The 55,913-nt window shown below is 59.6% G+C and carries 52 protein-coding genes (2 of these 52 cut by a window edge); 31 read left to right on the top strand and 21 right to left on the bottom strand.

The window, feature by feature from the left end; genetic code table 11:
* Positions 1-231 carry the start of a cytochrome b/b6 domain-containing protein gene (locus tag ACJ8HB_RS03855; RefSeq protein WP_039566882.1) on the bottom strand. Its footprint begins 375 nt before the window's first position, so 231 of the gene's 606 nt are visible here — the first part of the coding sequence; the start codon lies at positions 229-231; the stop codon falls past the left edge of the window.
* 12 nt (positions 232-243) lie between these two features.
* Entirely contained in the window at positions 244-870 is a 627-nt protein-coding gene (locus ACJ8HB_RS03850) for a hypothetical protein (RefSeq protein ID WP_033653393.1), read from the bottom strand.
* A 140-nt stretch (positions 871-1,010) separates the two neighbouring features.
* On the opposite strand from ACJ8HB_RS03850, the gene ACJ8HB_RS03845 reads away from it, so the two are divergent.
* The 4 genes from ACJ8HB_RS03845 (at position 1,011) to ACJ8HB_RS03830 (ending at position 5,254) form a co-directional block, all read left to right on the top strand.
* Positions 1,011-1,682, top strand: coding sequence for a heavy metal response regulator transcription factor (locus ACJ8HB_RS03845; protein WP_033637675.1), 672 nt, complete (start codon positions 1,011-1,013; stop codon positions 1,680-1,682).
* Positions 1,679-3,100, top strand: coding sequence for a heavy metal sensor histidine kinase (locus ACJ8HB_RS03840; protein WP_047568592.1), 1,422 nt, complete (start codon positions 1,679-1,681; stop codon positions 3,098-3,100). The genes ACJ8HB_RS03845 and ACJ8HB_RS03840 overlap by 4 nt, the downstream gene beginning before the upstream one ends.
* 516 nt (positions 3,101-3,616) lie before the next feature.
* Positions 3,617-4,456 carry a winged helix-turn-helix domain-containing protein gene (locus ACJ8HB_RS03835; protein WP_033646852.1) on the top strand — a complete coding sequence of 280 codons (840 nt, stop codon included), beginning with the start codon at positions 3,617-3,619 and terminating at the stop codon, positions 4,454-4,456.
* Positions 4,457-4,624: 168 nt separating this feature from the next.
* Entirely contained in the window at positions 4,625-5,254 is a 630-nt protein-coding gene (locus tag ACJ8HB_RS03830) for a helix-turn-helix transcriptional regulator (protein ID WP_049196270.1), read from the top strand.
* A 40-nt stretch (positions 5,255-5,294) separates the two neighbouring features.
* Here the strand turns inward: ACJ8HB_RS03830 and ACJ8HB_RS03825 are convergent, their stop codons facing one another.
* A complete protein-coding gene (locus tag ACJ8HB_RS03825; protein WP_154609643.1) occupies positions 5,295-5,459 on the bottom strand; it encodes a hypothetical protein in 165 nt (54 codons plus the stop codon).
* 221 nt (positions 5,460-5,680) lie between these two features.
* Here ACJ8HB_RS03825 and ecpA point away from each other — a divergent pair, with 221 nt between their 5' ends.
* The 5 genes from ecpA to ACJ8HB_RS03800 all read left to right on the top strand — a co-directional run bounded on the left by ecpA (position 5,681) and on the right by ACJ8HB_RS03800 (position 11,886).
* Entirely contained in the window at positions 5,681-6,268 is a 588-nt protein-coding gene (gene ecpA, locus ACJ8HB_RS03820; protein ID WP_033646847.1) for a common pilus major fimbrillin subunit EcpA, read from the top strand.
* A gap of 77 nt (positions 6,269-6,345) precedes the next feature.
* Positions 6,346-7,014, top strand: coding sequence for a hypothetical protein (locus tag ACJ8HB_RS03815; protein WP_033646845.1), 669 nt, complete (start codon positions 6,346-6,348; stop codon positions 7,012-7,014).
* Between the two features lie 50 nt (positions 7,015-7,064).
* Positions 7,065-9,584, top strand: a complete 2,520-nt coding sequence (locus ACJ8HB_RS03810) for a fimbrial biogenesis outer membrane usher protein (RefSeq protein ID WP_094859709.1) — start codon at positions 7,065-7,067, stop codon at positions 9,582-9,584.
* Positions 9,574-11,208 carry a fimbrial adhesin EcpD gene (ecpD, locus tag ACJ8HB_RS03805; RefSeq protein ID WP_060438938.1) on the top strand — a complete coding sequence of 545 codons (1,635 nt, stop codon included), beginning with the start codon at positions 9,574-9,576 and terminating at the stop codon, positions 11,206-11,208. Before ACJ8HB_RS03810 ends, ecpD begins: the two co-directional genes overlap by 11 nt.
* Before the next feature lie 18 nt (positions 11,209-11,226).
* Positions 11,227-11,886, top strand: coding sequence for a fimbria/pilus periplasmic chaperone (locus ACJ8HB_RS03800; RefSeq protein ID WP_049233507.1), 660 nt, complete (start codon positions 11,227-11,229; stop codon positions 11,884-11,886).
* Here the strand turns inward: ACJ8HB_RS03800 and ACJ8HB_RS03795 are convergent.
* Together ACJ8HB_RS03795 and ACJ8HB_RS03790 are read right to left on the bottom strand one after the other, a co-directional pair.
* Positions 11,883-13,349: a sensor histidine kinase gene (locus ACJ8HB_RS03795; protein ID WP_047568577.1), complete on the bottom strand. Its 1,467-nt coding sequence runs from the start codon at positions 13,347-13,349 to the stop codon at positions 11,883-11,885. The genes ACJ8HB_RS03800 and ACJ8HB_RS03795 overlap by 4 nt on opposite strands.
* 3 nt (positions 13,350-13,352) lie before the next feature.
* Positions 13,353-14,066 carry a response regulator transcription factor gene (locus ACJ8HB_RS03790; protein WP_033646834.1) on the bottom strand — a complete coding sequence of 238 codons (714 nt, stop codon included), beginning with the start codon at positions 14,064-14,066 and terminating at the stop codon, positions 13,353-13,355.
* 150 nt (positions 14,067-14,216) lie between these two features.
* Here ACJ8HB_RS03790 and ACJ8HB_RS03785 point away from each other — a divergent pair, with 150 nt between their 5' ends.
* From ACJ8HB_RS03785 to ACJ8HB_RS03770, 4 genes are all read left to right on the top strand, one after another.
* On the top strand, positions 14,217-14,828 hold the full coding sequence (locus tag ACJ8HB_RS03785) for a cytochrome b/b6 domain-containing protein (protein WP_047568575.1): 612 nt from the start codon (positions 14,217-14,219) through the stop codon (positions 14,826-14,828).
* Positions 14,829-14,838: 10 nt separating this feature from the next.
* Positions 14,839-15,615: a molybdopterin-dependent oxidoreductase gene (locus ACJ8HB_RS03780; RefSeq protein WP_047568573.1), complete on the top strand. Its 777-nt coding sequence runs from the start codon at positions 14,839-14,841 to the stop codon at positions 15,613-15,615.
* 59 nt (positions 15,616-15,674) lie between these two features.
* Positions 15,675-15,965, top strand: a complete 291-nt coding sequence (locus ACJ8HB_RS03775; protein ID WP_033637682.1) for a pentapeptide MXKDX repeat protein — start codon at positions 15,675-15,677, stop codon at positions 15,963-15,965.
* 65 nt (positions 15,966-16,030) lie between these two features.
* On the top strand, positions 16,031-16,501 hold the full coding sequence (locus tag ACJ8HB_RS03770) for a YkgB family protein (RefSeq protein ID WP_033637683.1): 471 nt from the start codon (positions 16,031-16,033) through the stop codon (positions 16,499-16,501).
* 44 nt (positions 16,502-16,545) lie between these two features.
* On the opposite strand, the gene ACJ8HB_RS03765 is transcribed toward ACJ8HB_RS03770, so the two are convergent.
* The gene (locus ACJ8HB_RS03765; RefSeq protein ID WP_033653535.1) at positions 16,546-18,585 is read right to left on the bottom strand and encodes a choline transporter; all 2,040 of its coding nucleotides are present in this window, start codon (positions 18,583-18,585) and stop codon (positions 16,546-16,548) included.
* Between the two features lie 399 nt (positions 18,586-18,984).
* Between ACJ8HB_RS03765 and betI the strand changes: the two genes are divergently transcribed.
* The 3 genes from betI to betA all read left to right on the top strand — a co-directional run bounded on the left by betI (position 18,985) and on the right by betA (position 22,879).
* On the top strand, positions 18,985-19,587 hold the full coding sequence (betI, locus tag ACJ8HB_RS03760) for a transcriptional regulator BetI (RefSeq protein ID WP_004939107.1): 603 nt from the start codon (positions 18,985-18,987) through the stop codon (positions 19,585-19,587).
* 14 nt (positions 19,588-19,601) lie between these two features.
* A complete protein-coding gene (betB, locus tag ACJ8HB_RS03755; RefSeq protein WP_033653381.1) occupies positions 19,602-21,074 on the top strand; it encodes a betaine-aldehyde dehydrogenase in 1,473 nt (490 codons plus the stop codon).
* Positions 21,075-21,211: 137 nt separating this feature from the next.
* Entirely contained in the window at positions 21,212-22,879 is a 1,668-nt protein-coding gene (gene betA, locus ACJ8HB_RS03750) for a choline dehydrogenase (RefSeq protein ID WP_060427987.1), read from the top strand.
* 109 nt (positions 22,880-22,988) lie between these two features.
* Here betA and ACJ8HB_RS03745 read toward each other — a convergent pair whose 3' ends face one another.
* The 3 genes from ACJ8HB_RS03745 to ACJ8HB_RS03735 form a co-directional block, all read right to left on the bottom strand.
* Entirely contained in the window at positions 22,989-24,614 is a 1,626-nt protein-coding gene (locus ACJ8HB_RS03745) for an FMN-binding glutamate synthase family protein (protein WP_047568563.1), read from the bottom strand.
* Between the two features lie 186 nt (positions 24,615-24,800).
* The gene (locus ACJ8HB_RS03740; RefSeq protein ID WP_004939094.1) at positions 24,801-25,391 is read right to left on the bottom strand and encodes a LuxR family transcriptional regulator; all 591 of its coding nucleotides are present in this window, start codon (positions 25,389-25,391) and stop codon (positions 24,801-24,803) included.
* Positions 25,392-25,412: 21 nt separating this feature from the next.
* Positions 25,413-26,129, bottom strand: coding sequence for an EAL domain-containing protein (locus ACJ8HB_RS03735; RefSeq protein WP_047568560.1), 717 nt, complete (start codon positions 26,127-26,129; stop codon positions 25,413-25,415).
* Positions 26,130-26,601: 472 nt separating this feature from the next.
* Between ACJ8HB_RS03735 and ACJ8HB_RS03730 the strand changes: the two genes are divergently transcribed.
* The 4 genes from ACJ8HB_RS03730 (at position 26,602) to ACJ8HB_RS03715 (ending at position 31,640) form a co-directional block, all read left to right on the top strand.
* Positions 26,602-27,159 carry a fimbrial protein gene (locus ACJ8HB_RS03730; protein ID WP_041034152.1) on the top strand — a complete coding sequence of 186 codons (558 nt, stop codon included), beginning with the start codon at positions 26,602-26,604 and terminating at the stop codon, positions 27,157-27,159.
* 81 nt (positions 27,160-27,240) lie between these two features.
* Entirely contained in the window at positions 27,241-27,969 is a 729-nt protein-coding gene (locus ACJ8HB_RS03725) for a fimbrial biogenesis chaperone (protein WP_041037933.1), read from the top strand.
* Between the two features lie 75 nt (positions 27,970-28,044).
* Entirely contained in the window at positions 28,045-30,606 is a 2,562-nt protein-coding gene (locus tag ACJ8HB_RS03720) for a fimbria/pilus outer membrane usher protein (RefSeq protein WP_047568554.1), read from the top strand.
* A complete protein-coding gene (locus ACJ8HB_RS03715; protein WP_047568552.1) occupies positions 30,603-31,640 on the top strand; it encodes a fimbrial protein in 1,038 nt (345 codons plus the stop codon). The genes ACJ8HB_RS03720 and ACJ8HB_RS03715 overlap by 4 nt, the downstream gene beginning before the upstream one ends.
* Before the next feature lie 58 nt (positions 31,641-31,698).
* On the opposite strand, the gene ACJ8HB_RS03710 is transcribed toward ACJ8HB_RS03715, so the two are convergent.
* The 5 genes from ACJ8HB_RS03710 to ACJ8HB_RS03690 all read right to left on the bottom strand — a co-directional run bounded on the left by ACJ8HB_RS03710 (position 31,699) and on the right by ACJ8HB_RS03690 (position 37,430).
* Positions 31,699-32,157, bottom strand: coding sequence for a helix-turn-helix domain-containing protein (locus ACJ8HB_RS03710; protein WP_033646824.1), 459 nt, complete (start codon positions 32,155-32,157; stop codon positions 31,699-31,701).
* 206 nt (positions 32,158-32,363) lie between these two features.
* Complete coding sequence (locus ACJ8HB_RS03705; RefSeq protein ID WP_033637693.1) at positions 32,364-33,944, bottom strand: malate:quinone oxidoreductase; 1,581 nt, start codon at positions 33,942-33,944, stop codon at positions 32,364-32,366.
* Positions 33,945-34,405: 461 nt separating this feature from the next.
* Positions 34,406-35,833 (bottom strand): alkaline phosphatase, encoded by a 1,428-nt coding sequence (gene phoA, locus ACJ8HB_RS03700; RefSeq protein ID WP_094859710.1) that lies wholly within the window; start codon positions 35,831-35,833, stop codon positions 34,406-34,408.
* A gap of 131 nt (positions 35,834-35,964) precedes the next feature.
* Positions 35,965-36,672, bottom strand: coding sequence for a glutathione S-transferase N-terminal domain-containing protein (locus tag ACJ8HB_RS03695; protein ID WP_033637695.1), 708 nt, complete (start codon positions 36,670-36,672; stop codon positions 35,965-35,967).
* A gap of 74 nt (positions 36,673-36,746) precedes the next feature.
* Entirely contained in the window at positions 36,747-37,430 is a 684-nt protein-coding gene (locus tag ACJ8HB_RS03690; RefSeq protein WP_049213458.1) for an ArsR/SmtB family transcription factor, read from the bottom strand.
* Between the two features lie 179 nt (positions 37,431-37,609).
* On the opposite strand from ACJ8HB_RS03690, the gene ACJ8HB_RS03685 reads away from it, so the two are divergent.
* Positions 37,610-37,957: an antibiotic biosynthesis monooxygenase family protein gene (locus ACJ8HB_RS03685; RefSeq protein WP_047568545.1), complete on the top strand. Its 348-nt coding sequence runs from the start codon at positions 37,610-37,612 to the stop codon at positions 37,955-37,957.
* A gap of 31 nt (positions 37,958-37,988) precedes the next feature.
* Here the strand turns inward: ACJ8HB_RS03685 and ACJ8HB_RS03680 are convergent, their stop codons facing one another.
* On the bottom strand, positions 37,989-38,720 hold the full coding sequence (locus tag ACJ8HB_RS03680) for an isochorismatase family protein (protein ID WP_033637699.1): 732 nt from the start codon (positions 38,718-38,720) through the stop codon (positions 37,989-37,991).
* Positions 38,721-38,852: 132 nt separating this feature from the next.
* Here ACJ8HB_RS03680 and ACJ8HB_RS03675 point away from each other — a divergent pair, with 132 nt between their 5' ends.
* Positions 38,853-39,749, top strand: a complete 897-nt coding sequence (locus tag ACJ8HB_RS03675) for a LysR family transcriptional regulator (RefSeq protein ID WP_033637701.1) — start codon at positions 38,853-38,855, stop codon at positions 39,747-39,749.
* A gap of 168 nt (positions 39,750-39,917) precedes the next feature.
* Positions 39,918-40,403, top strand: coding sequence for an AAA family ATPase (locus ACJ8HB_RS03670; protein WP_047568540.1), 486 nt, complete (start codon positions 39,918-39,920; stop codon positions 40,401-40,403).
* Between the two features lie 115 nt (positions 40,404-40,518).
* Here the strand turns inward: ACJ8HB_RS03670 and cynS are convergent, their stop codons facing one another.
* Both cynS and ACJ8HB_RS03660 read right to left on the bottom strand, forming a co-directional pair.
* Positions 40,519-40,989 carry a cyanase gene (cynS, locus tag ACJ8HB_RS03665; protein WP_033637703.1) on the bottom strand — a complete coding sequence of 157 codons (471 nt, stop codon included), beginning with the start codon at positions 40,987-40,989 and terminating at the stop codon, positions 40,519-40,521.
* Positions 40,990-41,008: 19 nt separating this feature from the next.
* Positions 41,009-41,662 (bottom strand): carbonic anhydrase, encoded by a 654-nt coding sequence (locus ACJ8HB_RS03660; RefSeq protein WP_047568538.1) that lies wholly within the window; start codon positions 41,660-41,662, stop codon positions 41,009-41,011.
* 114 nt (positions 41,663-41,776) lie between these two features.
* Here ACJ8HB_RS03660 and cynR point away from each other — a divergent pair, with 114 nt between their 5' ends.
* Positions 41,777-42,676, top strand: coding sequence for a transcriptional regulator CynR (cynR, locus tag ACJ8HB_RS03655; RefSeq protein WP_047568536.1), 900 nt, complete (start codon positions 41,777-41,779; stop codon positions 42,674-42,676).
* Positions 42,677-42,698: 22 nt separating this feature from the next.
* On the opposite strand, the gene ACJ8HB_RS03650 is transcribed toward cynR, so the two are convergent.
* Positions 42,699-44,003, bottom strand: a complete 1,305-nt coding sequence (locus ACJ8HB_RS03650; RefSeq protein ID WP_047568534.1) for an MFS transporter — start codon at positions 44,001-44,003, stop codon at positions 42,699-42,701.
* 676 nt (positions 44,004-44,679) lie between these two features.
* Here ACJ8HB_RS03650 and ACJ8HB_RS03645 point away from each other — a divergent pair.
* The gene (locus ACJ8HB_RS03645; protein WP_033637709.1) at positions 44,680-46,272 is read left to right on the top strand and encodes an ABC-F family ATPase; all 1,593 of its coding nucleotides are present in this window, start codon (positions 44,680-44,682) and stop codon (positions 46,270-46,272) included.
* Between the two features lie 51 nt (positions 46,273-46,323).
* On the opposite strand, the gene moeB is transcribed toward ACJ8HB_RS03645, so the two are convergent.
* Together moeB and moeA are read right to left on the bottom strand one after the other, a co-directional pair.
* Positions 46,324-47,079 (bottom strand): molybdopterin-synthase adenylyltransferase MoeB, encoded by a 756-nt coding sequence (moeB, locus tag ACJ8HB_RS03640; RefSeq protein WP_047568531.1) that lies wholly within the window; start codon positions 47,077-47,079, stop codon positions 46,324-46,326.
* Between the two features lie 2 nt (positions 47,080-47,081).
* On the bottom strand, positions 47,082-48,320 hold the full coding sequence (moeA, locus tag ACJ8HB_RS03635; RefSeq protein ID WP_047568529.1) for a molybdopterin molybdotransferase MoeA: 1,239 nt from the start codon (positions 48,318-48,320) through the stop codon (positions 47,082-47,084).
* A gap of 157 nt (positions 48,321-48,477) precedes the next feature.
* Between moeA and ACJ8HB_RS03630 the strand changes: the two genes are divergently transcribed.
* From ACJ8HB_RS03630 to gsiD, 6 genes are all read left to right on the top strand, one after another.
* Positions 48,478-49,014, top strand: a complete 537-nt coding sequence (locus tag ACJ8HB_RS03630) for a DUF924 family protein (RefSeq protein WP_047568527.1) — start codon at positions 48,478-48,480, stop codon at positions 49,012-49,014.
* 357 nt (positions 49,015-49,371) lie between these two features.
* Positions 49,372-50,328, top strand: a complete 957-nt coding sequence (locus ACJ8HB_RS03625) for an isoaspartyl peptidase/L-asparaginase family protein (protein WP_033646796.1) — start codon at positions 49,372-49,374, stop codon at positions 50,326-50,328.
* 19 nt (positions 50,329-50,347) lie between these two features.
* Positions 50,348-52,225 carry a dipeptide ABC transporter ATP-binding protein gene (locus tag ACJ8HB_RS03620; RefSeq protein ID WP_047568525.1) on the top strand — a complete coding sequence of 626 codons (1,878 nt, stop codon included), beginning with the start codon at positions 50,348-50,350 and terminating at the stop codon, positions 52,223-52,225.
* A 23-nt stretch (positions 52,226-52,248) separates the two neighbouring features.
* On the top strand, positions 52,249-53,784 hold the full coding sequence (gene gsiB / locus ACJ8HB_RS03615; protein WP_004938996.1) for a glutathione ABC transporter substrate-binding protein GsiB: 1,536 nt from the start codon (positions 52,249-52,251) through the stop codon (positions 53,782-53,784).
* A 52-nt stretch (positions 53,785-53,836) separates the two neighbouring features.
* Positions 53,837-54,757 (top strand): glutathione ABC transporter permease GsiC, encoded by a 921-nt coding sequence (gsiC, locus tag ACJ8HB_RS03610; RefSeq protein WP_033637716.1) that lies wholly within the window; start codon positions 53,837-53,839, stop codon positions 54,755-54,757.
* A gap of 9 nt (positions 54,758-54,766) precedes the next feature.
* Positions 54,767-55,675: a glutathione ABC transporter permease GsiD gene (gene gsiD, locus ACJ8HB_RS03605; RefSeq protein WP_049233469.1), complete on the top strand. Its 909-nt coding sequence runs from the start codon at positions 54,767-54,769 to the stop codon at positions 55,673-55,675.
* 146 nt (positions 55,676-55,821) lie between these two features.
* On the opposite strand, the gene fghA is transcribed toward gsiD, so the two are convergent.
* On the bottom strand, positions 55,822-55,913 hold the 3' end of the coding sequence (gene fghA / locus ACJ8HB_RS03600; RefSeq protein WP_047568522.1) for an S-formylglutathione hydrolase. It continues 751 nt past the right edge of the window; 92 of the gene's 843 nt are visible here — the last part of the coding sequence; its start codon lies off the right edge, out of view; it ends in the stop codon at positions 55,822-55,824.

Raw genomic sequence — 55,913 nt, 5'->3', positions numbered from 1 at the left:
ATAGCAGGCGGCGTTGAGCGCCATTAGCCACATCACCGCCAAATGCCAACCAATCGCGCCGCCCAGCCAACCGCCCAGCGTCATCTGCGGCGGAAAGCGGAAATCGAACAGCGGCGAGGCGTTATAGATCTCCCAGCCGCTCATAAACATGCACACCATGGCGAACAGGTTGATCCAATGAGTGATTCGAACCGGCCAGCGATGCACCGGCCGCGACGCGTTGGTTTTCATGGCTTTCTCCGGTTACATCGGCGGTACGGTGCCGTCTTTGCCGGCGGATATGCGGGTGGCGACGCGCTCGCCCTTATCGTTGACGGCGGAGAACAGCACGATGTGCACGCCCGGCTTCAGCAGGCTCAAATCGCCCGGATCCAGCGTCACGATCGGCACGTCTTCCGGCACGACGACGGTTTTCTGCTGGTTGCCGTAGGTGACGGTCAGGGTGCGGCCGTTGGATTTCACCAGTTTGCCGACGGTGCCGTTGGTCATGGTGTCCACTTTGCCGTCGGCGGATTCCCAGGCCGAGTGCCCTTCGCCGGTGCCGCGCAGGCTGGCGGCGAACACGTGCACCTCCAGCGCTTTGAGCGTGCCGTCCGGCTGCGGCACGGCGGCGGTGCCGATAAAGCTGTCCGGTTTGATGTCGTCCAGCGTGGCCTTGGACACGCTGAGCACTTTGGTCTGATCGTTCAGCTTGACGCTGAGCGTCTCACCCTTGCGATCGGTCAGCTGCAGATTGCCGTCGGCCACCTGGCTGATGGTGCCGCGCAGCGGCGCGATAACCTTGCCCGGCGTTTGGGCGGCGGCGGCCAGGCCGCTGGACAGCAGCAAGGTGGACAACAGTAAACCGGCTATACGATGACGGGTAATCATAACGTTCTCCTGAAATGAGTTTGCCGGGTAAGCATGGTTGAGCCATTGGGTCAGCGCCATGGCCGTTTGATGACATTAATGTCATCAAGTTTGTCCGCCGAAGCTGCTAGTATTTTTGCAGACGTAACGAGGTGGCGAGCATGCGAATACTGGTAGTTGAAGACGATATCGGCACAGGGGATTACCTGAAGAAAGGGCTGAGCGAGGCGGGGTACGGCGTCGATTTGGCGCGCACCGGCACCGACGGGTTGTTTCGCGCGTTGGAGCAGGATTACGATGCGATCGTGCTCGACGTGATGCTGCCGGGGCTGGACGGTTGGCAGATCATCGAGGTGCTGCGCAAGAAAAGCGACGTGCCGATTCTGTTTCTCACCGCTCGCGACGGCGTGCAGGATCGCATCCACGGTCTGGAGCTGGGCGCGGACGATTATCTGATTAAACCGTTTTCGTTCACCGAACTGGTGCTGCGTTTACGCACCTTGCTGCGCCGTGGGCCGGCGCGCGAAGCCGATCATTATGCCATCGCCGATCTGCAGCTGGACGTGCTGCGCCGCCGGGCGGTGCGTCAGGAACAGGTGATCCCGTTGACCAACAAGGAGTTCATGCTGCTGCACCTGCTGGTGCGGCGCGAGGGCGAAGTGCTGTCGCGCACGCAGATCGCCTCTCAGGTGTGGGACATGAATTTTGACAGCGACACCAATGTGGTTGACGTGGCGATCAAACGCCTGCGCGCCAAAATAGACCGGCCGTTCGACGTCAAGCTGATCCACAGCGTGCGCGGCATCGGCTATGTCTGCGAGCCACGCTCGTGAACGGGCGCACTTCACGTCGGCCGGTATCGCTGACGCTGCGCACCGCCACGCTGTTCGCGCTGGTGGCCGCTTTGGTGGTGAGCGGGACGGGCGGGTATCTGTATAGCGCCATGCGCCAGGAAATGACGCTGCGCAGCGATCTGCAGGTGACCGGGCGCGTAGAGTATTTCCGCCATTTGCTGGGACAGCGCTTTCCTTTGGCGCGCCTGACCGCCAATAACGGCCTGTTTGAAAACATGCTGGGCAATGAACAGGACGTGCTGATTTTCCAAATTCCGGGGCAAAAACCGCTCATCAACGTGAACTCGGCCGGGGTGGCATTGCCGCCGATCGCGCCGACGCCGGCAGGCCAGGCGCAGACGTTGGCCGCCGTGCGCGGCGGGGAAACGTCGCAGGGGGTGCCGCTGCGCGCGGCGTCGGCGATGGTGCGCCTGGAAGACGGCAGCCTGTTGCAGATCTCCGCCGCGCATGTGATGGTCAACGAGCAGAAGATGCTGGCGCGTTACCTGTGGCGCATCGTCGCGGCGGTGGCGGTGGCTTTCCTGCTGATTGCGCTGCTGGGGTATGGGGTTATGCGCCGGGGATTGAAGCCGTTATGGCGCATGGCGGCGCAGGCGTCGCAGATTGCGCCCAATACGCTGTCGACGCGCCTCAGCGAGCAGGGAGCGCCGAAGGAATTGCAGCAGTTGACCCGTTCGTTCAATGCGATGCTCGATCGGTTGAATGAAGGCTATCAGCGCCTGACGCAGTTTTCCGCCGATCTGGCCCATGAGATCCGCACCCCGGTAGGGGCGCTGATGGGCCAGTGCCAGGTGGCGCTTTACCAGCCCCGCAGCGTGGAGGAGTACGAAACCCTGCTGTCGAACAATATGGATGAGCTGGAGCGCATTTCCCGCATGGTGGAAAACATCCTGTTCCTGGCGCGCGCCGGGGAGGCGCAGTCTGCGCTGAACTACGGCCGTCTGGATGTGGCGCTGGAACTGCGGCGGGTGGCGGATTACTTCGAAGGGCTGGCGGAAGAACGCGGCATCGCGCTGAGCTGCGAAGGGGAAGGCGAGCTGAAGGCGGACGCGATGTTGTTCCAGCGGGCGCTGAGCAACCTGGTGGCCAACGCGGTGCGCTATGCCGATGAAAACAGCCTGATCGCGTTGCGGGCTGAACGGCGCGCCGATGCCTGGTGGGTGCAGGTTATCAATCAGGGGCCGCCGATCGCGCCGGCACAGCTGGAAAAATTGTTCGATCGTTTCTACCGCGCCGATCCCGCGCGCAGCGCCGGCAATCATGCCAGTGGGCTGGGGCTGTCTATCGTGCGCGCCATCATGACGCTGCACGGCGGTGAGGTGCGCGCGCAGTGTTCTGCTGGCCAGGATGCTGCTTGCTTGACCTTTAGCCTGATATTCCCTTCATCAGTTCAATGAACTGCGCGAATGTTTTCGCCTGTTGCGAATAATGCGACAGGCGTCATTCGTAAGTTTTTCCTTTCATTATTATTTCCCCAGCGCCTTGGCTGAACCTAAGTTTTAACATTTGCGTCGCGGCAAGCGCGTTAATTCATCAGGCTAATGCGTATGCCGGCTATATGTGATTGCACTCAACATTCACGTGTTATTATTTTTTTATTAAAATTTAGTTCTGCGACCATTTTTTGAGATGATTTCCCTTAAAGTTTGTAATATGCGATATAAAAAACTAACTTTGTGGTTTTTGTCGCGTCAATATATCAATGGGCGTGGTGATTGGTTAACCTTTGGTTATGGTTTGCAAGAAAAATCCTATATAACGGTGGTGAGGTGAAAAAGCGTATTTCGTGGCGTTGATTGCGTGGTTTTTCTTGCCTGCATTTGGGTGTTTTTGCGAATTAACCCGATTTAATATTTCATTAACATTTGACGCCAAACTATAAATTATCGCTATAGTGAAAACATGTGAATAAAATGAAATATAGATTTAATGACCATATTCTCTTTGACGCAGACACCAGAACCCTTAGCCCAACTGATTTTTCTGACGATCCCATATCCATATCCAGTCCTTCCAAGCGGTTGTTGCTGCTGCTGATTGCCCACCATGGCGAGGCCGTGGGGCGTGAATTGATATTCAAGAAGGTCTGGGACGATTACGGCATGGTTTCCAGCAATAATAATCTTAATCAGTGCGTCAGCAAATTACGCCGGGTGATTAAAAATCTGGGCGTCGAAGAAGAGGTTATTGTCACTGTCCCTAAAGTGGGTTTTATGCTGCGTGATGAGATTACCATCGAGTCTTATGAGGAAGCGGAAGATAGACACGATGCAGAACCCGCCGCCTCTTTGCCGGAGCCTGCGCCCGAAGCGGCGATAAACCCGCCATCCGCAACCGTCATCAACCGGGCCACCTCTTTTTTCGGTGATTCCCGCCGCGGCTGGCTGATGATCTGTGCATTGGTCCTGGGGGGGATCCTCATGGCCATTGCTGTCACCGCCTATTTCAGCGGCTCGGAGGCCCGGCAGGAGAGCTACCTGGGAAAGTCCGGCAATTGTAAGGTTTTCATGTCCTTGCCTGCCGCCTCAGCGTCGGTCAACGCCAGCCTGAATCGGGACATTCTGGCTTACGCCGCTCACCAAACGGGGGAATGCAGCGGCGATGAGTTTTTGCTGGTGGTGCGCAGTAATCAGGTCAGGGCTTACATTTCCGGCATTTCCCGCTTATTCCTGCTGCGCTGCAAGATTTTGCGTGAACATAAAATGGAGATCTGTTCCGGTTTGGAAAGCGACAATGCCGAGTTTATTAATTGACCATCGATAGCCGTCGGCCCAACGCGATTGAAAGGACGGTGGATATGACAAAAATATTACAGCATTGAAATTGAACGTTTGATTTTCATTTGGCGGGGTGCCGTGTGGCGTTTATCGAGAGGTATTTCCCTTTCTCTACCGCTTTCTACCTCATTATGGTGATTATGTATGGTTAAAGCCGATTTCGGTGATGCGCTGCTATTTTTTGAACCCAGCTATTTAGTGAGAACAGGAATGGAAGCATTTCTCGTTACCCGATCAAGTGACAGGTATTTTATCGATACCTTGAGCGAGCTGGAGGGAGCATTGAAAGGGGGGAAGCCGCGCGCGCTTATTATGGAGTTATATCATCAGAACGAATATTTGTATGATGTATTGCGGTTCGTTCTGACAGCAAAAAATGTCTGGCCGGAAATTCCCTTGGTGATTTTCACCGCGGTAGAACACCCCGGTATATTAGCGCTGTTAGCGACGGATGCGCGCATAGCTATAGTGGCAAAGGAGGAGCCTTTGCATTGCCTGCGTGATGCCATTGCGGCTGCGGGTGAGTTCTCCGGCTATCGTTCCCCGCATATTCGCGCCCGGTTGGCCCATTCGCCTGTCGCATTATCTGACGGTGAATGGCGAGTTTTGGCCATGATGGCTGCCGGCGCATCTCCACGAAGCATTGCCAACCTGACCCGGCGAAGTTACAAAACCATCAGCTCCCATAAACTGAATATTATGCGAAAACTGAGCCTCAATCAGGCCGGTTTTATGCGGCTTATTCTTACCCTGAGAACCCGCTATCCTTCCTGAAATGTGGCAAGAGTCACCTCTTCTCTGCAGCAGTCGATCTTCATTGGCTGCTGCTCTCCTGAGTTAATCCAATCAATCTTCTCTCCTCAACGAATGATGCGGCGCTGAAATTCTGTACGGACATGGCAAGGATAAACAGGGCTGCTTTGTGGTTAAACAACAACCGCTTTGATGGGGTTAAACCACAATATGATTGTGCTTTCATCAAAGGCTTAATCCGTGTTTTAACGTGACTGGAGGTGGTTAAAACCTTAATTGCGGTATTTAAATCTAAATATTTGAACTTTAATGGTTAATGATTCTTTTTTGATCGGCTGGGGATATTCTTGTGGCGTCAAGCAGACTGGCTAAACGCAGTGATGCAAACGGCTGGCTGAGAATGGACGAAAGAAAGAAAACATATTCAACATTGAAGGGAGTTATACCATGAAGAAAATGACACTGGCTCTGGCGATCGTTTCCGCCTTTGCAGCGGTCAGCACTGCTCAAGCCGCCGACGTTACCGCTCAGGCGTTGGCAACCTGGTCTGCGACCGCCAAGAAAGACACCACCAGCAAACTGGTTGTGACGCCGATTGGCAGCCTGACCTTCAACTATGCAGAAGGCATTAAGGGTTTCAACAGTCAGAAAGGCCTGTTTGACGTCACCGTGGAAGGCGATACCACGGCCACCGCTTTCAAACTGACCTCAAAACTGGTCTCCAATACGCTGACTCAGCTGGATACTTCCGGTTCTACGCTGGAAGTCGGGGTGAACTACAACGGTGCTGCGGTAGAGAAAACGGCTGAAACCACCATGATCGACACCACCGCCGGCATTTTGGGCGGCAATCTGAGCGCCCTGTCCAACGCCTATAACCAGGCCGGCCGCACCAGCGCGCAGGATCAATTCACCTTCAGCATCATCGGCGCGACGTCAAACGGCACCACCGCCGTCACGGATTTCAGCACGTTGCCGGAAGGTATCTGGAGCGGCGACGTCAGCGTCGAGTTCAACGCGACCTGGACTTCCTAATCCCCCGAACGATCTGCACCTGGCAGGGGGGAGACCTCCTGCTATTTATCGCTCATCAACGCCAGTGGAATACCGCAATGACACGCTTTTCTCTCGCCGTCACCCTGATGTTAATGCTGCTGCGGCCGGCTTTGGCTCTCGATGTGGGTGAGATCAGCTCCTTCATGCCTGGCGACAGCGCGCGCCTGAGCAAGGAAATCAAAAACACCACCGACAGCGGCCGGCTGGTGAACATCAAGATCGAACGCATTTCCAGCCCCCTGGCCTCCGGTACGGCGATCCCGATGAGCAGCCGGGATGAAATGCTGCTGTCGCCCGCCAGCCTGATCTTGCCGGCCAACGCCAGCGACGTGATCCGCTTTTACTACAAGGGGCCGAACGATGCTCAGGAGCGCTACTACCGCATCGTTTGGTTCGATCAGGCGCTGAGCGAGGCGGGGCAAAACTCGGATCGGCGTAATGCCGTGGCCACCACGTCGGCGCGCATCGGCACCATTTTGGTGGTGGCGCCTCGGCAGGATCGCTTCGCCTATCAGTTCGCCAACGGACGGATCAAAAACACCGGCAACGCCACGTTCAAAGTGGTGGCCTACGGCAATTGCAGGAACAAGCAAGACGGCAGCGACTGCAAGGAGAACTATTTCGTGATGCCGGGCAAGGATCGCGCCTTCAGCAAGGTTGACGTCAACGATAAAAAAGGGCGCGTCGCGCTGTGGCACGGCGAACAGTTTATCCCGGTGAAGTAATGCGCGCGTTATCCACGATGGATGCAAAACAATCACGCAAGGAGTGGCATGTGAACGCTGTGCTGTTGAAAACGCTTCTGGCTGCCGGTGCGCTGGCGCTGCCGACGCTGTTGCCTGGCCGTATGGCGATGGCGGCCGGTTTGACGCAGATTAACGGCGTGCTGATCCCGCAAACCTTCAGCCTGGCGTTGCGCGAGGGGATGAGTATTCCGCTGTTGTTGCATTATGAAAAGAGCGATGGCGTCAAAGACGACAGCCGCATCGGCCATGCCTTTCTCTACCTGGATCAGGACAGGCTAACGATTCGTCGGGTGACGCTGGAGGATAACGACGATGGCGCCCGGCTGACGGCGACGATAGCCGGCCAGCTGCAGGCTTTGCAGGATGCGCCATTCGATCGGCAGCAGCATATCCGGGTCGCGGACGACGCCTGGCTGGCGCTGGATTTCCGGCAGCTCAACCTGCAGTTGGTGGTGAAAGAATCCGCGCTCGGAACGGTGCTGCGCGCTCGCTCCAGCGACATCGGCGCGTCCAGCGTGGATGCCGTAAGCAGCACGCTGGATTATAACCTCGGGGTCTACGATAACCGGGCCCGCGCCAGCGAAGGCAATACCTCCAGTTATTTATCGCTCAACAGCGTTACCGCGTTGCGTGAACACCACGTGGAGTTGAACGGTTCCATCTACGGTATCGGCAGCGGCGATGAAAACGCCACGCTGTACAAAGCGATGTACGAGCGTGATTTCGCCGGCCGCCGTTTCGCTGCCGGCATGCTGGACAGCTGGAATCTGCAGTCGCTGGGGCCGGTCACCACCATCAACTCGAGCAAGATTTATGGTCTGTCCTACGGCAACCGCGCCAACTCGACGGTATTCGATAATTCCCAATCGCTGACGCCGATCGTGGTTTTTTTCCCCTCGGCCGGCGAGGTGCATTTGTCGCGCGATGGGCGGCTGCTCAGCGTGCAAAACTTCACGATGGGCAACCATGAAGTGGACACCGGCAGCCTGCCCTACGGCATTTATGACGTCGAGGTGGAGATCGTGGTCAACGGCAAAGTGGTCGATAAACGCATGCAGCGAGTGAATAAACTGTTCAGCCCCAATCGCGGCGCCAATGCGCCGCTGGCCTGGCAATTCTGGGGCGGGATGCTGCGCATGGACGACTGGCGCGGCGAACGGGAACGCCACCGCCCGGCAAAGGACTCTTATTTGCTTGGCGCTTCGGCTACCGGCAATCTGCAAACGCTTAATTGGGCGCTGTCGGGGTATTCGTTTGACGGCAACGCCGTCGGCGAGAGCCGCGTCAGCCTGCCGGTGACCGAGTCGATTCAGATCAACCTGCAAAATATGGCGGCCTCCGATCGCTCCTGGAGCCTGGTCAACAGCGTCAGCGCCGCGTTGCCCGGCGGCTTCAGCAGCGTATGGATCAATCAGGAGAAAACGCAGATTGGCGATCGTCTGTTGCAAAATGACGCCTATAACCGCGCCGTTGGCGGCAGCCTTAATCTGGGGGCGCTGTGGTCTCCGCTGGGCACCCTGAGCGCCAGCTACAACGACGATAAGAAGAACGACAGCCACTATTACAACGCCGACTATTACCAGAACATCTTTACCGGCCGCTTCGGCACGCTGGGCGTGCGTGCGGGCGTGCAACGCTACAACAACGGCAGCAGCAACGCCAATACCGGCAAGTACATCGCGCTCGATTTTTCACTGCCGATGGGCAACTGGCTAAGCGCCGGCGTTTCCAATCAAAACGGCTACACCACCGCCAACCTGGCGGCGCGCAAGGACATCAAGGACGGGCCGATCCGCACCCTGGGCGCCAACCTGTCGCGGGCGATTTCCGGTGATACCCGCGGCGACAACCGCTTCAACGGCGGTGGCTATGCGCGCTTCGACACCAAGTATTCTGCCGGCACGCTCAACGTCAGCAGCTCCGCCGACGGCTACGTTAACAGCAGCCTGACCGCGAGCGGCAGCATGGGCTGGCAAGGGCGTGATATTGCCATCAGCGGCCGCAACGAAGGCAACGCCGGGATTATCTTCAATACCGGCATTGAAAACGACGGCCTGCTGACCGCACGGGTTGACGGCCGGATGGTGAAGCTGAGCGGCAATAAGAATTACCTGCCTTTGTCGCCTTACGGTCAGTACGACGTTGAGCTGATGAACAACAAAAACTCGGCGGAGAGCTTCGACATCGTCACCAAGCGCAAGAGCAGGCTCACCCTGTATCCGGGCAACGTGGCGGTGATCTCGCCGGAGATAAAACAGATGGTGACGGTGTTCGGCCGCATCAAGGCGGAGGACGGCACGCTGCTGGCCAACGCCTATATCAAGAACCATATCGGCCGCACCCGCACCGATGAGAAAGGCGAATTTATCATGGACGTCGACAAAAAATTCCCGGTTATCGATTTTACCCACAGCGGCAATCAGACGTGCGAAGTGGATTTGGATCTCAGCAAGGCGCAAGGCGCGGTGTGGGTCGGCGACGTGATCTGCACCGGGCTGAAAACCTATGCGGGCAATATGTCATCCGGGGAGTCTGACCATGAGAGCTAACGTTGCGCTGTTGTTGTTGGCGCTGGTCGCCCCCGCGCTGCAGGCGGCGGTCAGCCAGACCAACTGGCCGGATGCGGCGGTAATGAAATTTGTCTTCGTGGAGAACAACGCCGACGACAACTTTTTCGTTACGCCGGCCGGCGGGCTGGATCCGCGCATGACCGGCGCCAACAAGTGGACCGGGCTGAAATACGGCGGTTCCGGCACTATCTATCAGCAGAGCCTGGGGTACGTGGATAATGGCTACAACACGGGGCTGAATGCCAACTGGCGCTATGACATGTGGCTGGAAAATGCGCCGATAAAGAATCCGTTCCTCGGCCTGCGCTGCATCAACTGGTATGCCGGTTGCAATATGGATACCAGCTTGATTCTGCCGCAGACTACCGACGAAAAGGGATTTTACGGTGCCGTGGTCACGCCCGGCGGCGCAAAATGGATGCACGGCATGATGTCGCCGAGCTTCTATCAGTATCTGAAGCAGATGGCGGCGGGTGACGCCTTCAGCATGCAGATCAACGGCTGCCAAACGTCGGTGGCTTACGACGCCGCGGCCGGCGGCCGCTGTCGGGATCAGGCCAGCGGCAGCTGGTACAAGCGCACCGTCACGCACAGCAAGGCCGCCCACCTGCGCTTTATCAATACCAACGCCGTATCGGAGGTGTTCGTCAACAGCGATGGGGTGCCGATCATCGGCGAGGGCAATGCCGATTGCAAGAACCAGACTATCGGCGCCCGCTCGGGCATCATGTGCAAGATGGTCAGCTATGATTTGCAGACCGACGGCAGCGTCAGCAATACCTCGATTCATGTTTTCCCGGCGATTAACCATGCGGCGCTGTCATCCGCGGTGAACGCCGCCGATCTGCAGTTCAGTCTGAACGGCAACACCTGGAAAAACACGTCGGGCACCGGCAGCTACTATACCTTTAACGAACTGAAGAGCAGCAATGCCGTCTATGTGTTCTTCTCCAGTAACTTCTTCAAACAGATGGTTGCGCTGGGGATTTCCGACAGCGGCACCCGCGATCTGATCAATTTCCGTTTTCAGAACACCACCTCGCCGGAGTCGGGATGGTATGAGTTTTCCACCTCAAACCAGCTGATTATCAAGCCGCGCGATTTCAGCATCAGCATTATTTCCGATGATTACGACAACAGCCCACATCGTGAAGGTTATGTCGGCCCGGCGGAGCCGGCGCTGGAGTTCGGCTACCTGGTGACTACCAGCGGCAAAACCGCCGCCGATCAGGTGAGGGTGATGGCGACCGGGCCGACTCAGGCGATCAACGGGGTGAACTATTGCCTCTTTTCTTCCGCGGATAACAGTACCCAGGTGCCGTTTCCCGCCACCCTCGGCATCACCACCAGTACCAACGGCCAGCAGAGCTTCGCCGCCGGCTGCGATGGCCAGTGGCACGACATGACCAATGCGCTCTGGAGCAGCACCCCGTGGAATGATATTTCCGGCGAAGTGGGGGTGCTGAACAAGACCCGCGTGACCTTTAGCATTCCGATGAATAATCCGATCTCGCTGAGAACCGTCGACGGCAACGGTTGGTACGGCGACGTCAGCGCCGCCGGTGAAATTCATGTCGAAGCCACCTGGCGCAACATCAATTGAGGGCAGGGCGTGAAACTTATGCTAATAGGGTTGCTGTGTTTGTCCTTCCCCTTTACTGCCGCCGCGATCAATGTCGGTACCCTGACGTTTGCCATGGATCAGGATCGCTCATTCACCGCCAAGCGGGTGTTGAATAACAACCGCAGCGCGCGTCTGTATCAGGTGAGCATTCGCGCCATCGATCGGCCGGGAGAGCGCGAGGTACGCAGCCGGCCGGCGGACGGCGAGCTGCTGTTCGCACCGCGCCAGCTGACGCTGCAGGCAGGGCAGGCGGAGTACTACAAGTTTTTCTACCGCGGGCCGCAGGATAATCGCGAGCGTTATTACCGGGTGTCATTTCGCGAAGTGCCGACCCGATTGTTCGAGCCGGGGCCGCGTCGGGGCGCCGGCGTCAACCTGGAGCCGATCGTGGTGATGGACACCATTCTGGTGGTGCGTCCGCGTCAGGTAAACTTTGCCTATCGGCTCGATACCCAGCGCGGTACGCTCACCAACACCGGCAATACCTACTTCAAGTTCCTGCTCAAGCCGGGCTGCAACAGCACGGATGAAGAGGGCGTCACCGAATACCTGCGCCCCGGCGATACGCTGACCCATGCCGGTATTCGGCTGAAGGGGCAGAAATTCATTATCTATAACGACAAGTTTATTAGCGTCGATCGCAGCTGCCTCGATTAACGCGGCGGAATGGCAAAGCGGAAGCAGGCGCCGCTTTGCGCTTGTTCGATCAGCTGAATATCGCTGTCGTGCAGCTGCAAAATGCGCCGCACGATCATCAACCCCAGCCCGCCGGAAGGGCGCCGGGCGCCGCTCAGGACAGACGGGCGCACGAACAGATCGGCGCGCAGCGTCTGTGGAATACCGGGGCCGCTGTCGCTGACCTGCACCATCACCCGATCGTCCTGCCGCCACAGCCGCACGCCGATGTCGCCGCCGGGCGGCGTATGGCGAATGGCGTTGTCCAGCAGGTTGGTCAGCACCCGCTCAATCATGCTGAGATCGGCGAACACCGGCGGAATACCAGGGGGGATGTCGGCGTGCAGCCGCTGGTTGCGCGCCTCCGCCGCCAGTTCGAACTTTTGGAACACGTCCTGCAACAGCTCGCTGAGGGAGAAGGGCTCTTTCTGCGGTTTCACCACGCCATACTCCAGCCGCGCCAGCTCGAACAGCTCCTGCGCCAGCTTGCCCACCTTGCGGCTCTGCGCCAGCGCGATCTCCAGGTAGCGCTGCCGATCGGCTTCGCTCAGGGTGGCGGCTTTGACCGACAGCGTTTCCAGATAGCCGTGCAGCGAGGTGAGCGGGGTGCGCAGATCGTGCGAGACGTTGGCGATGAACTCGCGCCGCAGCCGATCCTGCTGCGCCAGCGTTTGCCACTGTTCGGCAAGGCGCTGCGCCATGCGGTGGAAGGCCTGCTGCAGCTGGCTGACTTCGTCGCGCCCGGCCCTTACCGCCGGCAGCGCCGCGTAGGCCTGCACCGCCTCGATGCCGCCGCTGTCCAGCGCGCTGACCTGCCGGGTCAGGCGACGGATAGGGCGCGTCACCCAATAAAACGCCAAACCGCCGGCCAGCAGGCTGAACAACACCATCAGCCCGGAGGTCCACAGCGCCATCCTGACCGCCGAGTTGAACTGGGCGTTGCTGGCCAGCGCCGTGTACTCTTCGCCGAGCAGCACCACGTACAGATAGCCTTCTATCCGGCCATCGACCTTTAGCGGCGCGACGCTGAACACCTTGCGCCCGTCCACGCTGCGTGGATCGTCGCCATACACCGGCATCGGCGCGCCACCGAGCAGCGCCTGCAGCGGCGGCAACGCGATCCGCTGCCGCTTCAGATGCCCGGCCGGCGCGGCGTTGCCGATAATCGCGCCCTGTTTGTCGAGCAGGTAAACCTCAACGCTGGGATTCACCGCCATCAGCTGATCGAACAGGGTATGCACCGCCTGCGGATCCGGCCCGTTCACCCCCAGCAGCGGGTTGCTGTCGGCAATATGCTGCGCCAGGTTGCCGGACAGGCGCTGGATCACTGCCTGGCTGTACTGGGTGCTGCTGCGCACCTGCATCCAGCCGGAAAAGGCGCAGCCGATGACGATCAGCAGCGCGAAGATCAGCGTGAGGCGTTGCGCTAACGTAAGGTTTTTCATGGCTCACTCTTGCGGCGCGGCCGCGAATTTATAGCCCATGCCCCACACCGTGAGGATGCGCTCGGGTTCCGCCGGGTTGCGCTCGATCTTGATGCGCAGCCGGTTGATATGGGTGTTGACGGTGTGCTCATACCCCTCGTGCTGATAGCCCCAAACCTGATTCAACAGGCTCAGGCGCGAGAATACCTGGCCCGGGTGGCGGGCGAAAAAATACAGCAGGTCGAATTCGCGCGGCGTCAGCTCGACCGGCTGCTGGTGCAGGTGCACTTCGCGGGCGATGGGATCGATGGTCAGATCGTTGAAACTGAGCACGCCGGCGTCCATGCGCAGGTTGCGGCTCATCGCTTCCTGGCGGCGGAACAGCGCCTTGACCCGTGCCACCAGCTCCAGCATGGAGAAGGGCTTGGCCAGATAGTCGTCGGCGCCCAGTTCCAGCCCCAGCACGCGGTGTACCTCGCTGGAGCGCGCGCTGATGATGATGATCGGCGTGTAGCGCGTCATGGTGCGCGCCCGGCGGCAAATTTCCAATCCGTCCACGCCCGGCAGCATCAGATCGAGGATGAGGGCGTCCCAGCCGCCCTGTTCCAGCATCGCCATGCCCTGGTTGCCGTCGGCGGCGTGGCTGATGGCGTAACCCTCGTCGCGCAGATGCAGCTGCAGCAGTTCGGCGATGTCGCCGTCGTCCTCGACGATCAAAATTCGTTTTGGCTTGTCCATTCTCATTACCGCTGATTGCCCGTTTCTCTCTGAAGTCTACACAACCCCCACCGGCGGAGTTATCACATTTTATTTAACTTTGCGTGAGGTCTTGGGGAACAAATCCGGGGAATACTCGGCTCATCGCCTCATTGGTCGCCAGGAGTTCGCATGAACCTCACTCTCACCCCGGAACAACGACAGACGGTGCATCCGCTGTGGCTGCGGTTGACGCACTGGCTGAATGCGTTGGCGATGCTGATCATGGTGACCAGCGGCTGGCGCATCTACAACGCCTCGCCGCTGTTCAACTTCAGCTTTCTCAATGAGCTGACGCTCGGCGGCTGGCTGGGCGGCGCGCTGCAGTGGCACTTCGCCGGCATGTGGCTGTTCGGCGTCAACGGGCTGTGCTACCTGCTGATCAACCTGGCCAGCGGGCGTTTCAAACGCAAATATTGGCCGCTCAGCCCACGGCAGTTTCTCGCCGATATAGGCGCCGCGCTGCGCGGCAGGCTGCAACACGCCGACCTGCGCCACTACAACATGGTGCAGCGCGTGGCCTATCTGTCGGTGATGACCCTCGGCGCGTTGAGCGCGCTGTCCGGGCTGGTGCTGTGGAAATCGGTGCAGTTTCCGCTGCTGCGCACGCTGCTCGGCGGCTATGAGGCGGCGCGCTATATCCACTTTTTCGCCATGTCGGCGCTGGTGGCCTTCGTCGCGATTCACCTGGTGATGGTGGCGCTGGTGCCCCGGACGCTGCTGGCCATGCTGCGCGGACGCTAAGGAGTGAATGATGGAAAAGGATAAACAGATCATGACGATCGATGAAGGGCAGGCGATCGTCAAAGAAGCGCAGCGGCTGTTGAGCGCGTCATCCCGCCGCCGCTTTCTGCGCAATGGCCTGACGCTGGGCGGCATCGCCATGCTCACCGGCTGCGATCTCAGCGATAACGCCAACGTTGAACAGGCGCTGAGCCGCATGTCGCGCTTCAACGATCGGGTGCAGGGCTGGCTGTTCAACGGCGATCGCCTGGCGCCGGTCTACCCGGAATCGATGATCACCCGGCCGTTCCCGTTCAACGCTTTCTACGCCGAGGAGGACGCGCCGGACATCAACGGCGACGACTACCGGCTGGAGGTGGCCGGACTGGTGCAGGACAAACGCGCCTGGAGCCTGCCGCAGCTGCACCGGATGGCGCAGGTCAGCCAGGTGACGCGCCATATCTGTGTCGAGGGCTGGAGCGCCATCGGCAAGTGGGGCGGCGTGCCGTTCGCGACCTTCCTCAAGGCGATTGGCGCGGATCTGAGCGCCCGCTACGTCAGCTTCAAATGCGCCGACGACTACTACACCAGCATCGATATGGCCACCGCGCTGCATCCGCAGACGATTATCGCGCTGACCTATGACGGCCAGATCTTGCCGCGCAAGTATGGCTACCCGATGAAGCTGCGCATGCCGACCAAGCTGGGCTACAAGAATCCGAAACACATTCAGGTGATCGAGGTCACCAACCGCTTCCCGGGCGGTTACTGGGAAGACCAGGGCTACAACTGGTTTGGCGGCAGCTGAGGCGGCCGCCGGCCATTCTCCGGCACTCCGGTGCCTTTGACATGACGGAAGGAAATACCATGAAAAAGTTATTTGCAATGATGATGTGCAGCGCGCTGATGCTGGGCGTAGCCGGCGCCAACGCCGCTGATGGCATGAGCAAAGACGCGATGAAAAAGGACGGCATGAGCCAGATGTCGCACGACGGCATGGCGAAAGATGGGATGAAGAAAGAGTGCATGGGCAAGGACTGCATGAAGAAAGACAAGATGGGCAAAGACGCCATGAAAAAGGATGGCATGGCGAAAGACGGTATGGCCAAAGACGGCATGAAGAAAGACGAAATGAAGAAGGACGCGATGGGGCACTAAGCCGCCGCACTCCGCGGCCGCCAGCGGGCGATCCGCGGCGGCCGTGGGCAACATAAGGAGAGAGGATGATGCTGGCGACATGGCTGCGGCGCTTTCAACGCTCGAACGGGGACGTTATCTTTATGCGCGCGGCGCTGGTGGTGATCTTCGCCGCCTTCGGCTACGCCAAATGGTTTGATTACGAGGCGCAGGGGCTGGTGCCGCTGATCGGCAACAGCCCGCTGCTGAGCTGGATGCATCAGGCGTTCGGCATCCGCGGCGCCAGCTATGCGCTGGGCGTCGCCGAGTGGAGCTTCGGTTTGCTGCTGCTGGCGGGATTCTGGTCGCGGCGGCTGGGGTTGCTGGGGGCGATCGGTTCGACGGTGACCTACCTGACTACGCTGACGCTGATCTTTTCCACGCCGGGTGCCTGGGAGCCTTCCGCCGGCGGTTTTCCGGCCATGGCCGGCGCCACCAGCTTTTTGATCAAGGATCTGGTGTTGCTGGCCGGTTCCCTGGTGCTGCTGAAAGCCGATTTGCCGGCCGAGCAGGCATAAAAAAGGGCGTAGCCTGGCTACGCCCTCTGGTTATTGATCGACCGTCACATATCCGGGAAGGTCAGGGTGCCCCCCGGCGCTTCGCGATGAATGTGCAGGAAGTTCAGGTGCTTCTCGTACTGGTCGAGGATATCGCCAATCACCTGTTCCTTGCTGTAGTCCATCAGGTCGTTGCCCTGGGTGCCTTCCATCAGGAAGGTTTCCAGCCGGTAGTAGTGCGATTTACCGGAGCGGGCGCGATAGGTGAAGCCCGGCACCGAGTAGCGCATCGGCCAGATCTGATAGATAAAGTTCTGTTCCTCGCCCAGGTGCACCAGCAGCTCCAGGTGGTTCAGGCGTTCATCTTCGGTCGGCGGCACTTCGCTGAACTCCACTTTCGCACCGCGCAGCTCCAGCTCGCGCGCCACGTCCTGCATTGCCGGGCGGCAGACTTTATCCAACATTTTCTGCGTGTACTGGGTGCCCGGGTAGTTCATCACCCGCGACAGGCGCTGTTTCCAGTTGAGCACGTCGTGGCTGGAGACCGGCACCGGCGCCAGGGTGCTGAGCGCGCTGGCCTTGCGGTAGTCTTCCACCCGCAGCGATTTATACAGCCCGGCCATCACGAAGAAGATCACGAAGCTGAACGGCAGGCCCATGATCACCGTGGTTTTCTGCAGCGCCGGCACGCCGTCGGTCATCAGCATGCCGATGGTCAGCAGGCCGATGGCCACCGACCAGAAAATCCGCAGCCAGTTTGGCGCATCATTATTGATGTCGGCCAGGCGCGAGGTGAAGTTGCCCAGCACCAGCGAGCCGGAGTCCGCCGAGGTGACGTAGAACAGCAGGCCGGTGATGGTGGCCACCGAGGCGCTGAAGGTGAAGCCGGGGTATTGCGCCAGCAGGCTGTAGAAGCCGCGCTCCGGGAACTGCATCACTTCCTGCGCAAACTCGGCGTTGCCGTGAATGATCTGGTACAGCGCGCTGTTGCCGAAGATAGACAGCCACAGCAGGGTGAACACGAACGGAATGATCAGCGTGCCGACCACGAACTGGCGAATGGTGCGCCCGCGCGAGATGCGCGCCAGGAACAGGCCGACGAACGGCGACCACGCCACCCACCAGGCCCAGAAGAACAGCGTCCAGTTGTTCATCCACTCCACCGGCCGATCGAAGGCGAAGCTGTTGAGCGTCATGCCCATAAAGCGGTTGATGTAATCGCCGACGTTGAGCACCAGCGCATTGAGCAGGAACTCGGTGTCGCCGAAGAACAGCACGAACAGGATCAGGCCCAGCGCCAGCAGCACGTTCAGCTCAGACAGGATGCGGATGCCCTTGTTGACGCCCGAGGTGACCGAGATGGTGGCCATGATCACCGACAGCAGGATCAGCGAGCCCTGCACCGTCAGGTTTTCCGGGATCTCGAACAGCACCTTGAGGCCGTAGTTGAGCTGCACCACGCCGATGCCCAGCGTGGTGGCGATGCCGAAGATGGTGCCGAGCACCGCGGCGATGTCCACGCTGTGGCCGATCGGGCCATTGATGCGCTTACCGAAGATCGGGTACAGCGCCGAGCGGATGGTCAGCGGCAGATTGTAGCGATAGCTGAAGTAGCCGAGGGCGATGCCCATCAGCGCATACATCGACCAGCCGGTCAGGCCGTAGTGGAACAGCGTCCAGACCATCGCCTGGCGCGCGGCCTCCAGCGTTTGCGCGTCGCCTTCCGGCGGCATCATGTACTGGGTCACCGGCTCGGCGACCGAGAAGAACATCAGGTCGATGCCGATGCCGGCGGCGAACAGCATCGCCGCCCAGCTCATCAGGCTGAACTCCGGCTTGGACTGCTCCGGCCCGAGCTTGATCGAACCGAAGCGCGAAGCGGCGATAAACACCACGAACACGATGTACAGCGTCGCCGCCAGCAGGTAGTACCAACCGAAGGTGGTCGACACCCAATTCAGCGTGCGGGTGATCCACTGCCCGGAGAAGTCGGTGAAAAAGATGGTCATCAGCGAGAAGGCCAGGATCAGCCCCGCCGAGGTGAAGAAAACCACAGGGTTGAGGCGGTCCTGCTGTGGTTTGGAGGAGGTTTCGCGTGTTGTCATCGTCATCCTCTGAACTGAGTAAAATCGTGCCGCTCCGCATTTCGGGGCGCGTTGGCGCCGCCGGAAAACGGGCGAATGAAGGCGGCGGCCACCCCATCAGGAGGGCCTGAGTGACGCCGCTTTCGCCTGTTAACGAAGCGCCGGCGCGCTTCGCGGCGGGAACCGCTTACAGCCACTGATTTTGGTCAGATTCGTTAATTACCTCACAAAAATCAGCCAGTTCCACAACCAGATAGTACAAATTTTTAACCAGGCGGCAATAAAATATATGCAATTTTTATTGAACGTTCAATCAAAAAAAAGTTTAATAGTCCCCATGATGACCTGAATCACGGGCGAAACGGCAGTGAAATTTGCCCGCTGAGATAAGGCCGAAGTCGGTTTTGTGAGAGTCGAAATATGCCAAAGGTAGGAATGCAGCCAATCAGAAGGCAGCAGTTGATTGATGCCACGCTCGCCGCGGTAAACGAAGTGGGAATGCATGACGCCACCATCGCGCAGATCGCGCGGCGGGCCGGCGTTTCCAACGGCATCATCAGCCATTATTTCAAGGACAAGAACGGCCTGTTGGAAGCCACGATGCGCTATCTGATCAGCCATCTGGGCGAGGCGGTGAAGCTGCGCTTGCAGGCGCTGACCGATAACAGCCCGGCGGCGCGGCTGCAGGCGATCGTCGCCGGCAACTTCGACGACAGCCAGATCAACAGCGCGGCGATGAAGACCTGGCTGGCCTTTTGGGCCAGCAGTCTGCACCAACCGCAGCTCAACCGGCTGCAGCAGGTGAACGGCCGCCGGCTCTATTCCAACCTGTGCGCCGAGTTTCGCCGCGTCATGCCGCAGCCGCAGGCGCGGTTGGCGGCCAAGGGGCTGGCGGCGCTGATCGATGGACTGTGGCTGCGCAGCGCGCTGCGCGGCTCGGCGTTCAATCAGGCGCAGGCGCTGGCGCTCACGACCGAATACATCACGTTCCAACTCCGGGGGCAGACGCCGCCCGGAGGATAACTCAAGGAGATCCTATGTCCCGTTTTGGCTTGCAGAAGCTCTATATTCATGGCGCCTATGTAGACAGCACCGCTGGAAAAACCTTCAACGCCATTAACCCGGCGAACGGCGAAGTTCTGGCGGAAGTCCAGGCCGCCGGCGCTGAAGACGTCGATCGTGCGGTGGCCAGCGCGGCCAGCGGGCAGAAAGTGTGGGCGGCGATGACGGCGATGGCGCGTTCGCGCATCCTGCGCCGCGCGGTGGATATTCTGCGCGAGCGCAACGATGAGCTGGCGGCGTTGGAAACGCTGGATACCGGCAAAGCGATGTCGGAAACCACCGCGGTAGACATCGTCACCGGCGCCGACGTGCTGGAGTATTACGCCGGCCTGATCCCGGCCATTGAAGGCGAACAGATCCCGCTGCGCGAAACCTCATTCGTCTACACCCGCCGCGAACCGCTGGGCGTGGTGGCCGGCATCGGCGCCTGGAACTACCCGATTCAAATCGCGCTGTGGAAGTCCGCGCCGGCGCTGGCGGCGGGCAACGCGATGATCTTCAAACCGAGCGAAGTCACCTCGTTGACGGCGCTGAAGCTGGCGGAAATTTACACCGAAGCCGGCCTGCCGGACGGCGTCTTCAACGTGGTGACCGGCAGCGGCGCGGAAGTGGGGCAGTACCTGACCGACCATCCGGGCATCGCCAAAGTCTCTTTCACCGGCGGGGTGAAAACCGGCAAGAAGGTGATGGCCAACGCGTCGGGGTCGACGCTGAAAGAAGTCACCATGGAACTGGGCGGCAAGTCGCCGCTGATTATCTTCGACGACGCCGATCTGGATCGCGCCGCCGATATCGCCATGATGGCCAACTTCTACAGCTCCGGCCAGGTGTGCACCAACGGCACCCGCGTCTTCGTGCCGGCGGCGCTGCAGGCGCAGTTTGAGGCGAAAATCCTCGAGCGGGTGAAGCGCATTCGCCTCGGCGATCCGACCGATCCGCAGACCAACTTCGGGCCGCTGGTCAGCTTCGCGCACATGGAATCGGTGCTGCGCTTTATCGAAAGCGGCAAGAACAGCGGCGCGCGCCTGCTGTGCGGCGGCGAACGCGTCACCCACGGCGAATTCGGCAAGGGCGCTTACGTGGCGCCGACGGTATTCAGCGACTGCCGTGACGACATGGAAATCGTGCGCGAGGAGATCTTCGGGCCGGTGATGAGCATTCTCAGCTACCAGAGCGAAGAGGAAGTGGTGCGCCGCGCCAACGATACCACCTTCGGCCTGGCCGCGGGCGTGGTGACCAACGATCTGGCGCGCGCGCACCGCGTGATCCACCAGCTGGAAGCCGGTATTTGCTGGATCAACACCTGGGGCGAGTCGGCGGCGGAAATGCCTGTCGGCGGCTACAAGCAGTCCGGCGTTGGCCGCGAGAACGGCCTGACTACGCTGGAACACTACACCCAGATCAAATCGGTGCAGGTTGAGCTGGGCGAATACGCCTCGGTATTCTGATCTTCCCGCCGTCTTTCGAGCCGCAGCCGCGTTGGCTGCGGCCGACAATCTCTAGAGAGCCAAAATACACCGCCTGTTGCCGAGTCGCGCTTCGCGTTTTCGCATCGTGCAAGCCTATAAAAGTAAGGAGATAATGAATGGAATTTGACTACATCATTATCGGTGCCGGTTCCGCCGGCAACGTGTTAGCCACCCGATTGACCGAGGACGCCGACGTCAGCGTCCTGCTGCTGGAAGCCGGCGGCCCGGATTACCGGATGGATTTCCGTACCCAGATGCCGGCCGCGCTGGCGTTTCCGCTGCAGGGCCGCCGCTATAACTGGGCGTATGAGACCGATCCTGAGCCGCACATGAACAATCGCCGGATGGAATGCGGCCGCGGCAAAGGGCTGGGCGGTTCGTCCCTGATCAACGGTATGTGTTACATTCGCGGCAACGCGATGGACTTCGATAACTGGGCCAAGGCGCCGGGTCTGGAAGACTGGACCTATCTGGACTGCCTGCCGTATTTCCGCAAGGCGGAAACGCGCGATATCGGCCCGAACGACTATCACGGCGGCGAGGGCCCGGTGAGCGTCACCACGCCGAAAGCCGGTAACAACGAACTGTTCCACGCCATGGTGGAAGCCGGCGTGCAGGCGGGTTACCCGCGCACCGACGATCTGAACGGTTACCAACAAGAAGGCTTCGGCCCGATGGATCGCACCGTGACGCCGAAAGGGCGCCGCGCCAGCACCGCCCGCGGCTATCTGGATCAGGCGCGTTCGCGGCCGAACCTGAAGATCGTCACCCATGCGCTGACCGACCACATTGTGTTCGACGGCAAGCGTGCGGTGGGCGTCAACTATTTGCAGGGCGACAGCAATCAGCTGATCCACGCCAAAGCGCGGCGCGAAGTGCTGCTGTGCGCCGGCGCCATCGCCTCGCCGCAGATCCTGCAGCGTTCGGGCGTCGGCCCGGCGGCGCTGCTGAACAGCCTGGATATCAAGGTGGTGCACGATCTGCCGGGCGTCGGGGAAAACCTGCAGGATCACCTGGAGATGTACCTGCAGTACGCCTGTAAGAAACCGGTGTCGCTGTACCCGGCGCTGCAATGGTTCAACCAGCCGAAGATCGGCGCGGAATGGCTGTTCAACGGTACCGGCGTTGGCGCCAGCAACCAGTTCGAGGCCGGCGGCTTCATCCGCAGCCGCGCAGAATTCGCCTGGCCGAACATTCAGTATCACTTCCTGCCGGTGGCGATTAACTACAACGGCAGCAACGCGGTAAAAGAGCACGGCTTCCAGGCGCACGTCGGCTCGATGCGTTCGCCGAGCCGCGGCCGGGTGCAGGTGAAGTCGAAAGATCCGCGCCAGCACCCGAGCATTCTGTTCAACTACATGTCGACCGAACAGGATTGGCAGGAGTTCCGCGACGCTATTCGCATCACGCGCGAGATCATGGCGCAGCCGGCTTTGGACGAATACCGTGGCCGCGAGATAAGCCCGGGGCCGGAGGTGCAGACCGACGAGCAGCTGGACGCCTTCGTGCGCGAGCACGCCGAAACCGCCTTCCACCCGTCCTGCTCGTGTAAGATGGGCGAGGATGAGATGGCGGTGGTCGATGGGCAGGGCCGGGTGCACGGCATGGAAGGATTGCGGGTGGTGGATGCGTCAATCATGCCGCTGATCATCACCGGCAACCTGAACGCCACCACCATCATGATCGCCGAGAAGTTAGCCGATCGCATTCGCCAGCGCGCGCCGCTGCCGCGCAGCACCGCCGACTATTACGTCGCCGGCGATGCGCCGGTGCGCAAACAGTAACCGACACGCCCTCTCGCCGTTGAGGGGGAGGGCCGCCGTAGCAAGCAACCCCTCTCCATATGCTCTTCCCCAAGGCGAGGGGGCAACTCTCTTTTTATTCCTTATCCCATCATGCCGCCGGCAGCGAGATCGCCTGATCGAAACTGGTGGGCGTCGCCATGCGCCACATGCGGGCATAGAACTCGCTTTTGATCTCCGGCTGCAGCAGCGCGCCCGGCTCCAGGTAGTAATAGATATCGGCGTATACCTTGATCTCGGTCGGCGTGATGCGGCGCAGCATATGGTGCGAGGTCAGCTGCTCCGGGCGGCTGACGCCGGCCGCCGCCAGCATGTCCGCCAGCGCTTTCACCGTATTTTGATGGAAGTGGTAGACGCGTTCCGCCTTGTTCGGCACCACCAGCGCCTTTTGCCGCAGCGGATCTTGCGTCGCTACGCCGGTCGGGCAGTGGTTGGTGTGGCAGCTCTGCGACTGGATGCAGCCGACGGCGAACATAAAGCCGCGCGCCGAGTTCACCCAATCGGCGCCGAGCACCAGCACGCTGGCGATGTCGAACGCGCTGATGATCTTGCCGCTGGCGCCTATCTTGATCTGGTCGCGCAGGCCGCAGCCTACCAGCGTGTTATGCACGAACAGCAGCCCTTCGCGCAGCGGCATGCCCATATAGTTGGAAAGCTCGAGCGGCGCGGCGCCGGTGCCGCCTTCCTTGCCGTCCACCACGATGAAATCCGGCAGGATGCGGGTGTGCAGCATCGCCTTGACGATGGCGACGAACTCCCACGGGTGGCCGATGCACAGCTTGAAACCGATCGGCTTGCCGCCTGACAGCTCGCGCAGCTGTTGGATGAAATGCATCATTTCCAGCGGGGTGGTGAAGGCGCTGTGCGACGCCGGCGAGATGCAATCGACCCCTTCCGGCACGCCGCGGGTGGCGGCGATTTCCGCATCCACCTTCTTCGCCGGCAGAATGCCGCCGTGGCCGGGTTTGGCGCCCTGGCTGAGCTTGATTTCAATCATTTTCACCTGCGGGCTGTGCGCCTGTTCGGCAAAGCGCCGTGGATCGAAATGGCCGTCGGCGGTGCGGCAGCCGAAATAGCCGCTGCCCAGCTCCCACACCAGATCGCCGTTGTTTTCGCGGTGATAGCGGCTGATGCTGCCCTCGCCGGTGTCGTGGTAGAAATTGCCCTTGGCCGCGCCGAGGTTGAGCGCGCGAATGGCGTTGGCGGAGAGCGCGCCGAAGCTCATGGCAGAAATGTTGAAGATCGACGCGGAGTAGGGCTGGCGGCAGTCGGCGCCGCCGATGGTGATGCGGAAACTGGTCGGGTCGGCGGCTTCCACCGGCCGCATGGAGTGGCCGATGCACTCATAGCCGGTTTGGTAGACGTCCAGCAGGGTGCCGAACGGTTTGTCGCCCATCTCGTTTTTCGCCCGGCGATACACCAGCGTGCGCTGGGTGCGCGAAAACGGGATCTCTTCATTATCCTGCTCGAGGAAATACTGGCGCAGTTCCGGGCGGATGAACTCGAAGAAGAAGCGCATGCGGCCGATGATCGGGTAGTTACGGCAGATGGCGTGGCGCTGCTGGGTGAGATCGTAGATACCCAACACCATCAGGCAACCGCAGGCCAGGGCCGGCAGCCAGAACCACGGATAGTTGTGCATCATGATCAAGAAAGCCAGGGTGAGCAAGATGCTCAGTACAAAGCAGGTATAGCGGCTGAATAAGGACGACTTCATAACATCTCCTGATGTTTATTTTAATCCACACGACATGACTCACGGATAATCCGTGTGCGAATCGTAGCCAACAGGAGGAGATGTTGTGTGTCTGTTGCTGCTTTGTCGCCGGTTGTTACATTAATTTAACGTGGCGGCAGGGGAGACGGGTTGCCGCGCGGCGTACCGCGCAACAAGCCAGGATGTTTATTTGCCGGCGACGAAGATGGTGCTCATGCTGCGCAGCCGCAGCTTTTTCATCGCGCTGTATTTTTGCGAGAAGATGGTTTTCGGGTGCGTGCCGCGCTTTTCCGCAATGTGCAGCAGGCTGTCGCCGCGCAGCAGATTGAAGATCACGTCGCTTTCCGCCGGGCTGAGCTCGCGGGTTTTCTGCACTCTGATGCCGCCTGGCTCCTTGCTTTCCAGCAGCCGCTGGATTTTTTCCTGCAGCGAATAAAGCGGAATGCGGGTAGAGACCAACTCAACGGAAATCCCCAGGATCGACAACAGCTTCACCACGCGCTCGTCGTCATAAAACACCAGAAGACGCGTCTTGCTGTTGTACTGCTGGTGCAGGGACACCAGGCTTTCGATCACGTTAACGCTCTGTTCGAGGTTTTGCGAGGTGAAAATCAGCGCGATATCGTGCTTGGTGATCTTCTCTGCTTTGGCGCCGCCGTGCATGAAATCGGAAAACAGGCGGATATCGTATGCGCCGTAGTGTTTCTTCAGCAGCACCGACAGGCCAACATAGCTGTACTTACACTCACTAATCACAAGAACGTTGTTTTTAGACATAGGGCAAACACCAATACCGAGTTAAAAGTATTCAGCTGTAAGAAGCGAGTTCAAATCCTTGATGCTGGATTCCTTCCACAGCTTTCCCTGCAGTGCGTAATATGGCATTTCATCCAGCCATTTCTTGTGTTCGGGAGTTTCAACTCCTTCGATAATTACCTTGTAATGATTAAGGTAAAAGAAGCGCAGTAACGCGCGCATCAAGCCCTCGCCGCCGGACTTTTTCATGAAGTCCCAAAGCAGAAACCGGTCGAGCTTAACGAAGCGGAACTGGCTGTTGTACAACGCGGAAAAACCCGCATAGCCAGAACCAAAATCATCGAGCCAAAATGAATAACTATTCAATGACGGATCGCCGTGCACGCGATCTTTCACCAGCCGGGTTGAATTCTCGCTGATCTCAAAATGAATACAGCGCAGGGCATTAATTCTTTCGGCAAAGTGAGTATTCGCCAGCGATTGCAGGGAATAATCGTCAACATTCAAAGTGGCTATCACTTGGTTTTCATGAAACCAGTGTTTGTATTTATCGATCAGATTGATCTGATCCATCAAAATCTCAATCCGGGTGGCGCTGTCGGCGTGGCGAAAGAACTGTTCGGGAGAAAAATGGGCGTACTCGCTATTAAACGTAAAGCGAGACAGACATTCAACGGCCAGCAATTGTCCCGATTTCGCGAACATTGGCTGAAAAACATAATTAATGCCGTTATTTTTCTCTCTGAAAGAACTGCTCATTTCCCAATCCTTGGATTGATATTTAACTTGTTGATTTTAAATGGTTAAAAAGAAAGTTACTCCAGATTTATTGGTAAATTTCTTATTTAAAGCGTCAGGGTGGCCGAAACGTGTCGACAGACCATTTAACGCGTAATTCGTGCCGAAGTCCAAACGTTGCAATCTGTTACTAAGTGTAAATATCCGGGATAATATTCTGATTTTCAGGCCTTAATGCAAAATCTTGAACTCTGCAGCTTTCCCAAACACAGATTATTCCTATTCGTATGAATCGTCAACATCGATCGATAGGTATCCGCCGATAGTTTATTCCTATCAAGAGGGGCCTTATGAATGTTTTAAACGATTTAACATTAAGAATATGCTTAGTCTATATTTCGTCCGGCAATGGATTCATCGGGCTTCATTCCTGACAAGGAGTAGCATCGCTGAATGTACTTTATAAGCGTATTAATTCATCGAGAGTCTAAATATGAAAATCTCTAAACTGTCTGCTGTATTGGCATTGGCTGTAAGCACCGCTGCTATTTCTTCTTTCTCTGCTCAAGCTGCTGACGGTACTATTACTTTCAACGGTAAAGTGACTGACCAAACTTGTACTATCAGCACCCCAGGCGGTAAAGATTTCACCGTAACTCTGCCAACTGTTTCTGCTTCTACTCTGGCAACTCAGAGCGCAACTGCTGGCCGTACTCCGTTCGCGATCAACCTGACCAAATGCTCTAAAGGCCAGGTAGCTACTTATTTCGAACCGGGCGCTACTGTTGATTTCAATACTGGCCGTCTGAACAACCAGGCGCAGACTGATGCTGCAACTAACGTGCAGATCCAGCTGCTGGGTAGCAACAACCAATTCCTGCCTATCCTGGCTGCTGGTGCTAATGGCGCGCAGAATAACTCCCAGTGGGTTACCGTTGCTAACGAAGGCGACTCTGCTGACCTGAACTACTACGCTGAATATTACGCTACCAACGCTGCCGGCGCTGGTGATGTGACTTCTAGCGTTCAGTACACCATCATTTACCAGTAAGTAATATTTCTTTAAGTAATATTCTTATTCGGGTGGGGGAGTTATACCCCCACCGTTTTCCCTTACCGTAGCGATAAGATAATGAAGAACTCATTTAAAAAATACAGCATATTGCTGAGCGCCATGCTTTTCAGTAGCAGCGTTTTTTCCAGTGTCATTATTAACGGTACTCGTATTATTTATCCGGGAAAGCAACGGGAAGTTACCGTCCAATTATCAAATAATGGTGCTTCACCGGCACTTATTCAGTCTTGGATTGATGAAGGCGACGCAAAAACCACACCAGAAAACAGCAAAGCGCCATTTATCGTTTCACCGCCAATCAGCCGTGTTGAACCGGCTACCGGCCAAGCGCTGCGCGTTTCATTGACCACGGCGAGTTTGCCGCAAGACAAAGAATCCTTGTTTTGGTTGAACGTACTGGAGATCCCGCCAGCACCAACCGGGGCAAACAATGGCGCACCTGAAAACTTTTTACAGGTGGCATTCCGTACCCGCGTAAAACTGCTTTATCGGCCGACCGGTCTGGCGGGAGAAGCGAATGATGCGCCGGAAAAACTGCAGTGGCGCTTCAGCGCTGCGGGCGTCAGCGTGAAAAACCCAACGCCGTACTATGTGTCATTTACCGAGATTAATGCCGTCGTAAACCAAAAACGTGTGCCGTTGGCCCCGCACGGCGACATGCTGGCACCCGGACAGGAAAAGACATTGTCGTTCTCCGGCGACAGCACGCGCATTGCTGACATTGCCTACACCACTATTAATGATTTTGGCGGACGCGTGTCCCGTACTAAGAATAAGCAAAAGTAACTCTTGGAACAGAGCCTCAGGCCCAGAGCAATTTATTTCAGAGGGCGAGCTTAATTTGGTAAAGGAATGCTTTATATGAAAGAGTTACCTATCTCTGCAGCTGTTAAAATGGCGCTGTCCAATTATAAATCGATTCTGCTGTTAACCGGTAGCGCGCTCTGTCTGGCGGCCCCTGCGGCGTCCTGGGCGGAGGGGGTTGCCGATAGCAAAAAGCCGGCAGCACCGGTTGAAGCGACTTTTAACAGCAGCTTCCTGATTGGGGAAGCGCAGGGCGTGGATCTTTCACGCTTCCGTGATGGTAACCCGATCTTGGCGGGAAAATATTCGCTCGACGTGTATGTGAACGGCGAGTGGAAAGGCAAAAAAAGTATCGACTTTAAAAACGTGCCGGGGAAAAACAGCGCCGATACCTGTTTTAGCTTACTGTCGTTGGATGAGTTCGGTGTGGATACCGCCACAATGAGCGGGGATCCTGCCGTTAATACCGAGACGTGCAAAACGCTGGCTCAATGGGTGCCGGAAGCCTATTACCGCTTGGACACCAGTACGCTGCGCATGGATATCAGCATCCCTCAGGCGGCGCTGCGCCGCAGCGCTCGCGGTTATGTCGATCCGCGCTTCTGGGATCGCGGTATTACCGCCGGCAGCCTGTCGTATAACTTCAATGCGTTCAATACCCACAGCTCTGCCAACGGCAGCAACTCCGATTCAACTAATGCATATTTAACGTTGAATGCCGGGTTGAACGTGGCGGGTTGGCAGCTGCGTCACGATTCCAACGTGAACTGGCGTTCTAACGACAGCACCCATTGGCAAAACACCGCAACTTACGCGCAGCGGGCAATGCCGTCTATCCGCGGCATGCTGACGTTGGGCGACAGTTACACCAGCGGTGATTTCTTCAACTCCATCGGTTTTCGCGGCGTGCAGATCGCCACGGACGATCGCATGCTGCCTGATTCATTGAACGGGTATGCGCCGGTTGTGCGTGGCGTCGCGCAAAGCAACGCCCTGGTGGAAGTGCGTCAGAATAACCAGCTGATCTACCAAACTACCGTCGCTCCGGGCGAGTTCATCATCAACGATCTCTACCCTACGGGTTACGGCGGCGATCTGAATGTCACCATTAACGAGGCCGACGGCAGCAAACGCCAGTTCAGCGTTCCCTATGCTTCGGTAGCGCAGATGCTTCGTCCAGGTATTCAGCGTTATGCCATCACTGCGGGGCGAGTACGCGATGATAATTTAAGCAAGGAACCCGACATGTTCCAGGCGACTTATCAGCGCGGTTTTACCAACATTCTTACGGGATACACAGGCGGGATCGTCAGCGATGGCTATGGCGCAGTGCTGGTGGGCAGCGCGGTCGCGACACCGGTTGGCGCATTTGCGCTGGACGTCACGCAGTCCAATACCCGCTTGAAGCAGGGCGACCAATCAGGCCAGAGCTATAAGCTCAGCTATAGCAAGTTGATGACCGAAACCAACACCAACTTCACGATCGCCGCTTATCGCTATTCGACTTCCGGCTACCTCTCTTTGCAGGATGCCGTCTACTCCCGTGACAATGAGCGCAAGGGTTTGAGCGCAGATGCGGTTAACCGCCAGCGTAGCGAATACCAACTGACGCTGAACCAAGGGCTGGGCGACAATTACGGTTCCTTGTACATCACCGGTTCGGTACGCGATTACTGGAACCGTGGCGGGAGCACCAAGCAGTACCAGGTGGGCTATAACAACTATTATGGTCGCGTGACCTATGGCCTTTCCGCCATGCGTACCTCGGATATGTATAACCGAGATGAGACTCGTTATTACCTGACACTGTCGATTCCATTCAGCGTCGGTTCGCAAACCCTGAGCCTGAACAGTTCACTGGGCTACACCGACAACGGTTACGACAGCAGCCGCGTGGGCATGAATGGTTCAACCGGCGAAGACAACAACATCAGCTATAGCGCTACGTTAGCCAACGATCGCACTGGCGGCACCAACAGCAGCGTGAGCGGTGAATACCGTAGCCGTTTCGCCACGATGAACGGGTCCTACAGCTATGGTAAAGATTACCGTCAGTCGTCGATCGGCGCATCGGGCAGCGTGGTTGCCCATAGCGGCGGCGTCACGCTGACACCGCAACGCGGACAGACCATGGTGCTGGTGGAAGCGCCAGACGCCGCCGGCGCGATTGTGACCAACTCGCCAGGCGTTCGTATCGATGACAACGGTTATGCTGTGGTTCCTTATGTTGCACCATATCGCATGACGAGCGTAACGCTCGATCCGAGCGGCATGTCGCGCGATGTTGAATTGGAAAGTAGCAGCCAACAGGTTGCGCCATATGCCGGCGCGGTTGCCCGGCTGGAATTCAAAACAACGAAAGGCCAAGCATTGATCATTCATGCGCTCGGCCCTGATGGCAACGCGCTGCCGTTTGGTGCTGAAGTGCTGGATACCCGTAATCAGGTGGTCGGCATTGTTGGGCAGGGCAGTCGTATCTACTTGCGTACCGAAGCTAAGAAAGGTTTGTTGCAGATTAAGTGGGGCACACAGCCAACGCAGCAGTGCTCTGTCAGCTATAGCGCCAAGGCGCAAAGCAATAATCCTGACTACGAAATTATTGAAGCGAGTTGCAAATGATAAAGTTTACGCGTGTTCCACCGCTGAATAAAGCGTCAGCGAAATGCCTGATGCTGCTCGGACTGCTGATGGCGGGCGGCCAGAGCGCTTACGCCGCCTGTTACGTTAATAATGGCTACAAGGCGCAGGTGATCAACATGAAGCTTGGGCGCGTGCTGGTTACGCCAAGCAGCCAGGTTGGAGACACCTTGGTCACCGGTCAGTTCGCGATTAACCCGGTCTCCGGTTATGGTCGTTGTTATAACGGCGGTAGCGCGATTGGGCAGATCCTCCAGGGCAGCCGGACCAGCTTCAGCAATGTCTGGAGCACCAATATTCCAGGTATCGGGATTCGTTTATACCGTGAAGCGGGGACAATAAGTACTTATTATCCCCACACGTTGGCATTACGGGGTAATACAACCGTCAACCTGAATGGCGGTTACTTTAAGATCGACATTGTGAAAACCGCCGCGCAAACCGGCACTGGCCAACTGGTCCCAGGCAAGTACACGACTTACTATATGGATGGTTCCGGTCAGGGGTTGCCGATGCTGGAATCGATCGTCGACGCCAACAGCCTGACGATCGTGACGTCGACTTGCAACGTGGACAGCGGTTCTAAGAACAAGGTGGTTAATCTGGATACCGTCACTGCAGCTTCGTTTGGCGGCGTAGGTTCAACACAGGGTGAAAAAGCATTTGATATCAATATCAATTGCGTTGGCGGCGTTGGCGAGGATCTGTTGCCAGGCAGTGCGGGACAAGGGATCGTCAATGTGCGTTTTGACTATACGCAGGATGCTTCCAATGCACCTGGGGTGATCAAATCCGAGCCTGGCGCCAACACAGCATCCGGTGTTGCCGTCCAGCTGTTGACCGGCAATACGACCCAGCCGATCAAGAATGGCGATGCGGTCAATGCCGGACGTACAATTCCCAACCAGGCCAATACCTTAACGCTGCCGCTGAAGGCACGCTACTATCGTACCGGTTCGACGATTAAAGGCGGCAATATCAAGTCGACCGCCACCTTTACCATCGAGTACAACTAAGTCGCGTTCCGACGAAAAAGCCAATGGGGTTTATCCATTGGCTTTTTTGCGTTATCGCTTAACGCAGCCCCATCCAAGTGGTGCAAACGCCTTCCGGCGGTTTGCCAGCGTACCAGCGGGGCAGCGTGGGGGCATCATGGCGCGGCTCGGCCTCCACTTCCACCGGCTGCGCCGGCCATTCCGCCACGTCCCAGCGGGTGGTGCGGCGATACACCGCCGGGGTTTTGCCGAACTGTTTCTTGAAGGCGCGTGAGAACGAAGGCTGAGAATCGAAATGGTATTGCAGGGCGATATCCAGGATCGGGCGCGGGGTTGAGCGCAGCGCCTGCGCCGCCTGCGACAGGCGCCGCTCGCGGATATAGCTGCCGAGCGCGTGGCCGGTGGTGCTGCGGAACATGCGCTGCAGGTGCCATTTGGAGTAGCCCGACTTGGCGGCGACGTTATCCAGCAGCAGCGGCTGGTCCAGATGAGTTTCAATCCAGTCTAGTAAATCGTGAATGATATTGACGCGATCCATGGTTTTAGTTCTCCCGCAAAAACGACATTCAGGTCACAGTGACTTAGCTTAATTATCCAAGAATATACTTTGATAATAGGCGCGAGTGCGCCGTTACGCAAGGGTAAACCGGGGAGAAAAAGGTGACCAAAAATGCTCTTTGAATCGCAGGGGGATAAAAGAAAGGCCGCATAAAGCGGCCTTTCCAGCAGGAAACGAGTGGAAAATCAGTTGGTTTCCGGTTTCACTTCAATGTAGTTCAGACCCAGCACGCTGCTGGTGTAGCCGCGGATCTTGTTGGTCATCTCGATATCGCCGTTCAGCTTGTGGCCGTAGGACGGGATGATCTCTTTCAGTTTGCTCTGCCATTCCGGCGTCGCCACTTTGTCTTTGAACACGGTTTCCATCAGGTGCAGCATGATCGGTGCAGCGGTGGAAGCGCCCGGTGACGCGCCCAGCAGAGCGGCGATGCTGCCGTCTTCAGAGCTGACGACTTCGGTGCCGAACTGCAGCACGCCGCCTTTATCCGCGTCTTTCTTGATGATCTGCACGCGCTGGCCTGCGGTCCACAGCTTCCAGTCTTCCTGCTTGGCGTCCGGGAAGTACTCTTTCAGCGCGGCGAAGCGATCGTCGTCGTTCATCATCAGCTGGCCGACCAGGTATTTCACCAGATCGAAGTTATCCAGACCGACGTGGGTCATCGGCATCAGGTTCGAGGTGCTCAGCGAGTGCAGCAGATCGAACAGCGAACCGTTCTTCAGGAACTTGCTGGAGAAGGTGGCGAATGGCCCGAACAGCAGCACGCGCTTGCCGTCCAGCATGCGGGTATCCAGGTGCGGCACGGACATCGGCGGCGAACCTACGCTGGCCAGGCCATACACTTTGGCCAGGTGCTGGTTGGCGATCGCCGGGTTGGTGGTGACCAGGAACTGGCCGCCGACCGGGAAGCCGCCGTAGCCGTCGGCTTCAGGGATGCCGGATTTCTGCAGCAGGGTCAGGGAGGCGCCGCCTGCGCCGATGAATACGAACTTGGCATTAACGGTGGTTTCTTTACCGTCGCGGTTCAGATCGGCAACGGTCACGCTCCAGGTCTGATCGGCGTTGCGCTTGATGTCGCGCACTTCGTGGCTCAGGTTCAGCTTGAACTTGTCGCTGGTGCTCAGCGCGTCAACCAGCTGATGGGTGATCACGCCGAAGTTGACGTCGGTACCCAGCGGCATACGGGTCGCGGCGATTTTCTGCGCCGGATCGCGGCCGTTCATCACCAGCGGCGCCCACTGTTTGATTTGCGCAGGATCTTCGGAGTATTCCATGCCGCGGAACAGGGTGCTGTGCTGCAGCGCCGCGTAGCGTTTACGCAGGAAGTTGACGTTGTCGTCGCCCCACACGAAGCTCATGTGCGGCACGCTGTTAATGAAGGATTTCGGATCTTTCAGGACATTATTTTTCACCTGATAAGACCAGAACTGGCGAGAGATTTCGAAAGACTCGTTGACCTTCACCGCCTTGCTGATGTCGATGGTGCCATCGGCTTTTTCCGGCGTGTAGTTCATTTCGCTGAAGGCGGAGTGGCCGGTGCCGGCGTTGTTCCAGCCGTTGGAGCTCTCTTCCGCCACGCCGTTCATGCGCTCGTACATGTCGATGGTCCAGGTCGGCTCCAGCTCATGCAGATAGGTGCCCAAGGTGGCGCTCATGATGCCGCCGCCGATCAACACCACGTCGACGGTTTTATTCTTCTCTTCAGCCGCCGCCTGCTGCGTAACGCTAAACAGGCTGAGACTGAAAATCAGGACGAGTAATTTTCTCATTGAATTAAATCTCTTGTGTGTAAATTCTACTCATTGCAGGTGAAAGAATTTAGCGGGAGTTACCCTGGAAAATAGTGAAGCCGACCGCCCGGTGTGTGCCGATAGGCAGCGATAATGCCTTTTTGTTAATAGGGTTTTTAACGAAAAGTGAACTATTGCAGGCCGTCCGGATGCAAATTGATCGGTTCACGTTACTGGCGGGGTATTATTGTTTGCGAGAATGTTAAAAACTACTTTTGTAACTAAAAAAAATGAATATAAGCAAAAATAGGCCGGTTCCTGTCGCAGGAATAAACAGAGAGGGGAGTAAGGCCATATAACCGCGTTATTTTCAGGGGTTAATTGTCGCGTAATTAAACGTTATTTCGTTATCACACAATAATTGCGGTTAAATTACAAATACGCATCGGTAACCAATAATAAACGGCCGCCGTTGCGGGCGGCCAGGATTCACAAGGCGGTTACTTGATGCCCATCGCATCGCGCATGGTGAAGAACAGATCGGTCTGATCGGTCAATCCCACCACGTTGGCGGCGTGCGGGCCGTAGGCCGCGACGCGCAATTGGGTGCCGGTGTGCCCCTGCGACTCTTCTTCCGAGTTGCCGTAGCTGAGGGTCATCGGCGCGCCGTCTTTGGTGGTCAGTGTCTGGGTCAGGCCCGGCGCTTTGGCGTCGGCGGCGACGATCTGGCTGGAGTGCGCGTGGTCGGCGGTGACGATCACCAGCGTGTTGCCGTCGGCGCGGGCGAAGGCCAGCGCTTTTTGCACCGCCTCGTCCAGATCGACGGTCTCACCAATCTGCCCGCACGGGTTGGCGGCGTGATCCTGCTTATCGATCGACGCGCCCTCTACCTGCAGGAAGAAGCCGTTCGGGTTGTCTTTCAGCAGCGCGATCGCTTTTTCGGTCATCGCCGCCAGCGTTGGTGTGGCCGCGGTGCGCGCCGGGTTGTTTTCGCAGGTCACCGCCGGTTTGTCGAGGTTGCCGTGATAGCTGGCTTTCGGCCCCAGCCAGCGCACCGGCATGTTGCCGTCGGCGAACAGGCCCAGCAGCGGTTTTTGCTGATTGGCCAGGGTAACGGCCTGCAGTTCATCCGCGTTGCTCACCCACTGATAACCTTGCACCGCCGCTTGATCTTTCAGCGATTTTCCTTGCCATTCGCCGCTTTTCGCCAGTTGGTTGAAGGATTTCGCGCCGCCCCCCAGCGTGACGTCGGCACGGGTTTTCAGCAACTGCTCGGTGATGGAACCGCGGCCGCCGTTTTCCAGCGCGTTAGCGGCGCATTTCTCGCTGGTTTCCTCCGGGCCGTAGCATTTGCGCGAGGTAACGTGCGACACCAGCGCCGCCGGCGTGGCGTCCTGCAGTTCGGCGGTGGAGACGTTGCCGGTGGCCTTGCCGGCCGCCTTGGCGATCTCCAGCAGCGTCGGCTGGTCTTTGCCGTTCACGTCCACGCCGAGCGCGCCGTTATAGGTTTTCACCCCGGTGGCCCAGGCGGTGGCGGAAGCGGCGGAGTCGGTCACGTAATCCGGTTTGTGGGTTTTCTTGTCCAGCGAGTAGTGGGTGTATTGCCCGGTCAGCGGCAGGGCGTCGATGCCCTTGAAGTAACCGCCTGCGCCCTCGGCATAGTTACGCGCGGCGGTGATCTCGGAATCCCCCATGCCGTCGCCAATCAGCAGGATCACGTTTTTCACCGTTTTGTCCGACAGCGACGCCTTCAGCGCGGCGGTCTGATCGCCGGCCAGACGACGGGCGCCGCCCGGTTCGGTGAGGGTGCCGCGCGCGGCGCGCTCGGTCAGGCCATCGGCATTGGCCGAGTTTTCTGCCGCGATGGCGGAGGAACAGAGCAGGGCGGACAGCACGGCGCCGGCGATCAGGGATACAGCAGGTTGCATGGGGCAAGCTCCTTGTCGTAATACAACAATGTAAATAACATCAAATTGTTACGTAAGGAGAGTAGAGCAGAGGGATGACAATTTTATGACAGCGGAAGGCGGGACGGCCCGGCGGCCATCCCGTTTGACGATCAGGCCGCGCGCGCCGGTATAGTGAGCCCACGCTGCACCGCCGGCCGCGCCAGACCGCGCTCTAGCCACTGCGCGACGCGGGGGAAACTGTCGAACTCCACCAGCTCGCGCGCCTCATAGAAACCGATCAGGTTGCGCACCCAGCCCAGCAGCGAGATATCGGCGATGGTGTAGTCCGCGCCCATGATCCAGTCGCGGCCTTCCAGGCGCGTTTCCAGCACGCCGAGCAGGCGTTTCGATTCGTTTTTGTAGCGCTCCAGCGGCCGCTTATCTTCATACTCGCGCCCGGCGAATTTGTGGAAGAAACCGAGCTGGCCGAACATCGGGCCGACGGCGGCCATCTGGAAGAACACCCACTGAATGGTTTCGTAACGCTGCGCTGGATCCTGCGGCAGGAAACGGCCGCTCTTTTCCGCCAGGTAGAGCAGAATGGCGCCGGATTCGAACAGCGGCAGCGGCCGGCCGCCGGGGCCGTCGGGATCGATGATCGACGGGATCTTGCCGTTCGGGTTCAGCGCCAGGAATTCCGGCGTCCAGGTTTCGTTGTTGCCGATGTCGATCAGGTGCGCCTCATAGGGCAGGCCGATCTCTTCCAGCATGATGGACACTTTGACGCCGTTCGGCGTCGGCAGGGAATAGAGCTGCAGCCTTTCAGGATGCTGAGCCGGCCAGCGTTTGACGATCGGGAATTGGGTGGAATCGAGCATGGAAACTCCTCGGGTTGGCGGGGTGGCCTAAGCGTACCCCTTGAGTATTGCAGTAAAACTACCCCGCCGCCGGGTTACACCGTGAGCTCAAAATGTGCTGCCAGCGCTTTTTTACCTGCAGGGGTCAGCTGCAACTCGCGGCTGTCGAGCCGACGGACGATCCAGCCGCGGTGGATAAAGGCGGCCAACAGCGCGGCGCCCAGCGCGCCGCCGAGGTGAGAGCGGCGTTCGCTCCAGTCCAGGCAGCCGCAGGCGAAGCGGCGGCGGGTGGGGGCGGGGGAGCAATCGACGCCCAGCCGCGCCAGCGCGGCCTGACCGGCGTCGCTTAAGCGGTAGTCTTCCTCACCGCTCAGCCAGTTCAGCGCATGCAGCCGATCGTGCAGTTTCACCGCCACCTCGCCCGCCATATGGTCGTAGCAGGTGCGGGCATATTGCAGCGTGGTGGGCGTGCTGCTTTTCACCGACGGGCGCGGTACGCCTGCCAGCGCCATCAGGCCTTCCAGCGCTTCGGCCACCGGCTGACCGGCCAGCCGAAAATAGCGGTAGCGCCCCTGTTTGACGCAGGCGATCAGCCGCTGCTCCAGCAGTTTCGCCAGATGTGCGCTGGCGGTGGACGGGGCGACCTCGACCGCAGCGCTGAGCTCGGTGGCGGTGTAGGCGCGCCCATCCATCAACAGGCACAGCATGCGCGCCCGGGTGCGGTCGGCGATGGCGGCGCTCAGCGCCGCCAAACGATCTTCTAGGTCGATGTTATGCATACTTCGAGGTTAGACGAAGTATGACTGCGCGTCCATTGCTAACCTGTGGCTGTCGCATTCTGGTGCTGTGCGTCTGTGTTCGCTGGATATTGATGAGCGGGCGTTGAAATCGATGCAGTGGCGCCCTTCCTACAATCAATGCGCGCGTACCTGAGTTTTACCGTTGAGAGGAGACGATAATGATCGCCGTGATTTTTGAACTGCAGGCCGCCGACGGGCAGCGTGATACCTATCTGGCGTTGGCGGCGGAGCTGAAGCCGCTGCTGGCGCAGATCGACGGATTCATCTCCATCGAGCGCTTTCAAAGCCTGGCCGATCCTGCGCGCCTGCTGTCGCTCTCCTTCTGGCGCGACGAGGCGGCGGTGCAGCAGTGGCGCAATCTCGAGCAGCACCGGGCGGCGCAGGCGCGCGGCCGTGGCGAGGTGTTGGTGCAGTATCGGCTGCGGGTGGCGGAGGTGGTGCGGGACTACGGGCTGGAGAGACGCGAACAGGCGCCGCAGGATAGCCGTTGTTATCACCGTACCTGAAGAAAGCCCGCCGCCGGCGGGCTTTCGTCCGTTATTTCGCTTCGCTGCCCACCTTCATTGCCCCGGCGTAGCTGGCGCCCATCCCCCAGGCGGCGCCGTGGTCGCGGGCGATCTGCAATACGCCTCCCGCCGTGGCTTTGCGGCTCCAGTCCTGCTGCCATTCCAGCATCAACGCCACCCAGTTGATGGGCGTGGCGCCCGCCTGTACCAAACGCTGCATGGCGTTGTTTTGGCTGTCTGGCGTAATGTCGCCGGTGACGTCCGACAGAATATAAACCTCATAACCCTCGCCCAGGGCGGATAGCGCCGGCAGCATCACGCAGCTGGCGGTCCACAGCCCGCCGATGATGATTTTCTTGCGGCCGGATTGTTTGATCAGATCCACCACGCGCCGATCCTGCCAGACGTTGATGGCGGTGCGGTCGTATACCTGCAGGTCCGGGCGTGCCTGCGTCACCTGCTGGAATACCGGCCCGGCAAAGCTTTTGGCGTTGGCCGAGGCCAGAATGGTCGGCACGTTGAACACCTTGGCGGCCTTGGCGATGCCGGCGGCGTTATTGACCAGGTTGGTTTGATCGATAGAGGAAATGGTCATGCCGAACATGTCCTGCAGATCGACCAACAGCAACAGGCTGTTCTCGGCGGTCAGCGGCTGCACATAACCCGCCTGGCGGCTGTCGGCGGCGGGGGATTGCGCCAGCGCGGCGACGGGGGCGGCGGCGGCGCTCAGGCCGAGCATCAGGGCGAACAGGGTCTTTTTCATTATTAACTCCATGATTATCAGTAGATTAAATTCACCTCTCACTCAGGGAGGCGGTTGAATAAAGTCTACTGAGGTTGTTGAAGTTAATAATCTGTGTTTTATTGAATTTATAATTAACCATCAGGATATAATATGGACGTGCTACTGACGATGCGCGCCTTTCGTCGCGTGGTTGAGCGCAACAGTTTTTATAAGGCGGCGGAGGATCTGGCGATCACGCCGGCGGCGTTGAGCAAGCAGATTAAGCAGTTGGAAAATCGGTTGGGTACGCTGTTGCTGGTGCGCACTACCCGTAGCATGAGCCTGACCGAAGCCGGGCAGCTCTATTACCAGGAAGCCTGTCGGTTGCTCGGCGAGTTCGACGCGCTGGAGCAGACGGTTGCCGCCAGCGCGCAGCAGGTCTCCGGCACGCTGCGGGTCAATGCGCCGCTTTCGTTCGGCCTGACGGTGTTGTCGCCGCTGCTGCCGCCGTTTATGCAACGTTACCCGCAGCTGCAGGTGGAGCTGACGTTGGACGACAGGGTATTGGACGTGGTGGCGGCCGGTTTCGATATTTCCTTGCGCATTCGCCGACGGCTGCCGGATTCTTCCCTCAGCGCCCGGGCGCTGGGTGAAGTGCACCAGCGAATTTGCGCCGCGCCCGGCTATTTGGCGCAGCACGGCGTGCCGCAAACGCCGAATGAATTGCAGCGACACAGCTGTCTGGCCTATTCCCTGGCGGAAAGGCCGGGGCAGTGGCAGTTCACCGCCGGCGAGGAGAGCCTGAGCGTGACGTTCACTCCCAGGTTGATCGCCAACAACAGCCTGATGCTGCGGGATATGCTGGTGGCGGGACTGGGTATCGGTTCGCTGCCGTCGTTCGTGGCGGATCCCGAAATCGCCGCCGGCAGGCTGGTGCGGCTGTTCCCTGAACAGATTGCCGACGTGCATCAGGTTTTCGCGGTTTACCCGACGCGCCGGCATGTGCAGCAGAAAGTGAGTTTATTCACCGAATTTGTGCGAGAACAGGGATTGATGACGGCGAATTGACAACGGCGCACGATTGTCATATTCATTAGCTATGAAAAAATCCTACCGCCCATTCGCGCAAATTATTATCACCCTTCTCCAAAGGGTGGGATAGCGCGTGTGTCGCCAATAAAAACCCGCCGGCAGGCGGGTTTTTTTATCCCCTTCCGGCAACGACCGGAGAACGTCATGAAAACCTACCCTGCAGTTTTACACCTGATGTGTGGCAAGGCCGGCGCAGGCAAATCGACGCTGGCGCAGCAACCGCAAACGCTGTTGCTGGTCGAAGATGCGTGGCTGGCGACGCTGTATGAGCAGGAGATGACCAGCCTGCAAGACTATGCGCGCTGTTCCGACCGGTTGCGGCGGGCGCTGGGCGGACACCTCGTTCAGTTGCTGCGCGGCGGCTGGTCCGTGGCGCTCGATTTCCCGATGAATACGCCGGACAGGCGGCGCTGGGCCAAAGCGTTGGCGGAGGAGGCCGGCGTTGCGCACTGTCTGCATTTTCTCGACGTCAGCCATGCGCAGTGCCTGAGCCGGATAACGCTGAGAAACGCGCGCGGCGAGCACCCGTTTACACTGAGCGAAGCGGAGTTTGAGCGCCTGGCGCAGTACTTTGTTCCCCCGGCGGAAGAGGAAGGGATGACAGTCTTGCGTTATGGCGAACAGGACTGAAAACCGGCGCCATGACGGCGCCGGCAACAGGGCTAGGCTTTGGCGTTAAACGCGTTGTGGAAGGCGACTTCCGCGCACGGCAGCGCGGCCTGGAAGGCGATGGCGCGGAAGTAGATTAGAAAGGCTTGGTCGGCAGGTATTTGCCGTCCAGGGTGATCACCGCGCGTTCGCCGCCTTCCGGATCGGCCACCTTCTTGATATCCAGCTTGAAGTTGATGGCGCTGATGATGCCGTCGCCGAACTGCTCGTGCACCAGCGCTTTCAGCGTGGAGCCGTAAACCTGCAGCATTTCATAGAAGCGATAAATGGTCGGATCGGTCGGCACGCCGCCGGGGATGCTGCCGCGCAACGGGATGGTTTGCAGCAGCTGTACCGCCTCTTCGTCCAGCCCGAGCTTGGCCGCCACGGTGCGTGCCGCTTGTTCCGGCAACGCATGCTGCCCCAGCAGCGCGGCGGTGACGAACGCCAGGCTGAGTCCGGTGCCCTCAGCCAGCGCGTCGAAAGTCAGGTTATGGCGGATCTTGGCGGCCATGATGGTGTCGGTGAGCGCTGCGCGCGGGGCGGCGTTGTGCAAAGAGTGTGTCATGTTAGCTCCTTTTGTTGACTTAAAAACGGGCGATCGCCGGGGTGGCGGTTACCTCGGGATGGGTGGCGAGCGGCACGAAGCGGCGGGTTTCGCCGTCCAGCGCGTCGATAGCGCCGCTGGCGATGTCATAGACCCAACCGTGCAGCGTCAGGCATCCCTGATCCAGCGCCAGGGCGACGGAAGGGTGCGTTTTGATGTTGTTGAGCTGGGCGATGACGTTTTCGCGCACCATCGATGCGACCCGCGCCTCGTTGGAAGCGTGCGGATAAGCCTGATTGACCGCCTTCGCGGAATCGGCGTAACGCAGCCAGCCGGCGACCGTCGGCAGGTGATCCAGACACTGGCAGGTGGCGATGGCGGTCATTGCGCCGCAGTCGGAATGGCCGCAGATCACGATATCTTCCACGCCCAGCGCGGCGACGGCGTACTCGACCGAGGCGGTAACCCCGCCGGGTTCGGGGCCGAAAGAAGGCACGATGTTGCCGGCATTGCGGATCACGAACAGATCGCCCGGCTCGCGCTGGGTGACCAGCTCCGGCACCAGGCGGCTGTCGGAACATGAGATAAACAGGGTGCGCGGGTTTTGGCGGGTCGCCAACTGCTGAAACAGCGCCGTGCGTTCAACAAAGGCTTCGCGCTGGAACTTCAGGAAGCCTTCAATCACCTCTTTCATCCGTTTCTCCATTGGGTGTCGTTATGCGATGGCGGCATGATGAACGCTTCTGGCTATAGGGTCTAAGACCCATTTATAATGCCAGCTATAGGTTTTACTAATAGCTGGGGCGTTATGCTGCTGCGACACATCCGTTATTTTCTGGCCGTTGCCGAACAGGGCAACTTCACCCGCGCCGCCGAATCGCTGCACGTCTCGCAACCGACGCTGTCGCAACAGATCAAGCAGCTGGAAGACACATTGGGAGCGCCGCTGTTCGATCGCAGCGGCAGAGCCGTGCGCCTGACCGACGCCGGTGAGGCGTGGATGCGCTATGCGCGCTTGGCGCTGCAGGATCTGGATGCCGGCGCGCGGGCGATCCATGACGTGGCGACGCTGGCGCGCGGCCATTTGCGGCTGGCGATGACCCCCACGTTCACCGCCTATCTGGTGGGGCCGGCGGTCGATGCCTTCTACCGCCGCTATCCGGGGATTACGCTGAGCATTGAAGAGATGGCGCAAGAGCGAATGGAGGCGCTGCTGGCGCAGGATAGGCTGGATCTGGGCATTGCCTTCGAGATGGCGCAGTCGGCGGAGGTGGAAGCGGCGCCGTTGTTCAATGAGTCGCTGGAGCTGATGGTCGGCGCCGATCATCCCTTGGCGTCTCATCGCCGGCCGCTGACGCTGGCGGAGTGGCAACATCTGCCGCTGGCCTTGCTGAGCGGCGACTTCGCCACGCGCCAGTTTATCGATCGCTACTGCACGCAGCTGGGTTTCCGGCCGCAGGTGGCGGTGGAGGCCAATGCGCTGGGCGCCATCGTCGAGATCGTGCGGCGCGGGCAGCTCGCCACGCTGCTGCCGGCCGCCATTGTGCGCGAGAACCGGCAGTTGAAAAAAGTGGCTTTGGCCAACGCCATGCCGGTGCGGCAGGCGGTATGGCTGCAGCGCAAAGGCGCTTACCGCAGCGCCGCCGCGCAGGCGTTTATTGCCCTCTTGCAGGAACAGGGCATTACGCCGGCGCCGGGCAGCCGATAGCCGCACGGCTCGGCAGCAGGCGCTATTCTTTATGACGCTCCCGGAACAGCAGAGTGGCGATCAGGCTGACGGTCAACATGCCGGTGACGTACCACGCCGGCGCCATCGGATTGCCGCTGACGTCCAGCAGCCAGGTGACGACCAACTGCGCCGAGCCGCCGAACAGCGTCACGCCAAAGGCGTAAATCATCGAGGTGCCGGTGGCGCGCACGTGGCGCGGCAGCGCCGAAACGATCAGCATGGTGCTGGCCAGCATGTTGATGCCCAGCGCGCCGATCAGCAGGATGCGGAAAACGATCGCCAGCCACAGGGTTTGCGTGGCGCTGAGGAACCAGAAGGTCGGGTAAATCAGGATCAACGCCGCAAAAATGGAGAACAGCAGCGGCCTTTTGTAGTTCTGCACCCGATCGACGTAACGGCCTGCGCAATAGACCGCGATGATCTGTACCACAGAGGCAATACAGCTGAACAGGTAGGCGGTCGGGCCGGCGATGTGATAGGTCTGCATCATGTAGGTCGGCATATACAGCAGCACCACGTAGACCATCACGGTGCCGGACATGATGATCAATACGCCCAGCAACAGATCTTTGGCATGATTGCTCACCAGATCCCATACCGGATTCAGCGGCGGCCGCGCGTGAGCCGGCGCCTCTCCACTGTAGGTCTCTTCCAGATGTTTGCGAATATAGATGCCGACGGGAATGATCAACAAACCGATGATGAACGGCACGCGCCAGCCCCAGGCATACAGTGCCTGCTCCGGCAGAAAATAGGTGAGCGCCAGGCCTAAAGAGGCGCCAAGCAGGGCGCTGATGCCCTGGCTTATCGCCTGCCAGCTGACGAAGAAGCCGCGTTGGTTGGCCCCTGCCGACTCCAGCAGCAGCGTGGTGGCCGAGCCCACTTCACCGCCGGCGGCAAACCCCTGAATCAGGCGGCCAACCACGATCAGCACCGGCGCCAGAACGCCGATTTGCGCATGGGTGGGCGCGAAGGCGATCAGCGCGGTGCCGACGCCCATCAGCACGATGGTCATCAGCATGGCGGCCTTGCGGCCGACCCGATCGGCATAGGCACCCAGCACCATGCTGCCCAGCGGGCGCATGATAAAGCCGACGCCGAACACCGCCACCGACATCAACAAGGAGCCGTAGGCGCTGTCGCTGGGAAAATAGAGTTTGCCGATAATGGCGGCAAAGAAGCTGTAGACGGTGAAGTCGAAAATCTCCAGGCCGTTGCCCAGGCTGGCGCCGACAATGACTTTGTAATTTACCGCGCCCTTCTGCGCCGTTTGGCTTTTGGGCAATGCGTTTTCAGCAGTGTTCATCGTTGTCTCTCGCGATAGGTGGACGGTGTGTTGTTATTATTTTCTGGCCGGGGTGGCGTTATCCGGGGCGGCGATAACCGAGCCCCGAAACGCCAACAAAACGGCAACGTCACGTTTACATATACTTGTATGTACAATCATATGCAATATGAGAGTAGTTAGCGGGATAACGGTGGTTTGATTTTCACATCTTTCTGTATTTAATTGTTTTTATTTGATTTTTTTTCAGCTGGAACGAATGTGCCATGTCGATTTAGTGAGCTGTAACGCATTAATCCTCTAAAAAACCTTGGTAATTAAGAAGGCGGTCACAAAATGTCGCGTATAGCAGAATGTGTGGCGATAGTCGGAAAAAACTAGAATTAAATAGAGACGTGTTGGCTGTATTAATGATTTTCATAAGGTGAACAGATACGATTTATTCGTGCCTGGGGCGGTTCTGGGGAGAATAAATGTCATTTTTAAGTTTAATTAATATATTTGGCGAATTGGTTTCAAATATTGTACGGCTTGCTGCGTGAAATCTCGCCGTGAATTTTATCGGTATTATTCAACCCAGCTATGACTCATCCGTCGTCACCGCTCAAAATGTCACCAAAACTTCCCGCGATCTCTTAACCCCGTTGTGGCATAATGCGCGCCAAATCACATTCCCTATGTATAAAGAGCGAGCGCTGTGTTAAGCACCAACAACATCACCATGCAGTTCGGCAGCAAGCCGTTGTTTGAAAACATCTCTGTTAAATTCGGCGGTGGCAACCGTTATGGCCTGATCGGCGCCAACGGCTGCGGCAAGTCCACCTTTATGAAAATCCTCGGCGGCGATTTGGCGCCGACCGGCGGCAACGTGTTCCTCGATCCGAACGAGCGCCTGGGTAAACTGCGTCAGGATCAGTTCGCCTTCGAACAATACAGCGTGCTGGACACCGTGATCATGGGCCATACCGAGCTGTGGGCGGTGAAGGAAGAGCGCGACCGCATCTACGCCATGGCGGAGATGAGCGAAGAAGACGGCTATAAAGTGGCCGATCTGGAAGTCGCCTACGGCGAGATGGACGGTTACACCGCCGAAGCGCGCGCCGGCGAACTGCTGCTTGGCGTCGGCATTCCGGTGGAACAGCACTATGGCCCGATGAGCGAAATCGCGCCGGGCTGGAAGCTGCGCGTGTTGCTGGCGCAGGCGCTGTTCTCCGATCCGGAAATCCTGCTGCTCGACGAACCGACCAACAACCTGGACATCGATACCATTCGCTGGCTGGAGCAGGTGCTGAACGAACGCAACAGCACCATGATCATCATCTCGCACGACCGTCACTTCCTGAACATGGTCTGCACCCACATGGCGGATCTGGACTACGGCGAACTGCGCGTTTATCCGGGCAACTACGACGAATACATGACCGCCGCCACCCAGGCGCGTGAACGTCTGCTGGCCGACAACGCCAAGAAGAAGGCGCAGATCAACGAACTGCAATCGTTCGTCAGCCGTTTCAGCGCCAACGCCTCCAAATCCAAGCAGGCCACCTCGCGCGCCCGCCAGATCGACAAGATCCAGTTGGAAGAAGTGAAGGCCTCTAGCCGCCAGAACCCGTTCATCCGTTTCGATCAGGACAAGAAGCTGTTCCGTAACGCGCTGGAAGTGGAAGCGCTCACCAAGGGCTTCGACAACGGCCCGCTGTTCAGCAAGCTGAACCTGATGGTGGAAGTGGGTGAGAAGGTTGCGGTGCTGGGCGCCAACGGCATCGGTAAAACCACCCTGCTGAAAACGCTGGTGGGCGACGCGCAGCCGGACAGCGGCACCGTGAAGTGGTCGGAAAACGCCCGTATCGGTTACTACGCGCAGGATCACGAATACGAGTTCGACGATACCCTGACCGTGTTCGACTGGATGAGCCAGTGGAAGCAGGAAAAAGACGACGAGCAGGCGGTGCGCAGCGTGCTGGGCCGTTTACTGTTCAGCCAGGACGACATCAAGAAGAAAGTGAAGGTGCTGTCCGGCGGTGAGAAGGGCCGCATGTTGTTCGGCAAGCTGATGATGCAGCGCCCGAATATTCTGGTGATGGACGAACCGACCAACCACCTGGATATGGAATCCATTGAATCGCTGAACATGGCGCTGGAGATGTACGAAGGCACGCTGATCTTCGTCTCCCACGACCGTGAGTTCGTCAGCTCGCTGGCGACGCGCATTCTGGAAATCACCCCGAACAAGGTGATCGACTTTACCGGCAACTACGAAGACTATCTGCGCAGCCAGGGCATCGTGTAACCCTCGCGGCAACGCATCAGGGCGGGAATTATCCCGCCCTTTTTTTATCCGTCATTCCCCGCCGCACACCTCGCAGTGCGGATCCTTCGGCAGTTTCATCTCCCGGAACTGCATGCTCATCGCATCGAACATCAACAGCTTGCCGCGCAGCGGCTGACCATAGTCGGCCAGCAGCTTGATGGCCTCCATCGCCTGCAGGGTGCCGATAGTGCCGACCAGCGGCGCCATCACGCCCGCTTCGACGCAGGTGAGGGCGCTGTCGCCGAACAGCCGGCTCAGGCAGCGGTAGCAGGGCTCGCCCGGCTGATAGGTGAACACGCTGAGCTGGCCTTCCATGCGGATCGCCGCACCGGAAACCAGCGGCCTCTGCTGCGCGTGGCACAGGCGATTCAGGGCGTCGCGCGCCGCCACGTTGTCGGTGCAGTCCAGCACCAGATCGCAGGCGGCGATCTCTGCCGCGACCGTGTCATCTTCCAAACGGCCGTCGATCGCGTCGATGCGGATATGCGGGTTGATGGCGCTCAGTTCCTGCCTGGCGGAGGCGACCTTGCTCTGGCCGATGCGATCGTCGCGGTGCAGGATCTGGCGCTGCAGGTTGGAGAGCGAGACGGTGTCGAAATCCACCAGCACCAGATGGCCGACGCCGGCCGCTGCCAGATATGGCGCAGCGGCGCAGCCCAGCCCGCCCAGCCCGGCGATCAGCACGCGGGCGGCCTTCAGCTTCTCCTGGCCGTCGAAGTCAAAGCCGCGCAGCACGATCTGGCGGTTGTAGCGCAGCGCTTCGGCGTCGGTCAATTCCGGCAGCATGCTCAGCTCCTCAGCAGGGCGTTGAACGGCTCGATCTCCACCGTTTCGCCTACCGCCACCGAACCGCGTTCGCGCTCCAGCACGATGAAGCAGTTGCCCTGGCTGTAAGAGCTGAAGACGTGCGAGCCCTGGTGGCCGGTGGTGCTGACCTCCAGTTCGCCCGCGGCGTTGCTGCGGAACACGCCGCGCTGAAAATCGAGGCGGCCCGGCGATTTCTTCAACGGGGTCAGCGCCCGTGCGCGCAGGCGCGGCGGCAGGCGCCAGTCGCTGTGGCCGGCCAGCTTCGCCAGCAGCGGTTGCACCAGTTGGTAGAAGGTCAGGGCGGCGGAAACCGGGTTGCCCGGCAGGCCGCAGAACCAGGCGTGGCCCAGTTTGCCGAAGGCGAAGGGTTTGCCGGGTTTGATCGCCAGCTTCCAGAAGCTGACCTGGCCCAGTTCGTCGAGCATTTGTTTGGTGTAGTCGGCCTCGCCGACCGAGACGCCGCCGCTGCTGATGACCACGTCGGCCTGGCTGTCTGCCTGTGTGAAGGCGTCGCGCAGCGCATCGCGATCGTCGCGGATAATGCCGAGATCGAGCACCTCGCAGCCCATCTGCTCCAGCATCAGGCGCACCGCGAAGCGGTTGGTGTCGTAGATTTGGCCCGCCTGCAGCGGCTGGCCGACCGGCTGCAGTTCGTCGCCGGTGGAGAACACCGCCACCTTCAGCTTACGCATCACCTGCACCTCGGCGACGCCAAGCGAAGCCAGCAGCGGCAGCTGCGCGGCGCCCAGCTTCACGCCGGCCGGCAACACGCTCGCGCCGCGGCGAATGTCTTCACCCGCCAGACGGATATTCTGGCCGGCTTCAACCGGCGCGGAAAAACGCACGCCCTGGTCGCTCACCTCGGCCTGCTCCTGCATCACTACCGCGTCCGCCCCGGCCGGGATCGGCGCGCCGGTCATGATGCGCACGCAGCTGTTGGCCGGCCATTTGCCGTCGAACGGTGCACCGGCGAAAGCTTTCCCGGCGACCGGCAGCGGCGCATTGGCCGCCAGATCGGCGAGGCGCAGCGCATAGCCGTCCATCGCCGAGTTGGCGAACGGCGGCACGTCGAGCGGCGAGACCACCGGCGCGGCGGTGATGCGGCCGGCGGCGGCGGTCAGGGCGACGGATTCGGTCTGCTGCAGTGGGGCGATCTGCCCGAGCATTTTTTCCAGCGCTTGCTCCAGGGAAATGAGATCGGAAGTATGGCAATGATCCATAAAGGGAACTCCGTAATCAGGGTGCGCTAAAATAGCGACAAAGTGCGGGTATTATGGCAGAGAACGTCGGGGGGGAGAACGGGTTATGCCCGCCATCTTTCGCACTGCGGCGCTGGAGCGATCGGGTATAAACTGCGTAAAACAGAGGAGAATCATGATGCATAAACAGGTTATCGACTTCTGGTTCGACGAGATCGAACCGATCATGTGGTTCAAAAAGGACGACGATTTCGATCGTCTGCTGCACAGCCGTTTCGGCGAAATCTGGCGCGCGGCGGCGGCGGGGGAGTTGGCGCACTGGCGCGACACCATCGAGGGGCGCCTGGCGGAGGTGATCGTGCTCGATCAGTTCAGCCGCAACCTGTTCCGCGGCATGCCGCAGTCGTTCGCCTGCGACGGCATGGCGCTGATCCTGGCGCAGGAGGCGATCCGCAGCGGCGAGTGCGAACGGCTGAGCCGCGAGCAGCGCGGTTTCCTCTATCTGCCGTTCATGCATTCGGAATCGCCGCTGATCCACCAGCAGGCGCTGGTGCTGTACACCGAGCTCAACAACGGCGACCAGCTGGAGTTCGAGCTTCGGCATAAGGCGATCATCGATCGTTTCGGCCGCTACCCGCATCGCAATGCGATATTGGGCCGCACCAGCACGCCGGAAGAAGAGGCTTTTTTACAGCAGCCCGGATCGGGTTTTTAATCTCGGATCATCTGCGCCCGGCCGGGGAAAAAACAGCAGGCCGGGCGCCGCAATAAGCGTTATTCAGCGCGAACGTTTATTTCCTTACGCCATGCCGCTATTTCCGCACGCGGAATTACCAATAATCTCGGCCGTACGATCGGCGGTTTACGGCTTTTTATAACCTGCTGTTTTTATTCCAATAAGCTATTTCAAGGTGCGAAATGGTCTAAGCGCGCTACGCTAAAAGCGGGACGTGGACGTTATGCTGTACTTCCACTGTAGGACTAAATAGAGTCGAAAAAGACTGAATAATAATGATACCGCGCTCAGCTTATTCGCTGCGCAACGGCGGGATTAACACAGGGTGTCAGGCAAATGAGCAAACCAGTGATTGCCATTCATGGCGGCGCGGGCGCAATTACCCGGGCGGCGCTGAGTGCGGAAAAAGAACGGCAGTATATCCAGGCACTGTCCGAGATCGTGACCGCTGGGCAGGCGATACTGGCCCAGGGCGGCAGCGCGCTGGACGCGGTGACCGAAGCGGTGCGGCTGCTCGAAGAGTGCCCGCTGTTCAACGCCGGTAAAGGATCGGTGTTCACCCATCAGGGCACCCACGAGCTTGATGCCTGCGTGATGGACGGCCGCACCTGCGATGCCGGCGCCGTCGCCGGCGTCAGCCGCATCCGCAACCCGGTGCTGGCGGCGCGCGCGGTGCTGGAAAATAGCGAACACGTGCTGTTTGCCGCCGAAGGCGCCGAGAAGTTTGCCGCAGCCCACGGCCTGGAAATGGTCGCTCCCGATTTCTTCTTTACCCAGGAACGTTTCGATCAGCTGCACCGCGCCCAGGCGGAGCAGGGCCGGGTATTGCTCGATCACGACGGCGCGGCGCAGGCCGGCGATCCGCTCGATCCCGATCGCAAATTCGGCACCGTCGGCGCGGTGGCGCTGGATGCGCTGGGCAACCTCGCCGCCGCCACTTCGACCGGCGGCATGACCAACAAGCAGGCCGGGCGGGTAGGCGACACGCCGATTATCGGCGCCGGCTGCTATGCCAACAACGCCACCGTGGCGGTTTCCAGCACCGGCACCGGCGAAATCTTCATGCGCGGCGTGGCGGCCTATGACGTCTCCGCCCTGATCGAATACGGCGATCTGAGCCTGCAGGCGGCCAGCGATCGGGTGGTGATGGAGAAGCTGCCGGCCCTCGGTGGCAGCGGCGGCATGATCGCCGTCGATCGCCACGGCAATATCGCGCTGCCGTTCAACTGCGAGGGGATGTATCGCGGTTTTGGCTATGTCGGCGATGCGCCGTCCGTCGGGATTTACCGCTAAGCGTTCACCGGGAGGGTGCATGACCGACGTTTTACTTCGACCCGCCGCCAGCGGCGGGCCGTCATTGCCGCCGCAGCAGGTGCTGACGGTGCGCGATCTGAGCATCAGCTTTCCTCAACCGGACGGCGCCGTGGAAGCGGTGCGCAACCTGTCGTTCGATCTCGATCGCGGCGAGACGCTGGCGATCGTCGGTGAGTCCGGCTCCGGCAAATCGGTCACTTCGCTGGGGCTGATGCGGCTGGTGGAGCAGGGCGGCGGGCGCATCGTCGGCGGCGCCATGACGCTGCGCCGGCGCGACGGCGCGCTGCTCGATCTGGCGCAGGCCTCGCAGAGCACGCTGCGCACGGTGCGCGGCGCCGACATGGCGATGATCTTCCAGGAGCCGATGACCTCGCTCAACCCGGTATTTCCGGTCGGCGAGCAGATCGCCGAATCGCTGCGCCTGCATCAGGGCATGGATCGCCGCAGCGCGCGCCAGGAGGCGCTGCGCATGCTCGATCTGGTACGCATTCCGGAGGCCAAAGAGGTGCTGGGGCGTTACCCGCACCAGCTTTCCGGCGGCATGCGCCAGCGGGTGATGATCGCCATGGCGCTCTCCTGCAAGCCGGCGCTGCTGATCGCCGATGAACCCACCACCGCCCTCGACGTCACCATTCAGGCGCAGATCCTGCAGCTGATCCGCGTGCTGCAACGGGAGATGCAGATGGGGGTGATCTTCATTACTCACGACATGGGCGTGGTGGCAGAGATCGCCGATCGGGTGCTGGTGATGCGCCGCGGCGAGCAGGTGGAACAGAATCGGGTGCGCGAGCTGTTTGCCGCGCCGCAGCAGGCCTATACCCGGGCGCTGTTGGCGGCGGTGCCGAAGCTGGGGGCGATGGCCGATCGGCCGCTGCCGGCGAAGTTTCCGTTGCCGGGCGGCGAGGGGGATACGGCGCCGCAGGATACCGTGCCGCCAGACGCCGCGCCGATCCTGCAGGTGGAGCATCTGGTCACGCGTTTTGATCTGCGCGGCGGGTTGTTCAATCGGGTTACTCGCCGGGTGCACGCGGTGGAAAACGTCAGTTTCGATCTTTACCCCGGCGAGACGCTGGGGCTGGTGGGCGAGTCCGGCTGCGGCAAGTCCACCACCGGGCGCTCTTTGCTGAAGCTGGTGGACAGCCAGAGCGGCACCATCACCTTCGCCGGGCGGCGAATAGACCAACTGAAGGGGCCGGCGCTGCAGCACCTGCGGCGCGATATTCAGTTCATCTTTCAGGATCCATACGCTTCGCTTGATCCGCGTCTGACGGTCGGTTTTTCCATCATGGAGCCGCTGCTGGTGCACAACGTGATGCGCGGCCGCGAGGCGGAGCAACGGGTGGCCTGGCTGCTGGAGCGCGTCGGCCTGCTGCCGGAGCATGCGCGCCGCTACCCGCACGAATTTTCCGGCGGCCAGCGCCAGCGCATCTGCATCGCGCGCGCGCTGGCGCTGAACCCGAAAGTGGTGATCGCCGACGAGGCGGTGTCGGCGCTGGACGTGTCGATTCAGGCGCAGATCGTCAATCTGCTGCTCGACCTGCAGCGCGAGTTCGGCATCGCTTTTCTGTTCATTTCACACGACATGGCGGTGGTGGAGCGCATCAGCCACCGGGTGGCGGTGATGTACCTCGGGCAGATCGTTGAGATCGGCCCACGGCAGGCGGTGTTCGACAACCCGCAGCACCCCTACACCCGCAAGCTGATGGCGGCGGTGCCGGTGGCCGATCCCGCCCACGCCCACAAACGGCAGCCGCTGCCGGCCGATGAGATCCCCAGCCCGGTGCGCGCGCTGGGCGATGAACCCGTTACCGCACCGCTGGTGCAGGTTGGCGCCGGGCACTTTGTCGCCCGCCACCCGATCGCCGGTGCTTTTTAAAGACCTCAGGAGAGACAAGCGACATGAAGCACACATTCAAACGCAATGCGCTGTTGGCCGCCGTACTGCTGGCGGCGGGAACCGGCCCGGTCTGGGCGGCGAAGGACGCGGTGATCGCCGTGGCCTCCAACTTCACCACCCTCGATCCTTACGACGCCAACGATACGCTGTCGCAGGCGGTGGCCAAGTCTTTCTATCAGGGGCTGTTCGGCTTCGACAAGGACATGAAGCTGGTGAACGTGCTGGCGGACAGCTATGAGGTCAGCAAAGACGGCCTGACCTACACCGTCAAACTGCGCCAGGGAATTAAATTCCACGACGGTACCGCGTTCAACGCCGAGGCGGTGAAGGTAAACCTCGATCGCGCCAGCAACCCGGACAGCCACCTCAAGCGCTACAACCTGTTCAAGATGATCGACAAAACCGAAGCGGTGGACGCCAATACGGTGAAGATCGTGCTGAAGGCGCCGTTCTCGGCGTTCGTCAACAACCTGGCGCACCCGGCGGCGGCGATCATCTCGCCGGCGGCGCTGAAGCAATACGGCAAGGAGATCGGTTTCCACCCGGTCGGCACCGGGCCGTATCAGTTCGTGACCTGGAACCAGACCGATTTCGTCAAGGTGAAGAAGTTCGACGGCTACTGGCAGCCGGGGCTGCCGAAGCTCGACAGCATCACCTGGCGCCCGGTGGTGGATAACAACACCCGCGCGGCGATGCTGCAGACCGGCGAGGCGACCTTCGCCTTCCCGATCCCTTACGAGCAGGCCAAGGTGCTGGAGGGCAACGCCAAGCTGGACGTGGTGGCCGCCCCGTCGATCCTGCAGCGTTACATCAGCATGAACGTCACTCAGAAGCCGTTCGACAATCCGAAGGTGCGCCAAGCGCTGAACTATGCCATCAACAAGGACGCGCTGATCAAAGTGGCGTTCGCCGGGTACGCGGTGCCGGCGGAAGGGCCGGTGCCGCCGGCCATTGACTTCGCCGCCCGCTATAAGCCGTGGCCGTACGATCCGGCCAAGGCGCGCGAGCTGCTGAAAGAGGCCGGCTACCCGAACGGCTTCACCACCACGCTGTGGTCTTCCCACAACCACAGCACCGCGCAGAAGGTGCTGCAGTTCACCCAGCAGCAGCTGGCGCAGGTGGGGGTGAAAGTGACGGTGACGGCGATGGATGCCGGGCAGCGTGCGGCGCAGGTGGAGAGCGTCGGGGTGAAGGACACCGGCGTGCGGCTGTTCTACACCGGCTGGTCGGCCTCGACCGGGGAAGCGGACTGGGCGCTATCGCCGCTGTTCTCCACCCAGGCGGCGCCGCCGAAGCAGTTCAACACCGCGTTCTACAGCAACCCGCAGGTGGATAAGGATCTGACCGACGCGCTGGCGACCACCGATCGCGCCGAGAAGCAGAAGCTGTATCAGGACGCGCAGGATCGCATTTGGGCCGATGCGCCCTGGATCTTCCTGGCGACCGAACGTCTGTTGTCGGCCAACAGCAAACAGCTGAGCGGTTTCTACGTGATGCCGGATACCTCGTTCAACTTTGATAACGCCGATCTGAAATAAGGCGCCCATCCCCGCCTGCGGCCAAGCGGCGGCAGGCGGGGGAAGGAATGAGATGCTCAATTATTTTCTGAAACGACTGCTGGGCCTGATCCCGACGCTGCTGATCGTGGCGGTGCTGGTGTTCCTGTTCGTCCACCTGCTGCCGGGCGATCCGGCGCGGCTGGCGGCGGGGCCGGAGGCCGACGAGGCGGTGGTGCAGTTGGTGCGCAAGGATTTGGGGCTGGATCAGCCGCTGCCGCAGCAGTTCGCACACTTCTTCGTCAACGCGCTGCGGGGCGATTTTGGCATCTCGATGGTGTCCAAGCGCCCGGTGAGCGAAGAGATCGCCTCGCGCTTTATGCCGACCTTTTGGTTGACCGTCACCAGCATGCTGTGGGCGGTGGCGTTCGGCCTGGCGATCGGCGTGGTGTCGGCGGTGTGGCGCAACCGCTGGCCGGATCGCCTCGGCATGACGCTGGCGGTGTCGGGGATCTCGTTCCCGGCCTTTGCGCTCGGTATGCTGCTGATGCAGGTGTTCTCGGTCGAACTGGGGTGGCTGCCGACGGTGGGCGCCGACAGCTGGCGACACTACATTCTGCCTTCGATCACCCTGGGGGCGGCGGTGGCAGCGGTGATGGCGCGTTTCACCCGCGCTTCGTTCGTCGAGGTGCTGCAGGAAGACTACATGCGCACCGCGCGCGCCAAGGGCGTACGGGAAAGCGTGGTGGTGATGAAACACGGCCTGCGCAACGCGATGATCCCGGTAGTGACCATGATGGGGCTGCAGTTCGGCTTCCTGCTCGGCGGTTCGATCGTGGTGGAGAAGGTGTTCAACTGGCCGGGGTTGGGGCGGTTGCTGGTGGACTCGGTGGAGATGCGCGATTACCCGGTGATCCAGGCCGAGGTGCTGCTGTTCTCGCTGGAATTCATCCTGATCAACCTGCTGGTGGATATGCTGTACGCGGCGATCAACCCGGCGATTCGTTATCAATGAGGACGCGGCATGATTAAGCATTGGCGGCGCAACGCCGCACTGAAGGCGATGCCGCTTATCGATCCCAACGCGGTACGCACGCCGTGGAGCGAGTTTTGGCGGCGTTTTCGCCGCCAGCGGGCGGCGCTGGTCGCCGGTCTGTTGGTGCTGCTGCTGATTGCGGCGGCGCTGCTGGCGCCTTATCTGGCACCGTTCGATGCGGAAAACTATTTCGATTACGATCGGCTGAACGAGGGGCCTTCGCTGATGCACTGGCTGGGCGTGGATTCTCTCGGGCGCGATATCTTCAGCCGCATCCTGATGGGCACGCGCATTTCGCTGGCGGCCGGGGTGTTCTCGGTGCTGGCGGGCGGGGCGATCGGCACCCTGCTGGGGCTGCTGGCCGGCTACTATGAGGGCTGGTGGGATCGCCTCACCATGCGCGTCTGCGATGTGCTGTTCGCGTTTCCCGGTATTCTGCTGGCGATCGGCGTGGTGGCGATCATGGGCAGCGGCATGGCCAACGTGATCGTCGCGGTGGCGATCTTCAGCATTCCGGCCTTCGCCCGCCTGGTGCGCGGCAATACGCTGGTGCTGAAGCACCTGACCTATATCGAATCGGCGCGCAGCATCGGCGCCTCGGACTGGACCATCATCCTGCGGCACATTCTGCCGGGCACTCTGTCTTCGATCGTGGTCTATTTTACCCTGCGCATCGGCACCTCGATCATCACCGCCGCCAGCCTGTCGTTTCTGGGCCTGGGCGCCCAGCCGCCGACGCCGGAGTGGGGGGCGATGCTCAACGAGGCGCGCGCCGATATGGTGATCGCGCCGCACGTGGCGATCTTCCCCAGTCTGGCGATATTCATTACCGTGCTGGCGTTCAACCTGTTGGGCGACGGATTGCGCGACGCGCTCGATCCTAAGCTGAAGGGGTGATGGCATCGCTAAATTGGCATACCCCTGTTTTACGAGTAAAATTGGTGAAAATTTGACCCGTGTATATTACAGGGATGAGGAATGGATATGGCAATGATGGCTTTTGAAGAAATCCGGGCGCTTTAATAACCGCCCGGATTTTTTTATCAGCGGAACAGGTGCTCGGCGTGGAAGCGCAGGTGATCTTCCACGAAGGTGGCGATGGTGAAGTAGCTGTGATCGTACCCCGGCTGAATGC

It is taken from the genome of Serratia sp. CY27727 (assembly GCF_052169275.1).
Taxonomy (GTDB): Bacteria; Pseudomonadota; Gammaproteobacteria; order Enterobacterales; family Enterobacteriaceae; genus Serratia; species Serratia sarumanii.
The sequence above is the reverse complement of the archived record's forward strand: the minus strand, read 5'-3'. Positions and strand labels throughout refer to the sequence as shown.

What these genes read in the sequence shown, in the direction of transcription:
- ACJ8HB_RS03850 (WP_033653393.1), bottom strand. Translation starts at nt 870, where the DNA reads ATGATTACCCGTCATCGTATAGCCGGTTTACTGTTGTCCACCTTGCTG.
- ACJ8HB_RS03845 (WP_033637675.1), top strand. Translation starts at nt 1,011, where the DNA reads ATGCGAATACTGGTAGTTGAAGACGATATCGGCACAGGGGATTACCTG.
- ACJ8HB_RS03835 (WP_033646852.1), top strand. Translation starts at nt 3,617, where the DNA reads ATGAAATATAGATTTAATGACCATATTCTCTTTGACGCAGACACCAGA.
- ACJ8HB_RS03830 (WP_049196270.1), top strand. Translation starts at nt 4,625, where the DNA reads ATGGTTAAAGCCGATTTCGGTGATGCGCTGCTATTTTTTGAACCCAGC.
- ACJ8HB_RS03825 (WP_154609643.1), bottom strand. Translation starts at nt 5,459, where the DNA reads ATGAAAGCACAATCATATTGTGGTTTAACCCCATCAAAGCGGTTGTTG.
- ecpA (WP_033646847.1), top strand. Translation starts at nt 5,681, where the DNA reads ATGAAGAAAATGACACTGGCTCTGGCGATCGTTTCCGCCTTTGCAGCG.
- ACJ8HB_RS03815 (WP_033646845.1), top strand. Translation starts at nt 6,346, where the DNA reads ATGACACGCTTTTCTCTCGCCGTCACCCTGATGTTAATGCTGCTGCGG.
- ecpD (WP_060438938.1), top strand. Translation starts at nt 9,574, where the DNA reads ATGAGAGCTAACGTTGCGCTGTTGTTGTTGGCGCTGGTCGCCCCCGCG.
- ACJ8HB_RS03800 (WP_049233507.1), top strand. Translation starts at nt 11,227, where the DNA reads ATGCTAATAGGGTTGCTGTGTTTGTCCTTCCCCTTTACTGCCGCCGCG.
- ACJ8HB_RS03795 (WP_047568577.1), bottom strand. Translation starts at nt 13,349, where the DNA reads ATGAAAAACCTTACGTTAGCGCAACGCCTCACGCTGATCTTCGCGCTG.
- ACJ8HB_RS03790 (WP_033646834.1), bottom strand. Translation starts at nt 14,066, where the DNA reads ATGGACAAGCCAAAACGAATTTTGATCGTCGAGGACGACGGCGACATC.
- ACJ8HB_RS03785 (WP_047568575.1), top strand. Translation starts at nt 14,217, where the DNA reads ATGAACCTCACTCTCACCCCGGAACAACGACAGACGGTGCATCCGCTG.
- ACJ8HB_RS03780 (WP_047568573.1), top strand. Translation starts at nt 14,839, where the DNA reads ATGGAAAAGGATAAACAGATCATGACGATCGATGAAGGGCAGGCGATC.
- ACJ8HB_RS03775 (WP_033637682.1), top strand. Translation starts at nt 15,675, where the DNA reads ATGAAAAAGTTATTTGCAATGATGATGTGCAGCGCGCTGATGCTGGGC.
- ACJ8HB_RS03770 (WP_033637683.1), top strand. Translation starts at nt 16,031, where the DNA reads ATGATGCTGGCGACATGGCTGCGGCGCTTTCAACGCTCGAACGGGGAC.
- ACJ8HB_RS03765 (WP_033653535.1), bottom strand. Translation starts at nt 18,585, where the DNA reads ATGACAACACGCGAAACCTCCTCCAAACCACAGCAGGACCGCCTCAAC.
- betI (WP_004939107.1), top strand. Translation starts at nt 18,985, where the DNA reads ATGCCAAAGGTAGGAATGCAGCCAATCAGAAGGCAGCAGTTGATTGAT.
- betB (WP_033653381.1), top strand. Translation starts at nt 19,602, where the DNA reads ATGTCCCGTTTTGGCTTGCAGAAGCTCTATATTCATGGCGCCTATGTA.
- betA (WP_060427987.1), top strand. Translation starts at nt 21,212, where the DNA reads ATGGAATTTGACTACATCATTATCGGTGCCGGTTCCGCCGGCAACGTG.
- ACJ8HB_RS03745 (WP_047568563.1), bottom strand. Translation starts at nt 24,614, where the DNA reads ATGAAGTCGTCCTTATTCAGCCGCTATACCTGCTTTGTACTGAGCATC.
- ACJ8HB_RS03740 (WP_004939094.1), bottom strand. Translation starts at nt 25,391, where the DNA reads ATGTCTAAAAACAACGTTCTTGTGATTAGTGAGTGTAAGTACAGCTAT.
- ACJ8HB_RS03735 (WP_047568560.1), bottom strand. Translation starts at nt 26,129, where the DNA reads ATGAGCAGTTCTTTCAGAGAGAAAAATAACGGCATTAATTATGTTTTT.
- ACJ8HB_RS03730 (WP_041034152.1), top strand. Translation starts at nt 26,602, where the DNA reads ATGAAAATCTCTAAACTGTCTGCTGTATTGGCATTGGCTGTAAGCACC.
- ACJ8HB_RS03725 (WP_041037933.1), top strand. Translation starts at nt 27,241, where the DNA reads ATGAAGAACTCATTTAAAAAATACAGCATATTGCTGAGCGCCATGCTT.
- ACJ8HB_RS03720 (WP_047568554.1), top strand. Translation starts at nt 28,045, where the DNA reads ATGAAAGAGTTACCTATCTCTGCAGCTGTTAAAATGGCGCTGTCCAAT.
- ACJ8HB_RS03715 (WP_047568552.1), top strand. Translation starts at nt 30,603, where the DNA reads ATGATAAAGTTTACGCGTGTTCCACCGCTGAATAAAGCGTCAGCGAAA.
- ACJ8HB_RS03710 (WP_033646824.1), bottom strand. Translation starts at nt 32,157, where the DNA reads ATGGATCGCGTCAATATCATTCACGATTTACTAGACTGGATTGAAACT.
- ACJ8HB_RS03705 (WP_033637693.1), bottom strand. Translation starts at nt 33,944, where the DNA reads ATGAGAAAATTACTCGTCCTGATTTTCAGTCTCAGCCTGTTTAGCGTT.
- phoA (WP_094859710.1), bottom strand. Translation starts at nt 35,833, where the DNA reads ATGCAACCTGCTGTATCCCTGATCGCCGGCGCCGTGCTGTCCGCCCTG.
- ACJ8HB_RS03695 (WP_033637695.1), bottom strand. Translation starts at nt 36,672, where the DNA reads ATGCTCGATTCCACCCAATTCCCGATCGTCAAACGCTGGCCGGCTCAG.
- ACJ8HB_RS03690 (WP_049213458.1), bottom strand. Translation starts at nt 37,430, where the DNA reads ATGCATAACATCGACCTAGAAGATCGTTTGGCGGCGCTGAGCGCCGCC.
- ACJ8HB_RS03685 (WP_047568545.1), top strand. Translation starts at nt 37,610, where the DNA reads ATGATCGCCGTGATTTTTGAACTGCAGGCCGCCGACGGGCAGCGTGAT.
- ACJ8HB_RS03680 (WP_033637699.1), bottom strand. Translation starts at nt 38,720, where the DNA reads ATGAAAAAGACCCTGTTCGCCCTGATGCTCGGCCTGAGCGCCGCCGCC.
- ACJ8HB_RS03675 (WP_033637701.1), top strand. Translation starts at nt 38,853, where the DNA reads ATGGACGTGCTACTGACGATGCGCGCCTTTCGTCGCGTGGTTGAGCGC.
- ACJ8HB_RS03670 (WP_047568540.1), top strand. Translation starts at nt 39,918, where the DNA reads ATGAAAACCTACCCTGCAGTTTTACACCTGATGTGTGGCAAGGCCGGC.
- cynS (WP_033637703.1), bottom strand. Translation starts at nt 40,989, where the DNA reads ATGACACACTCTTTGCACAACGCCGCCCCGCGCGCAGCGCTCACCGAC.
- ACJ8HB_RS03660 (WP_047568538.1), bottom strand. Translation starts at nt 41,662, where the DNA reads ATGAAAGAGGTGATTGAAGGCTTCCTGAAGTTCCAGCGCGAAGCCTTT.
- cynR (WP_047568536.1), top strand. Translation starts at nt 41,777, where the DNA reads ATGCTGCTGCGACACATCCGTTATTTTCTGGCCGTTGCCGAACAGGGC.
- ACJ8HB_RS03650 (WP_047568534.1), bottom strand. Translation starts at nt 44,003, where the DNA reads ATGAACACTGCTGAAAACGCATTGCCCAAAAGCCAAACGGCGCAGAAG.
- moeB (WP_047568531.1), bottom strand. Translation starts at nt 47,079, where the DNA reads ATGCTGCCGGAATTGACCGACGCCGAAGCGCTGCGCTACAACCGCCAG.
- moeA (WP_047568529.1), bottom strand. Translation starts at nt 48,320, where the DNA reads ATGGATCATTGCCATACTTCCGATCTCATTTCCCTGGAGCAAGCGCTG.
- ACJ8HB_RS03630 (WP_047568527.1), top strand. Translation starts at nt 48,478, where the DNA reads ATGCATAAACAGGTTATCGACTTCTGGTTCGACGAGATCGAACCGATC.
- ACJ8HB_RS03625 (WP_033646796.1), top strand. Translation starts at nt 49,372, where the DNA reads ATGAGCAAACCAGTGATTGCCATTCATGGCGGCGCGGGCGCAATTACC.
- ACJ8HB_RS03620 (WP_047568525.1), top strand. Translation starts at nt 50,348, where the DNA reads ATGACCGACGTTTTACTTCGACCCGCCGCCAGCGGCGGGCCGTCATTG.
- gsiB (WP_004938996.1), top strand. Translation starts at nt 52,249, where the DNA reads ATGAAGCACACATTCAAACGCAATGCGCTGTTGGCCGCCGTACTGCTG.
- gsiC (WP_033637716.1), top strand. Translation starts at nt 53,837, where the DNA reads ATGCTCAATTATTTTCTGAAACGACTGCTGGGCCTGATCCCGACGCTG.
- gsiD (WP_049233469.1), top strand. Translation starts at nt 54,767, where the DNA reads ATGATTAAGCATTGGCGGCGCAACGCCGCACTGAAGGCGATGCCGCTT.